Source organism: Skermanella aerolata KACC 11604 (assembly GCF_000936425.1).
Classification (GTDB): domain Bacteria; phylum Pseudomonadota; class Alphaproteobacteria; order Azospirillales; family Azospirillaceae; genus Skermanella; species Skermanella aerolata.
This window is the reverse complement of sequence record NZ_AVFK01000019.1, coordinates 1-56,947: the sequence shown is the minus strand read 5'-3', so window position 1 is coordinate 56,947 and position 56,947 is coordinate 1. Positions and strand designations below refer to the sequence as shown.

The following is a 56,947-nucleotide window of genomic DNA, read 5'->3' as shown; positions in this document are numbered from 1 at the left end:
TCGACCGTCCCGGACCCGCTTGCCGAGGATCAGGAATATACGTGGCTGGAGGAACTGGCGAATACCGTGACTCACGGCGTCGGCGCAGTGCTGGCGGTCCTGGGGCTGGTTGCGCTGATGGGTCTGGCTGCCGTCAGCGACGACGTCAGGGTCATGATCAGCCTTACCCTCTACGGGGCTACGCTGGTGCTGCTGTATCTGGCATCGACCCTGTACCACGCGATCCGGCACAAGCCGACCAAGCTGATCTTCAAGACTTGCGACCATGCCGCGATCTTCCTGCTGATCGCCGGCACCTATACGCCCTACTGCCTGCTGGTGCTGGACGGCGCCTGGGGCTGGACGCTGTTCGCGGTGGTCTGGAGCATCGCCGCCTTCGGCGTCGTCTTCAAGATCTTCCACACCAACCGCTACGCCCGCCTCTCGCTGATGCTGTATCTCGCCACCGGCTGGGTCGGAGTGCTGGCCATCGGTCCGATCGTCGCGAACATGGAGACGGCGGGGCTCGTGCTGCTGGCGCTGGGCGGGCTGGCCTATACCGGCGGCGTCGCCTTCTTCGTGTGGGAAAGCATGCCGTTCAACCACGCGGTCTGGCATCTCTTCGTGCTGGCCGGCAGCACCTGCCACTTCCTCTCGATTTACTACTATGTCGCCCAGGGGACGATTGCGGCGTGAGACGGCTGGGCGGGAGGCGGGGAGCGCCCTAGATCCCAGGAGCCATGAAACGTCTCCTGCCCTTGCTTCTCCCGATCCTGACCGTGCTGCCGGGCTGCTCGGTCTCTTCAGCGATCAATGCCTTTGTTCCAAGCAGCGGCTACAGGGTCGTACCGGACATTACCTATGGCGAAGGGCAGCGCCGGACGCTGGACGTCTACGTGCCGGACGGCGCCGACGGCGGGACGCCGATGCTGGTCTTCTTCTATGGCGGAAGCTGGGACAGCGGAGAGAAGGAGGCCTACCGCTTCGCCGGCCAAGCCTTCGCGTCCAGGGGCTACGTCACCGCCATACCGGACTATCGCATCTATCCGGAGGTGCGTTTTCCCGACTTTCTGAAGGACGCTTCCGCCGCCGTGGCCTGGGCGGTGACGCATGGCGGCGAGTATGGGGCGGCGCCGGGGCCTGTCTTCTTGGCCGGCCACTCGGCCGGGGCCCATATCGCCGCCATGCTGACGCTCGACCGGCAGTGGCTGGGGGAGGCGGGCCTGTCGCCGTGCGGCGCCATCAGGGCGACGGTAGGGCTGGCGGGGCCTTACGACTTCCTGCCGCTGAAGAGCGAGGTGCTGAAGGAGATCTTCGGCCCGGAGGCGACCCGGCCGCGAAGTCAGCCGATCAACTTCGTGACCGGGACGGCGCCGCCCATGCTGCTCGTCACCGGGGATTCCGACACCACCGTCCGTCCGCGCAACACCGACAATCTCGCGGCGAAGATCAGGGAGCGGGGTGGGGAGGTCGAGGTCATCCATTACGACGGCATCGGCCATACGCCGCTGGTCGGAGCGCTTGCCGCCCCGCTGCGGCGACTGGCGCCCGTGCTCGACGATACCGATGCCTTCCTCCGAGGTCGTCGGCAGCGGGAGCCTTGCCGGTAGGGACAGACGATGATCTGACGTCCGCCGGACTTCGGGGCTTGCCCCAACATGCGCCCGGCGTACAAGATCGGGTCACAGACAGTTGCGGGAGGAAACAATAACCATGATCGCCACAATCGCGATGCCCAAGCTGATGCTGATCGGTGGCGGCTCCATCGCTCAGGTCGTCGAAACGCTGGGCCGGCTGGGAGTCGGGCGGCCACTGGTCGTGACCGATCCCTATATGCGCGACAGCGGTTCGGTATCTAAGCTGACCGACCTGCTGGAAAAGGCGGGCATTCCGTTCGAGGTCTTCGCCGATACCGTGCCGGACCCGACGACCGACGTGGTCTATGCCGGGGCGAAGATCCTGGCCGAAGGCGGCTTCGACGGCATGATAGCGCTGGGCGGCGGATCGCCGATCGACACCGCCAAGGCGATGGGGGTGATTGCAGCCAATCCGGGCAAGATGCGCGACTACAAGGTCCCGAACGTCATCCCGAACATGAGCATGCCGCTGCTCGCCATCCCGACCACGGCTGGGACGGGGTCGGAGGTAACGAAGTTCACCGTCATCACCGACACCGAGACCGACGAGAAGATGCTGATCGCCGGCAACGGCGTGATCCCGCAGGCCGCCATCGTCGATTTCGAGCTGACGCTGAGCTGTCCGTTCCGGCTGACCGCCGATACCGGCATCGATACGCTGACCCACGCGATCGAAGCCTATGTCAGCCGCAAGGCCAACCCGTTCTCGGACTCGATGGCGCTCGCCGCGATGGCCCGGGTTGCAGGCCACCTGCGCAGCGCCTGCTTCGAGCCGGCTAACCGGCAGGCGCGGGAAGAAATGATGCTGGCCGCCAATCAGGCCGGGATCGCCTTCAGCAACGCGTCGGTCGCCCTGGTCCATGGCATGAGCCGGCCGATCGGCGCGCATTTCCACGTGCCGCACGGCCTGTCCAACGCGATGCTGCTGCCGGCGGTGACCGCCTTCTCGCTGCCCAAGGCGACGCGGCGCTATGCCGATTGCGCCCGCGCCATGGGCGTATGCCCGCACGATGCCGATGACGAGACGGCGGGAATGGCGTTGCTGGAAGCGCTGGGCGACCTGAACTCCGACCTGAAGGTGCCGACGCCGAGGGACTACGGCATCGACGAGCGGCGTTTCATGTCGCTGCTGCCGCTGATGGCGCAGCAGGCGCTTGGGTCGGGTTCGCCGGCCAACAATCCGCGCGTGCCGACGGAGGAGGAGATCGTCAGCCTCTACCGGGACGTCTATGCGGGCTGAGGAGGAGTGGAAAGCATGTCCGAGGAAAAGCCGGACTGGCGCGAGCAGGGCGTACGCGTCGTGCGTGGCGACCAGCTCGATAACAACACGCCGCAGACGCCCGGCATGAACCGCGCGGCGGCGATCAACTACGCGCGTGTCGGCGCGCAGAAGCTATGGGCCGGCACGGTCACGATCCATCCCGACGCCAAGACCGGCGCGCATCACCATGGCGAGCTGGAAAGCGTGATCTACGTGGTGCGCGGCCGTGCCCGGATGCGCTGGGGCGAAGCGCTGGAATTTACTGCCGAGGCGGGACCCGGCGACTTCATCTACGTTCCGCCCTTCGTCCCGCACCAGGAAATCAACGCCAGCGCCGACGAGGCGCTGGAATGCGTGCTGGTGCGGAGCGATCAGGAAGCGGTGGTCGTCAACCTGGACATCCCAATGGTCGAACAGCCCGAGACCGTCGCCTGGGTCGATCCGATCCACAAGGGAGCGCATTGAAGAAAAGGGCCGGAAACTCCCGGTTCCCGGCCCTTTTCTACTGACTATGCCCGGCCGTAGGTGTCGGTCAGGCGGACGATGTCGTCCTCGCCCAGGTAGGAGCCGGACTGGACCTCGATCAGGTTCAGCGTCACCTTGCCGGGGTTCTCCAGGCGGTGGACGGCGCCGAGCGGGATGTAGATCGACTCGTTCTCGCGCAGCAGCACCTGATCGGCGTCGCGGGTCACCAGGGCGGTGCCGTTGACGACGACCCAGTGCTCGGCCCGGTGATAGTGCTTCTGGAGCGACAGGGTGGCGCCCGGCTTGACGGTCAGGCGCTTGACCTGGAAGCGCTCGCCTTCGTGCAGGCACTGGTAGAAGCCCCAGGGGCGATGGACCCGGCTGTGGATCTTCGCTTCCGGACGGCCTTCCTTCTTCAGCCGCTCGACCACCTTCTTGATGTCCTGCACCTTGTCGCGGCTGGCGACCAGGATGGCGTCGTCGGTCGCGACCACCACAACGTCGTCCAGCCCGACCACGGCGGTCAGCACGCCTTCGGAGCGGATGTAGCAGTTGTTGGCGTCCTCGGTCATGACGTCGCCGATGGTGACGTTGCCGTCCTCATCCTTGGCGCCAATGTCCCACAGGGCCGACCAAGCGCCGACATCGGTCCAGCCGATGGTCGCCGGAACGACGACCGCAGCGTCGGTGCGTTCCATCACCGCGTAGTCGATCGAGATGCTCGGCGCGCGGCCAAAGGCTTCGGGGTCGAGGCGGAAGAAGTCGAGGTCGCGCGAGCCCTTGGAGATCGCGTCGCGGCAGGCGGCGACGATCGCCGGCTCGAACTTTTCCATCTCGGCCAGCAGCTTGGCGGCGGAGAACAGGAACATGCCGCCGTTCCAGAAATGTCCGCCGGCGGCCAGCATGTCCTGCGCCGTTTCCATCTTCGGCTTCTCGACGAAGGCGTCGACCTGGAACACGCCGCCATGGCCGGTCAGCTCGGCGCCCTGGCGGATATAGCCGTAGCCGGTTTCCGGCTGGGTCGGCGTGATGCCGAAGGTCACGAGGTTGCCGGCGGCAGCCGCACTCGCGGCGGCGTCGATCGCCTTGTGGAAGGCGTCGCCGTCCCGGATGACGTGGTCGGCCGGCAGCAGGAGCAGCAGGGCGTCCGGGTCCTGTTCGGTAATGATCAGAGCCGCGACGGCGGCGGCGGCGGCGGTGTTGCGTCCGACCGGCTCCAGCGCAATGGCGAACGGCGTCACCGCGATCTCGCGCAGCTGTTCCGCGATGACGAAGCGATGCTCGTCGTTGCAGATCACCAGCGGGGCCGCGAAGCGCTGACCGACGACGCGGCGCACCGTGTCCTGGAGCATGGTCCGTTCACCGACCAGCGGCAGAAGCTGCTTAGGGTAGCTCTCGCGCGAAATCGGCCAGAGGCGCGAACCCGACCCACCGGAGAGGAGAACGGGATGAATGGTCTTGGAAGTATTCATTGGAGGCATGATCTCTGCTCGTCCGTTTCTGAGCGACACAATGCAGTAAAAGTCCGCGGATTTCAGCGATTTTTCGGGTAGTCTCCGGGGGCGTTACGGCGTATCGCAAGCTGGTCAAGCCGTTCGATCACCGATTGTACCGGAATGTCCGTCATGGACTCGCCTCCAAACTCCTGAGCTGTAATCACTCCGCCGCGCGTGACCTTCGGTTGGAACTTCTCGGATGGGGTCGGGCCGAACAAAGTGACTAGCGGCGCATCCGCCGCACCGAACATATGGCTGACGCCGCTGTCGTTCGCCAGTGCCGCCGTGAAGCGGCGGGCTAGTGCGATCGTCCGAAGCGGCGTGAAACCATCCCCCCATAGGGCGGTATCCTGTTCGGGGAACAACGCCGAGGGTACGGCTTCGCGGATAGGGGCTAGCCAGTCCAGCTCGTCGGGGCCAAGGATGAAGACGGGCACCCGGCCGCGCTCCGCCTGTGCGACGGCGACCGCGATGAAGCGCTCCAGCGGCCAGCACTTGAAGCGTTTGCCGGCGCCGGGCGCTAGGCCGATATAGTCCGAGCCGGGCGGCAGCGCCGCTTCGGCCTTGGTGGCGAGGTCTTCCGGCAGCCGCAGTTCGGCCTTCGCCACGGGAACGTGTCCGGATGCCAGCGCCAGCAGCTCGTTCAGGCGGTCCACCATGTGGGGCGGGCGGACCCGGCCGGGGGTCGGCTTGCGGTCGGACAGGCGGAAGTTCGCCGCCGGCGAGATGAACAGGCCGTGAGGCAGCCGGCGCAGCGTCAGGGTCCGCCACAGCGTCGTCTGGGTGTCGATGATGACGGAGAAGCGGTCACGCCACGGCAGGGGCAGGATGACGCCGGCGGGGCTTCGGCCGATCCCGCTGTCCTGGCGGAACTCGTCGATCAACCCGTCCATGACGGGCTGGAGCTTGCCGGCGTAGACGGTCCGTCTGGTGGTGATCCAGGTGATCCGCGCCGATGGCCACGCCGCTCGCAGCGCCCGCACGAAGGGCAGCTTGTAGAGCCCGTCGCCGATGATCTCTTCATAGCTGAAGACGGCGACGCTGTCGGGGGATGTCCCGGTCATAATGAGTTTGCTACTGGGCTGTATGGCCGGGCGCGTCAGTAGGCGGCGTAGGATTTTTCCTCGACGATCGCGCTGTCCAGCAGCTCGTTGATCCGGCGCTTGACGGCGGCGCGCTTGTCGTTGGTGACGTAGACGGCGCGGGCGTTCTCGATGAAGGCGGGGCCGAAGTCGCGGGCGCGCTCGAGGTCGCGAATGTCGTCCTCGATCTTCCACAGGCTCTCGTTGATCGTCTTCAACTGCGCGGTCAGGTCGGTCAGGGCGTCGCTCGGCGGGACCTGTTCGGCCAGGACGCGGGCCAGCACGTCGTACTCGTGCGACACGTTGCGCAGCTTGGCCGGGTCGCTGATGTTGGCCTTCTTGATCTCCAGAATCGTCAGTTTGTCGATCAACTCGCCGGGAGCCACTTCGATCAGGATTGCCATCACATCGTTCCTGGTTTGCCGTCAATGTCCATGCCGCTTCCTAGCACAGCGGAAGCGGGCTCGCCAATGCGCGGTGATTCGGTGGGCGCAACCTTGAGATAGAGCCGCCGGGCGGCGGCTTCCACCGCATCGACCGTGATGCCGGTCATCAGGGAGACGCCCGCCTTCATCGCTTCCGGTATCCGCGCTTCCAGCCCCTCGAACGGCTCCGGCGCCTGGACGTAGTCGGAGCGCTCACCCCAGGGGCGGTAATGGTGGGCAGGAGTCGGGCCGAACAGCCCCAGCGTGGGAATGCCTGCGGCGGCCGACAGGTGCATCTGGCCGCCGTCGTTGCCGATATAGAGCGCGCAGCGCTGGAGGCAGGCGGCGGCGGTCAGCAGCGGTGTGTTGCTCATCAGGTCGATCCGGCGGGCCGGATCGACGGCGGCCAGCACCGGTTCCGCCTGGGCGCGTTCGGCGGGGGAGCCGATCACGGCGACTCTGCCGCCGGGCAGGATGCCGCCGGGGCCGGTCAGGCGGACCGCCAGTTCGGCGAAGCGGTCCGACGGCCAGCGCTTATGTTCGTGGGTGGAGCCGGGGCCGAGCGCCAGGACTGGCGGACCGTCGGGGATCAGGTCGGCCGCTGCGGCGCGGTCGGTGTCGCCCGGCCACAGGCGCGGGTCGGGCGGCGGGTCGAGGCGGAGGACGCGGCCGATCTCCTCGACCCGGTGCAGCCGCTTGCCGCGCACCCGCTCGACCCGCCGGACCTGACCGGCCCGGAGCAGGCGGGAGACCGCCGAGTTGCGGAGGTCGATCACGAGGTCCCAGCGGGTGCCGACCGTCATCAGCCACAAGTCCAGCCAATGGCGGTGATGCTTCCGTTTCTCCAGGACGATGACGCGCTCGATATTGGGCGTATGGGCCAGCAGCGGCACGATGATCTTGCCGCAGACCACGGTGATGCGGGCATCGCGGTAGGTCTCGATCAGGTGTGCGAGCAGGCCGCTCGACAGGATGAAATCGCCGATCCGGCTGTTGCCGATGAACAGAATGCGCAATGCGTGCCTCCGGATACCCAATGGCGGACCATAGCCGCCCGGCGGCCTCGCGCCAAGAAGTCACCTTGTCAAAGTGCCGCCTTATCAATACGTGAGGGGTGCCCTTCCCCTAGGCTCCGGCGGAGCGAGTCCCATGTCCATGAACTATGTCACCCTGCCATCGCGCGGAATCCTGGCTATCGACGGCCCCGACCGCGCCACCTTCCTTCAGGGGCTGGTGTCCAACGACGTCACCTTTGCTGGGCCGTCGCGCGCCATCTACGCCGCCTTCCTGACGCCGCAGGGCAAATATCTGCATGACTTCTTCATCGTCGAAATGGGCGGGAAGCTGCTGATCGACTGCGAGGCCGGGCGTCTGGCGGACCTTCAGCGCCGGCTGAAGATGTACAAGCTGCGCTCCAAGGTCGCGCTGGAAGACGTCAGCGCGCAGTATTCGGTTACGGCGGCGTTCGGACCGGGAGCGCTGGAGGCGCTGAACCTGCCGGCCGGCGAGCCGGGGGGTGCGGCGGAACTAGGCGGCGGCGTCGTGTTCGCCGATCCCAGGCTGTCGGCACTGGGCGCCCGCGCCATCCTGCCGCGCGGGACGGAAGCATCCGCCCTGGAGGCGGCTGGCTTCAAGGTGGCCGAGGTTGCCGATTACGACAGGCTGCGGCTTGAAGCGGGCGTGCCGGACGGCAGCCGCGACCTGATCGTGGAGAAGGCCATCCTGCTGGAGAACAACCTGGATGAGCTTAACGCCATCTCCTGGCAGAAGGGCTGCTACATGGGGCAGGAACTGACGGCCCGGACCCGCTATCGCGGGCTGGTGCGAAAGCGCCTGTTCCCGGTGATCGTGGAAGGCACCCTGCCGGCGCCGGGTACCACCGTGATGCTGGGCGACAAGGAAGCGGGGGAGATGCGGTCGGGCAGCGGCGACAGAGCGTTGGCCCTGCTGCGGCTGGAGGAGATCGAGCGGGCGCAAGCCGAAGGGCTTCCGTTGCTGGCCGGCGACGCCAAGCTTACGCCGGTCAAACCCAGCTGGGTCAATTTCTGATTTTTGACCTGAAAGGGCGCAATCATTGCCCTTTGGGCGTGTTGAAAGGAGGCATGGACGCCAGCGAGGCGTCTAGGGTGAGATATCAAGGAGCTATTCAATGCGTAAGGAACTGATCGGCGCCGCCTCGGCCTTGGCCCTGATGACGGGCGCCGCGTTCGCGCAGGGTACTTCCGCGACCGATCCGACGACCAGCAACCCCGCGACGGCGCCCTCGGCGATGGAAAGCGCCCCGGCTCCGGCCAATTCGCCGGTGGTCAGCGAAGGCGGCGCCACGGGCTCGGCGGCCAGCGCCGCCAGCGTCGAGGGGCTGATGGGCAAGAACGTGGTCGGCAGCGATGGCGGGAAGCTCGGCTCGGTCGAGGACGTGATCGTCGATCCGGCTTCGGGCGAGGCGAAGCAACTGGTGATCTCCAGCGGCGGCTTCCTGGGTGTCGGCGCCAAGCAGATCGCTGTCGACTTCTCCCAGGCGCAGGTCGCCATGGACGAGGACGGCGACGATCCTGAGATCAAGCTCAGCGGCATCACCCAGGCCGACGTGGAAGGCATGCCGGAGTTCGAGTACAGCGACACCATGACCTCACTGTCCCGAGGCACCGACACGGGTGCTACGGGAGGGACGTCCGGGACTATGACCCGGCCGAGCGGCGGCACGGGCGCTACCGGAGCGCAGTAACCCTCGCGTAGCGGGTCATCAAGAGCCAGGACGTTCCAGGGGACCGACAAACCCTGCGTGCGTTCCTGGGAGCCCCCGAGGCATCGTCTCGGGGGTTTTCTCTTGGCCCACGTTACAGCAGCCGCTGCGAAACCGCGCGGAGCTGGCCGAAGGGGGGAGCGCCGGGAGGCAGGGCGAGCGGGCCGGCGCGACGGATGCCTTCGCGGCCGAAGCGTTCGCGGACCGATTCGGTCAGCCAAGTTTCGGCCTGCGCGTGGCGCTGGGTGGCGAGGCGGCCGGTGGCGGTGAGCCAGACGGCGTGCTGGTCCAGCGCTTCGATCAGGTCCGCGACACCTTGCCGCTGCTGGACCGAGAGGCTGAGGACAGGGATGATCCAGTCGCCGCGCGCCGCCTCGGCAAGGCTGAGGGCGCCCTTGACGTCGGCGCGGGCGCGTTGCGCAGCACTGCCAAGGTCGCTTTTCGTCACGACGACGATGTCGGGGATCTCGACGATGCCGGCCTTCATGAACTGAAGGCTGTCGCCCGAGCCGGGCTGAACGCAGAAGACGATGGTGTCAGCCGTACCGGCTATGTCGGTTTCGGACTGGCCGACGCCGACCGTCTCGATCAGGACGATGTCGTAGACCGCCCGCATCAGGACCATCGCGGCGACCGTCAAACCGGCCAGACCGCCCAGCCGGTCGCGCGCCGCCATGGAACGGACGAAGCAGCCGGCGTCTTCCGGGTCGGTGGCGAGGCGGGTGCGGTCGCCCAGCAAGGCGCCACCACTTCTGCGGGAAGATGGATCGACGGCGATGCAGCCGACGGTTTTGTCGGCCTGCCGGAACGAGGATATCAGCGCGCCGGTCAGGGTCGATTTGCCGACGCCGGGAGGGCCGGTCAGGCCGATCACCCGGGCGATCGGGTCGGAATAGGCGGCGTCGAGCAGGCCGGCGGTGGCGGTGCTGTCGGGATCGCGCTCGATCCCGGCCAGCGCCGCCGCCAGGGCCGCCTTTTCTCCGCGCGCCAGCGACGCGCGGAGTTGGGTCAGGTCCACCGAAGCGTCCTCAGTCCCGGTTCGTCTGCTCGGTCGACAGCGCTGCCTGCGCCGCGGCCAGACGGGCGATCGGAACGCGGTAGGGCGAGCACGAGACGTAGTCGAGGCCGACGGTCTCGCAGAAGTGGACCGAGGCCGGGTCGCCGCCATGCTCGCCGCAGATGCCGAGCTTGATGTCGGGACGCGTGGCGCGGCCCCGCTCGGCGGCGATCTTGACCAGTTCGCCAACCCCGATGACGTCGATGGTCACGAACGGGTCGTGCTCCAGAATGCCGGTCCGCTGGTAGTCCGGCAGGAAACTGCCGGCATCGTCGCGGCTGATGCCGAAGGTGGTCTGCGTCAGGTCGTTGGTGCCGAAGCTGAAGAACTCGGCCGTTTCGGCGATCTCACCGGCTTGCAGGCAAGCGCGCGGCAGTTCGATCATGGTACCGACCAGGTATTCGAGCTTGCGGCCGCTGCTGGTCATGACCTCGCCGGCGACCTTGTCGATCACGGCCTTGAGGATGTCGAACTCCTTCTTGGTGCCGATCAGCGGGATCATGATCTCGGGGATCACGGTCTCGCCCGACTCCTTGAAGACCTCGACGGCGGCTTCGAAGATCGAGCGCGCCTGCATCTCGTAGATCTCCGGGAAGGAGATGCCGAGACGGCAGCCGCGATGGCCGAGCATCGGGTTGGATTCGTGAAGCTGGCCGGCGCGGTGGCGCACCTTCAGGATATCGGTGCCCGCCGCCTTGGCGACCTCTTCCATCTCCGCGTCGGAGTTCGGCAGGAACTCGTGCAGCGGCGGGTCGAGCAGGCGGATGGTGACCGGCAGGCCCTTCATGATCGTGAAGAGCTCGACGAAGTCCTTGCGCTGCATCGGCTCGATCTTGGCGAGCGCCGCGCGGCGGCCCTGCTCGGTCTCCGCCAGGATCATCTCGCGAACGGCGACGATGCGGTCGGCGTCGAAGAACATGTGCTCGGTGCGCGACAGGCCGATGCCTTCGGCCCCGAACTTGACGGCGGTGCGGGCGTCCAGCGGAGTTTCCGCGTTGGTCCGGACCTTCATGCGGCGGATCTCGTCGGCCCAGCCCATCAGGGTGGCGAAATCGCCCGACAGTTCCGGCTGGATCGTCGGCACGGCGCCCAGCATCACCTCACCGGTCGATCCGTCGATCGTGACCAGATCGCCGGCCTTGATCGTGACGCCGCGAACGGTGACGGTCTGGCCCTTGTAGTCGACGCGCAGGTCACCGGCGCCGGCGACGCAGGCCCGGCCCATGCCGCGCGCGACCACGGCGGCGTGGCTGGTCATGCCGCCACGGGTGGTCAGGATGCCACGGGCGGCGTGCATGCCGTGGATGTCTTCGGGGCTGGTCTCGATCCGGCACAGGATGACGGACTCGCCAAGCTGGGCCTGCGTCTCCGCCTCGTCGGCGCTGAACACCAGCTTGCCCGACGCGGCGCCGGGAGAGGCCGGCAGACCGCGCGCGATGACGGTGCGCTGGGCCTTGGGGTCGAGCGTCGGGTGCAGGAGCTGGTCGAGCGAAGCGGGGTCGATCCGCTGGATCGCCTGTTTGCGGTCGATCACGCCTTCGGCGGCCAGATCGACCGAGATCTTCAGGGCGGCGGCGGCGGTGCGCTTGCCGGTCCGCGTCTGGAGCATGTAGAGCTTGTTCTGCTGGACCGTGAACTCGATGTCCTGCATGTCGCGGTAGTGGCCTTCCAGCCGCAGACGCACCGCGTCGAGCTGGTGGAAGACTTCCGGCATGACCTCTTCCATCGACGGCAGGTCGGATTTGTTGGCCTGCTTGCCGGCGATGGTCAGGTGCTGCGGAGTGCGGATGCCGGCGACGACGTCCTCGCCCTGGGCATTGACCAGATATTCGCCGTAGAAGGCGTTTTCGCCGGTCGAGGGGTTGCGGGTGAAGGCGACGCCGGTGGCGCAGTCCTCGCCCATGTTGCCGAACACCATGGCCTGGATGTTGACGGCGGTGCCCCATTCGGCCGGGATGTCGTGCAGGCGGCGATAGGTGATCGCGCGCTGGTTCATCCAGGAGCTGAACACGGCACCGACGGCGCCCCAGAGCTGTTCGTGGACGTCCTGCGGGAAGGGACGGCCAAGCTCGTGCTCGACCACCTGCTTGTAGCCCTCGATCACGGCCTGCCAATCGGCGGCGACCAGTTGGGTATCGAGGGTGATGTCGCGGTCGCGCTTGACGTTTTCGAGGATGTCCTCAAAGTGGTGATGCTCGACGCCGAGTACGACGTTGCCGTACATCTGGATGAAGCGGCGGTAGCTGTCATAGGCGAACCGCGCGTCGCCGCTGCGCCGGACCAGACCTTCTACCGTGACGTCGGTCAAGCCGAGGTTGAGGACGGTGTCCATCATGCCGGGCATTGAGGCGCGGGCGCCCGAGCGGACCGAGACCAGCAGCGGGTTTTCCGGATCGCCGAAACCGGCGCCGATGCTCTTCTCGACGGCGGCCAGTGCGGTGGTGACCTGTTCCTTCAGGTCGGACGGGTAGGTCCGGTTGTTCTTGTAGTAATAGGTGCAGACTTCGGTCGTGATCGTGAAGCCGGGCGGCACGGGCAGGCCCAGATTGCTCATCTCCGCAAGGTTAGCGCCTTTGCCACCGAGCAGGTTCTTCATTTCCGCCCGGCCTTCGGCCTTGCCGTCGCCAAAGCTGTAGACCCAGCGGGTAGTGACCTGATTGCCCATGGTTATCCCCGGTAACTCCTGTGATGAACTCTTAACACTGGCACGACCCTGGTTAAATCAGCGGTAATGCCGGCGCCTCCCCTATACCGCCCGGACCGGGCGGGTCGTCCATGTCCCGAATACGCGCCGAGACGGTGGACACGGCCCATTGGGCGCATCCTGCCGTTCGTAGCGCGGCGTCAGGAAACGTTTTGAACGGCATCCCGGTTTCACCCGCGACATCAGGCCGCGCCCGTTTGCCGTCAAGCGTCATGGTCGCCGCTCTTAGCGATCTATCCCTCAATTCTGGAGAAGTCCGCAATGCGATTCAAGGTCGCGGGTATCTGACTGAGAAGACGCAGGCGGTTTACACGTAATGGGGGCTGATCGGCATTGACCGTTACTTTGTCGAAGAAAGCATCCACCGGTGCGCGCAGTGCCGCCAGTGCTCCCATGCACCCTGCGAAATCTTCAGCCGCCAGAAGCGGTACTGCGTTCTTTTCCGCTGCCGCCAACGACTTAAACAACGTCTCTTCCTCGGCCAGTTCCAGCAAGCCCGCTTCCGGAGCATCGCCGTAGGTACGGCCGTCCTTCTTTTCCTCTATCCGGACGATGTTGCTGGCGCGACGGTATGCCACCAGAAGGTTGGCGCCGTCGTCGCTGCCGAGGAAACCCTGAAGCGCCTCGACACGGGCGAGCAACCGGACCAGATCGTCCTCTCCACCCTCCCGGGAGCCGGGCGCGAAGACGGCGTCAACCAGATCGTGGCGGACGCCCCGGTCGCGCAGCACTACCTTGAGGCGGTCGGCGAAGAAGTCGAGCAGCTGGCCGCCGACATCGTAAGCCGGGATCAGCTTGTCGGCGCCTTGGAGCTTGTGCGCCAGGGCGAAGACCTTGGTCAGTTCCAGCCGCAGGCCGTTTTCCACGATCAGCCGGATCACGCCCAATGCCGCGCGGCGCAGCGCATAGGGGTCCTTGGAACCCGTCGGCTTCTCGTCGATCGCGAAGAACCCGACGAGGGTATCCAGCTTGTCGGCCAGGGCCACAGCGACGCTGACCGGCGCCGTCGGGCAGCGGTCAGTCGGGCCGAGCGGCTTGTAATGTTCCGCGATGGCGTCGGCGACCGGAGCGCCCAGGCCTTCGCCCAGCGCATAGTAGCGGCCCATGACGCCCTGAAGCTCCGGGAACTCCCCGACCATGCCGGTGACGAGGTCGGCCTTGGCGAGCCGGGCCGCCAGCCGCGCCTGATCGGCATCGGCGCCGGGGATGAAGGCCGCCAGTTCGGCGGCCAGCGTTTCCATCCGGGAAACCTTCTCGGCAACGGTGCCGAGGCGGGCGTGGAAGGTTACCGCGTCGAGCGACGGGACGCGTTCCTCCAGCTTCACCTTGCGGTCCTGGTCCCAGAAGAACTTGGCGTCCGACAGGCGGGCGCGCAGGACGCGTTCGTTGCCGGCGATGACGGCGGCGCCGCCGTCCGAGGTGGTGGTATTGGCGACCACGACGAAGCGGGGAGCCAGCTTGCCGGTGGCATCCGTCGTCGCGAAGTATTTCTGATGCGTCCGCATCGAGGTGGTCAGCACCTCCGGCGGGACGTCCATGAACTGCTGGTCGATGGCGCCGCTCAGCACGACCGGCCATTCGACGAGGCCGGTGACCTCGTCCAGCAACCCTTCGTCGGGGGCGACGACGAGACCGTGGCTGCCGGCGACCTCGGCCGCATCGGCGGCGATCTTGGCGCGGCGTTCGTCGCGGGACAGGACGACGTGGGCATCCCGCAGACCGTCGCGGTACGCGTCGAAGTTGCCGGCCGGGATGACGGAGTCGGGCGAGAGAAAACGATGCCCCCGCGTCCTGTCGGTAAATGTCATCATTCCGACTTTTCCGCCGAGGTCGAACGAGCCTTCCAGCAACTTCCCGTCGAAGACGGCAAGGATGTGATGGATCGGCCGGACCCAGCGGAAGGCGCCGGTGGCCCAGCGCATGCTCTTGGGCCAGGGGAACTCGCGAATCGTCTCGTTGATCAGGCCGGGCAGAACCTCGGCGGTATCGCGGCCGGGCTTCTCGGTCACGGCGAACCAGAAGACGCCCTTGCCGGTGTCGCGCTGTTCGCACTGGTCCAGGCTGGCAAGGCCGGCGCCGCGCAGGAATCCGGCGACCGCCTGCTCGGGCGAGCCGGCGCGCGGGCCTTTGCGTTCCTCTTTCACATCCGCCGTGCGGGCGGCTAGGCCTTCGACCACCAGCGCCAGACGGCGGGGCGTGGAGTGGGCTTGGGACGATCCGATCTCAAGCCCGGCCGCCGCCAGCTTGGTGGTGATCAGGCGCTGGAGATCCTCGGCCGCACGGGCTTGCATGCGTGCCGGAATATCTTCGGAGAACAGTTCGATAAGAAGCTGGGGCATGATATCCGGCGGTTCGATCAGGAGGTGGGGCCGGAAGGCGGTGCCGCATCGGAAGCGACCGGCGGCTTTCCGTCCGTCGACGGAGATCCCGCGATCCAGGCTTCGCAGCAACCTTTGGCGAGGGTGCGGACCCGTCCGATATAGGCGGCCCGCTCGACCACGCTGATCACGCCGCGCGCATCCAGCAGGTTGAACAGGTGGCTGGCCTTGATGGCCTGGTCATAGGCGGGGAGGGCCAGCTTCTCGTTCAGGAGGGACTGGCACTCGGCCTCGGCGTCCTTGAAGTGCTGGAGCAGGCGGTCGGTGTTGGCATGCTCGAAGTTGAAGGCGGAATACTCGATCTCCGCCCGCTTGAACACGTCGCCGTAGCGGACGCCGGCCCCGTTGAAGTCGAGGTCGTAGACGTTCTCGACGCCCTGGACATACATGGCGAGGCGTTCAAGCCCATAGGTCAGCTCGACCGCGATGGGATCGCACTCGATCCCGCCGACCTGCTGGAAGTAGGTGAACTGGGTGACTTCCATGCCGTCGCACCAGACTTCCCAGCCGAGGCCCCAGGCGCCCAGCGTCGGGCTTTCCCAGTCGTCCTCGACGAAGCGGATGTCGTGCAGCGCCGGGTCGATGCCCAGCGCGTAGAGGCTTTTCAGGTAGAGGTCCTGCGCGTCCGCCGGCGACGGCTTCAGGATGACCTGGAACTGATAATAGTGCTGCAACCGGTTCGGGTTCTCGCCGTAGCGGCCATCCTTGGGGCGGCGCGACGGCTGGACATAGGCGGCGCGCCACGGCTGCGGCCCAAGTGCTCGAAGCGTCGTCGCCGGGTGGAACGTACCGGCGCCCACTTCCATGTCGTAGGGCTGGAGAATGACGCAGCCCTGCTCCGCCCAGAAGTTCTGGAGCTTGAGGATCAAGCCCTGGAAACTGAGAGGCCGCTTGGAACCGCTGGATTCCGCCGATCCGGAGGTCTGGGTCGCCGCGCTTGCAGGCGCCATGGTCGTTCACACTTTATCGTTTTGTTGCAGTGCGTGGACGATACGCGGGCAGTCTGCCGGAATCAAGTGCGGGCGGGTCGTTCCTTGGACCAGATTGGGGACCGGATCGGGGGTGACGGAGGGCAGTTCAACGATAGGGGCAATCGGGCCGCCCGCAACTGGTCGCTTTGGTTGCCGACACATAGACGTTGCAGGCCGGACAGCGGATCATTTCCTCCGCATTGGGGCGCGGACGGGGCAGACCGCCTTCGTTGGCGTCCAGCTTCCGCTTCGCCTCCATCCTGGCATTGATCCGGGCGACGTACCGGTAGCCGTACCAGACGACGGCGATCAGCAGGATGAGGGTGAGGATCTTTGAAAACATGCGTCTTCATTACGGCGGCGGGGCGGGGGCGGTCAAGGATGGTGGTGGGTTGTGATTGGGAGGATGTCGGAATGCTTGTCTCTGGACACAAAGCGTTGTGGGAAACGGCATCTACAGCGGACGCCATTCCAAGTTATATAACTTGCATGATTTCCATAAGGGTAGGGTGATGGATACTCTCAAGGTTTCGGCTGCGGAATTTCAGCGCAACATTGGACGCTATCAGGATCTGGCACTGCGCCGCCCCGTGGCCGTCACTCGCAACAGGCGCGAGAGTACCGTGCCGATATCAAGGGAGGATTATGAGCGCCTCAAGCGCCGTGATCGGCAGGTGCTCGGACTTGAGGATTTCACCGATGCGGACATTGCCGCACTCGAAGCGTCGCGCTCACCTGCGGAAGCGCATGCCTATGATCGCGAAATCAAGGACTGATATCAAAAGCCGAAGACTTTGACCGGCGGTAGGCAAGTGTTGGGCCACGGCCCAACCTACGAAGCAGGAGCCCGTAGGTTGGGCCGTGGCCCAACACCGGCGCGCTGACAGGTCTGATTTTGCGGCTCCGTTATAATCCAAGGGCATTAAACATTGACCGGCCTGGAACGTCAGATGTCGGGCTGAAGAGGCCCGACCTACGCCAGCGTGCTTTTGCCCGCGCTGCTTTTGTAGGTCGGGCCTCTTCCGCCCTTCACATCCCCATCAGTGCGGCCAGCTTCGTACGCAGGTCCGCCAGCACCGCCGGGGGAACCTTGCCGCCGGCGTAGGTGATCGGGCGGGCTATCGTGTCGATGCTTCGAACGAGGCTTGTCAGCACTTCGCCGGCCACCGCCAAGCCTTCAGGAAGCACGACGCTCGTTCCAAAGGGACGAATCCGCGATGTGATCGGGCAGACTATGGCGAGGCGTGTCGACTGCCAGAAAGCCACTGGAGAAACGACGACAGCCGGTAGTCGGCCACTCTGCTCACGCCCCACGCGCGGATCGAAGTCGGTCCATATCAGATCGCCTTCATCGGGTTCGTAGATCAATCCACCACTTCCCGGCCGACGTCAGGCCCCCAGTCGAACGCTTCGCGCATGTCCTCCGGGGTTATTCCGGTCAGAAGTTCCTCAAGCCTGTAGTACGGACGATCAGTCCTGATTACGAGACGATCCCCTTCAGCCTCGATTTCAACCCGAGCGCCGTCTTTCAGGCCGAGCCGGCCAGCTAATTCCTTTGGAATCCGCACCCCCAAGCTGTTGCCCCCGCGAGCCAATTGAACTTGCATCATGTCCTCCATGATATCCGCAATATATCCTGATGGCTGGTGGCTTCCGGAGCAATCAGCATCGTACCGGTCAGGTGCCGATCAGGCCCAACTGCGGGTTGGAAGCTTCGGCATAGGTGCGCTTCGGGATGCGTCCTGCTTCACGGGCGGCCTCCCGTTTCCACGGCGGCGCCGCCCGCCGGGCGAGGCCGGCGGGCCGGCTTGCGTGGGCCGTTCAGGTGAAGATCGATGACGGCGAGGGACTTTTTCGATACGCCGCCGGCGGCGGCGAATTCCGGCCAGCGAGACGTTGCGGATCGGACCCGATCGATGATTTCCTGGGCTTTGCTCCGGCCGATGCCGACCTCGTCCGCCAGTTTGAGAACATGTTCGATGCTGGGGTTGCCGCTTCCGGCGACATCCAGCGCATGTTCCCCGCCGTGGCCCATGGAAAACGTCACGTCATAGGCGGGGGCCGACAGCCAGGCGCCGTCCGGCGCCATCATGAAGCTGTGGTTCTTGGTATGGTCATCGCGATTGAAGGCGAATACGTTGAAGGCCATCCGCGTGAAAATCTGTTCGACGGCGCTTTGACGGCGTACCAGGGTCCAGGCGACCCTGAGCAGATGGCCATAGCCGATGCTGGGGTGTTCATGCGACGCGTTCAGCAGGCCGCTGACGGTATGCATGTGGACCCGCCTGTTGTAGACGCGGTCGAACCGCTTGATGCCGAAAAAGCCGGGTCCTTTCCTGGCCGGGAACAGCTTGGTCGGCGGCATGTCCACGCCGGCCGCTCCGGCCATGCCGGCATAGGCATTTTCGATGGCGCCGATGTCGATGGGGTCGGCGGCTGCCCGAAACTTGACCATCCAGGGATCGAAGCCTTCGGGCATCTCATCGACACCGTGAATCAGGAGGCTGTGGTCGTTCGCCAAGCCGACCAGCGCTTTCGGCCGGGCGCCGTGGGGCGATCCACCGACTGCCAAAAGCTCGTCCAGCACGGCGCGGGGGCTATCGTTCAGCACCTTCCGCGCTTCTCCGGCGAGCTTGTCCAGGTCGAGCATGCCATCGTAGCCCTCGGCCAGGGGCGGATGCTCGGGACGATATATCAGCGCGCCCATGCCATGGGCTCCCACCCAGGCCAGTCTGTCCAGGGGTGTCAACTGTCCGGGATGCAGGCCGATCCGGTATAGCTTGCGGTCCATCAGAAGGCGGCCCCAGCCATCCGGCAGGCTGTCATTGAACAAGCCATGCAGGCCGTCGAACGGCCTTGGCGGGCCTTCCATCAGGCCGGGACCCAACTTCAGGCGGAAGGGGGACAGATCCAGGCCGCTGGTGAGGAACGCCTGATCGTATTCGAAGTATGCGACGCGGTCGCGCCACGCCAGGCGGCCAACCTGACGCCGGACGCCGTCCAGATCGATCTCCACGTTCAGCAGCGGGATGGGGCGGAACGGTCCCGTTTTCCGCTTTGTCACTTCTTCTTGCCCCTCAGGCGCTTCCGGGGCGTTGCGATGACTTCGTCGAGGGACGTGAACTTCGGCAGGACGAACAGGCCCTCGAACCCGCTTTCCAGGCGCAGCGCCAAGGCGATGCGGACCACCACCTCAAGGGAGGCCGCCCCCGTGTGCTCGAACCGCTTCAGCGTGCCCAGGCTCACCCCGGACCGTTCGGCCAAGCCTTCCTGACTCAGGTCGGCTGCCAGACGGGCGGCACGGGACCGTTGGGCGATGCCGTGGCAGATATCAGCGGGCGAAGCGAACTCAGGAGATAACATGTTATCCATATAGTGCTGAACCACGATATAATAGATAATATATTATCTACTGAGTTTATTAATAGCTAAAGCGTCACTTGCGGAACCCCGCCCCGGCGCTTCCGCCGGGGCGGGGGATTGGCATCATGCAGCGCGGATGCCGGCCAGGAAGCGTTCGACTTCGGTGCGGAGCATTTCGGCCTGTTGCGACAATTCGCTTGCCGCTCCCAGCACCTGGGTCGCGGCGGAACCCGTCTGGGCCGATGCTTCCATGACCTGACCGACGTTCAGCGAGACCTCCTGGGTGCCGGCGGCGGCCTGGGCGACGTTGCGGGAGATTTCCGCCGTGGCGGCGTTCTGCTCCTCCACCGCGGCGGCGATCGTCGTGGTGATCTCGTTCATCTGGCGGATGGTGCCGCCGATGCCCCGGATCGCCGTGACGGCGCCGTTGGTCTCGTCCTGGATCGAGGCGATCTGGGCGGTAATGTCCTGCGTCGCCTTGGCGGTCTGGTTTGCGAGGTTCTTCACTTCGCTTGCGACCACCGCGAAGCCCTTGCCGTGTTCGCCGGCGCGGGCGGCCTCGATCGTGGCGTTGAGCGCCAGCAGGTTGGTCTGGCCGGCGATGCTCGAGATCAGTTCGACCACCTCGTTGATCTTCTGCGCCGCTTGCGCCAAGCCCTGAACCGTGGCGTCGGTCTGCTCGGCTTGGTTCACCGCGTCGTTGGCGATGCCGGTGGAGCGGCTGACCTGACGGGAGATCTCCATCAGGGAACCGGTCATCTCCTCCGCCGCCGAGGCGACGGTCTGGACGTTGGCGGAGGTCTGTTCGGCGGCACCGGCCGACGCCGTGGCCTGCCGGCTGGTCTCTTCGGCGGTTGCCGACATGCTCTGGGCGGTGCTGTCCAGTTCGGTTGCGGCGGACGAGACGGTGCGCAGGATGGACGCCATCTGGCCGTCGAAATCGCCGATCAGTCGCTCCACGGCTCGGGTCCGCTTTTCCTTGGCCTCGTTTTCGGCCGCCTGTTCCGCTTCAAGCCTGATCCGCTCGATGGCGTTTTCCTTGAAGACCTGTACGGCGGCAGCCATGGCGCCGATCTCGTCGCCTCGGCCGCGGGCGGGGATCTCGACCTTGGTGTCGCCCTGGGCCAATGCCTGCATGGCCCTGGTCATGGTCTGGACGGCGCCGGCGATGGTCCGCGTCAGGCCGAAGGCGCAGAGTACTCCGATCAGCAAAGCCACAGCCAGGCCGCTCCAGGCGAACCAGCGGGCGGTGCTGAAGTCCTGTGCCACCTGCTGCTTAAGCTTGTCCTGATCGGCTTTCTGGCTCTCCATTACTTTGTTGATCTGACCCAGCAAGGTTCCTCGCAGGCGAGCGGCTTCCATCGCCAACTGGTTGCGCTGAGCGGTGGCATCCGTGAACTTGTCGGCCATGGCCCGATACCTGGGAACGTCCGCACCGATCGATGTGAGGCGCTGATTGAGCGACGCGTCGTTCGGTTTGCTCAAGGCGTCTTTCAATGCATCCTCTGCTTCCTTCAACTCTTCATTGATCCGCTTCTGATCATCAAGGTTGTTGGATTGGAGGAACTTATAAACGCTCAACCGGGCAAGCAGGAAAGATTCGTTGATCTTGCCGAGATCGCTGGAGAGTTCGAGGTCATTGGCTTTCTGGGCAAGGTCGTTGGTATCGGAGATAGCTTGCCGGACGCTGACACCCAGCGGGGTCATTTCCTCGCTAAGGATACGCATTTGCGTATCGATCAATTTGGTTGTTTTGACGACGGTGCTGTCATAGCTGTTCTGGGTTTCACCCATTTCCGCCAGGATGCGAGTTCTTTCCGGGTTCTTGATCGCATCTCGCGCGGTCTTTAGCGTGTCTTGGAAGAGTTGCCGGCTGCTATCGAGTTTCGCCATATTTTCCGCGGTCGGAGCAAGCTGGTAATCACGTGCGGAAACGGCGGTGCCCAGCAGTCCTTTCTCTACGTTGGCGATCAGCAAGCTATTGGTCGCGATCCGGCCGAAGTCACCGAAGCTTTCCTCGGAACTGCTCATGGAGCGCTGGTCGTTCGCGACGAGCGTCAAGGAAATGGACAGCATGACGACGAAGCCCAACCCAAGTTTTACGCCGAGCTTCGCGTTCTGGAAACCTCTTATTGGATTCATGGTGCTGAGTCTTCCTGTCATCTGATTGCGTGTTCCGGCAGCCATGCGAAATGCCGGACATGCAGTCAGCCAAACAGTGGCTGGCCCGCGTCCGGCTTCCATAGGGCGGGGAAATGCACACACGATGCCAAAAAGGATTAATCCTTGATGCCTAAATCTTCAGGCTTATCGAGAGAATGGGATTGTGGATGGAGCCTCGATACTCACTGGTATCCTAGAAACGTGCTATATCTTTAGTAGGTAATCACCGCAGAAGCAAAAAGCAGTTGGTTGGCATTTTGCTAAATCATAACCATTGTATTTTTTGCATTTTGCAAAAATCCGCTTTGTGCAGACAGTCAACCAAGACGGCATAGATGTCTTGGTTGACTGTCTTTTATGCCCGAGACGCTCGAACACCGTCAGTCTACGTACCGATCAAGCCCAATTGCGGGCTGGAGGGTTCGGCGTATGTCCGCTTCGGGATGCGCCCGGCTTCGCGGGCGGCCAGTCCGGCTTCGACGGCGGAGCGCATGGCGGCGGCCATGCGGCGCGGGTCGCGGGCCTTCGCTACGGCCGTATTGAGCAGCACGGCGCTGCATCCGAGCTCAAGGGCCAGTGCCGCATCCGATGCGGTGCCGATGCCAGCGTCCAAGACGACCGGAACCGAGCTTCGGGAGCAGATCAACTCGATCGCGTGCGGGTTGGCGATGCCCATGCCGGAGCCGATCGGCGAACCGAGCGGCATCACGGCGGCGGCTCCGGCGTCGGCCAGCTTGCGGCAGGAGACGGGATCGTCGTTGCAATAGGGCAGGACGGTGAAACCGTCGGCCACCAGTTCCTCGGTCGCCTTCAGCAGCTCGATCACGTCGGGGTGCAGGGTTTCGCGGTCGCCGATGACTTCCAGCTTGATCCAGTTGGTTTGCAGGGCTTCACGGGCGAGCTTGGCGGTCAGCACGGCTTCGCGGGCGGTGGAGCAGCCTGCCGTGTTGGGCAGCAGGACATAGTCGGAGCCCAGCATGTCCACCATGCTCTCGGCGTAGCCTTCCAGGCTGATGCGGCGGATGGAGACGGTGACGACCTCCGCTCCGCTGGCGGTGATGGCGTCCAGCATCACCTGACGGTTCGGGTAACCCGCCGTCCCGATGAACAGGCGGGAATTGAGGTGGCGGCCGGCGATTTCCAATGTGTCGGTCATGATTACGGTATCTCGGTGCTGCGGGGGCGGCGTTTCAGCCGCCGGAGAAGGGGCGGACGATTTCCAGCTCGTCACCGGGAGACAGGGTGGTCTCATGCCAGTGGGCCGCCGGGACGACCATCCCGTTCAGCGCCACGGCCACGCCCTTGGCGCCGGGCGCCACTCCCTTGGCGTGCAGCAGCGCGTCGAGGGTCGAGGCGGCCAGCGATTCCGGCTTGCCGTTGACTTGGATATGCTGGGTCATTGCGATTCCCTCCTGGGATCTCAGCGGTTCGATGCCGCTTTTCTGATGAATCGGTCCAGGCCGAAGGGGCGGATGACATCGGAGGTCCGGCCGGTCAGGATGTGGTCGGATATCGCGTCCGACGTGACCGGCGTCAGAAGGATGCCGTTGCGGTGGTGGCCGGTCGCGAGCACGAGGCCGTCGAGGCCGGAAGGCCCCAGGATCGGCGCGTCGTCGCGCGAGCCGGGGCGGAAGCCGACCCAGAGTTCGTCGATCGGCAGTTCCTCGATGCCGGGCAGGGTGCGCCATGCACCCTCGATCAGCGACATGACACCTCCCGCCGTCAGATCGGTGTTGAAGCCGCGCTCCTCGACCGTGGCGCCGATGACCAGACGTCCATCGCGGCGGGGGACCAGATAGACGCTGGGCGTCCAGACGACGTGGCGCAGCAGCGGCTCATTCGGGTCCATGCGGAGTGCGGCCATCTGGCCCTTGACCGGGCGGACCGGCGGACGGGCGAGATCGGGCAAGCCGGGGATCGCGCGCGACCATGCGCCCGCGGCCAGTACGGTGGTATCGGCGTGATGGAAGTCGCCGCTCTCCAGCCTCACACCGACGGCCCGGTTGCCTTCGGTCAGGATTTCGGCGACGGGGGCGTGCTCGTGCAACTGGCCGCCGGCCCGTTCGAACGCGATGCGCAGCGCCTTGGCGAGCTTGCGGTTGTCCACCTGGTGGTCGCCGGGGCTGAAGATGGCGGCGACGGTGTTGGTGTGCAGGTAGGGTTCGCGCTTCTTCGCCTCTCCGCCGGTCAGCCACTGGTGGTCGAGGCCGAGGCTCTTCTGAAGGTCGAAGTTGAAGCGCAGACGGGCGGCGTCGTCGGCGTTCAGGGCCACGACCAGCGTGCCTTCGGTCCGAAGGTCTATTTCCATGCCGGAGGCTGCTTCCAATTCCGCCGCGAAGGAGGGCCAGAGTTGCTGGCTGTGGCGGTTCAGCGGAAGCTGGCCTTCCTCGCCGGGCTCAACCTCCACTCCGGCGGCCAGCATGCCGGCGGCGGCTTGGCTGGCGCCCAAGCCGGCGTTGCCCTTGTCGAAGACATGGACTCGGCATCCGGCTGCGGCCAGACGCCAGCCGATGCCGAGGCCAATGACGCCGGCGCCGACGATCAGAACGGAGGATGAAGATAGAGGTGATGTCGTCAAGGGGCTCCCTTCGTCGGCATGATCCGAACAGGTTCGATGGGTATGATCTCAGCCGCTCAAGAACGAAGCGGCACCCCAGCCAGATATTTCGAGGCCATTAAAGCCCGCGAGGTTGCGCGGCGCAACCCCGCATCGCCCGGTATTGCGGAGTGTTCTTACCGTCGGGTGGAAAAACCGGCAGGCGGCAAGGCGGTCACTGTTCTACCGGTCACAGGCCGAAACGCGACCACATCGCCCGTTCCTCCACCGCGCCGATGACGGCATGGGCGAAGTCGTCGGCCAATCCGGACGCAAGGAGCCCGGTCGGCAGCAAAGAGGGCAGGGACGTTTCCGAACGGACGCGGCCGCGCCACCAGCGGCGGTCGCCCTGGACAAGGCGCAGCTTGACCTTCTCGCCGAAGCGGCCGCGCATGACGGTGCGGAGATCGCCCAGCCCGTCGATCAGGCCAAGCTCCTGCGCGCGGGTTCCCGTCCAGAACTCCCCCGTGAACAGGTCGTCGTCGGTCCCCTTCAGGCGTCCGCCCCGGCGATCCCGCACCATCCCCTTGAAGGCGTCGTGGATTTCGGCCTGGATCGCCTTCAGGCGGATGACGTCGTCGTCGTTTTCCGGCTGGAACGGGTCGAGCATCGCCTTGCGGGTGCCCGACGTATGGACGCGCCGCTCGATGCCGTAGCGGGCGATCAGGTCCTGGAAGCCGAAGCCGGCGGAAACGACGCCGATCGAGCCGATGATCGAGCTGGTGTCGGCATAGATCTCGTCGGCGGCGCAGGCGAGCCAGTAGCCGCCCGATGCGGCCACATCCTCCGCGAAGGCGAAGACGGGCACCTTCTTCTCGTCGGCAAGCTGCCTGATCCGGCCTGCGACCAGGGCCGACTGGACCGGCGAACCGCCGGGCGAGTTGATCTGGAGCGCCACCGCCTGCTGGCCGGGGACGGCGAAGGCGCGCTCGATCACGGGAGCGAGCGCCGACAAGGTGATGCCCTGACGGAGCGCCCCTCCAGCACCTATGACACCGGAAAGGCGAATGACGGAAACGATGGGGGCGGGCTTGCGACCGAAGGCGGTCATGATGCGGCGGATCAACATGGAATATAGATGGAGCAAATCGGCTGGAATAAAAGCCTGCCGGTCAGGGTTCCAGCGTCTTTCCATGGCGGAGGATGGCTTCCGCCGCAGGGGTGAAGCTGCCGTCGGTTTCGTGGAGCACGAGGCCGGGGGACATGATGGCCGGGCTGCGCGCGTTCCGGCGCGCGGTGACGATGACGCGCTTGGCGGGACGCCCGGCTTTCGGCCAGAGCGGTATCAGCGTGACGGCGCCGAACCGGCCGTGCAGCAGTGCTATGAGGTCGTCGAGACGGTCGGCGCGGTGGATCAGCGTCAAAGTGCCGCGTGGCTTCAGCATGCGGGTGCAGAAGGCGATCCAGGCGGAGAGATCGGCGGAGCCTTCGCCATGGGCCAGCGCCCGGCCGGCGCCCGGCGGCGGGGTGTGCGTGCCGGCCTTCTGGAAGGGAGGGTTGGACATCACCCGGTCGAAGCCGGAGGGGGGCAGGCAGGCGGGTGGAGATTGCAGGTCGCCGGCGAGGATGCCGACGCGGCCTTCCAGGGCGTTGTCGCGGATATTGGCGGCGGCAAGCTCGACCAGATCGGATTGCAGTTCCAGGCCGGTGACATGGGCGCCGGGAACGCGGAAGGCCAGGCACAGCGATGCCGCTCCCACGCCGGCCCCGACATCGAGGACGCGTTCGCCCGGCAATGCCGGCGTGGCCGCCGCCAGCAGGATCGGATCGATCGCGGCACGGTAGCCCTGGCGCGGCTGTTTCAGGCTGATGCGGCCGTCGAGCAGGCGGTCTTCCGACCAGGGGGAGCGATCGGGCGGTTCGCCTGCCGGATCAGGGACGGGGGAAATGGCCCGCCTCCACCAGGATGCGGCGGGCGGCGTCGTAGTCTTCCTCCACCACCATCAGGCGGCGGGGGATCGCGCCGATGCTGCCTTCGAGGATGCTGGTGTAGGTGTCCAGCACGACCGCCTCGATGCCGGCGTCGGCCAGCAGCGCCGTCAGCCACGACAACAGTACGGGGTCGACCGTCCGCAGGAGTTCCTTCATCAATCGTCCCCATCGTGCGCGTTCAGTCGTCGGGCGCGCCATCCGTGAATAGCACGGGAAGAGAGGTCGGAAAACCGCGCGGTGGATCTTGTTTCGATGCTAGAATGACATTAGACGATATCAACTCATCCGCGGCGATTTCGACAGCGGACTTGACCAGCGAAGTCCTGTCCTTATGCTCGCTATCATCTCGTGCCCTGCCACGCCATGCTGGAGACCAAATTGGCGGTCGTGACCAACCTCAGCCTGAAACGATCAACCCCGGACGTGAACGCACTCGATAAGCTGACGGTCCTGGTCGCAGACGACCTCAAGGCCTGCAACGCCCTCATCATCGACCGCATGCAGTCCCCGGTCGAACTCATCCCCCAACTGGCCGGCTACATCGTAGCCGCCGGCGGCAAACGGCTGCGGCCGGTGCTGACGCTCGCCTCGGCGCGGCTGTGCCGCTACGGCGGCGACCGGCACCAGGGGCTGGCGGCCTGCGTCGAGTTCATCCACACCGCCACGCTGCTGCACGACGACGTCGTGGACGAAAGCGACCTGCGGCGCGGGCTTGCCTCGGCCAATGCCGTGTTCGGCAACAAGGCCAGCGTGCTGGTCGGCGACTTCCTGTTCAGCCGCGCCTTCGAGCTGATGGTCGAGGACGGGTCGCTCGACGTGCTGCGCATCCTGTCACATGCCTCCGCCGTGATCGCGGAAGGGGAGGTGCTTCAGCTCACCACGTCGAACGACACCGGCACCAGCGAGCAGGCCTATCTGGACGTCATCCGCTCCAAGACGGCCGAGCTGTTCGCGGCCGCCTGCCAGATCGGCGCCGTCGTGGCCGATCGTCCGTCGGTGGAGGAGGACGCGCTGTTCGCCTATGGGCTGAACCTGGGCATCGCCTTCCAGCTGGTGGACGACGTCCTGGACTATTCCGCCCTTCAGGCGCGGCTCGGCAAGACCGTCGGCGACGACTTCCGCGAGGGCAAGATCACCCTGCCGGTGATCCTGGCCTACCGGCGCGGCAGCGACGAGGAGCGGGTCTTCTGGAACCGCGCCCTGGAAGAGATGGAGCAGGGCGACGGCGACCTGGACAAGGCGATCGGCCTGATGAACCAGCACGGCGCGCTGCGCGACACCGTGGAGCGGGCACGGCACTACGGAGCGATCGCGCGCGATGCCCTGGGGATCTTCCCCGACAGCGAGGAGAAGACGGCGCTGCTGGACGTCATCGATTTCGTGATCGACCGGGAGTTCTAAAAAGTCCGCGTGGCCTGGAATTCGGCGCTTGCGCGGGGCCGTTCTTGCCGGTATATACCCGCCCACGCCGCGACGCGGCGGCCTTGAAAAAGGTCGTTGAATTGGGGTGGTCCAGGGTATCGGAGTGTAGCTCAGCCTGGTAGAGCACTGTCTTCGGGAGGCAGGGGCCGGAGGTTCGAATCCTCTCACTCCGACCATGACGCAAAAAGGGCTTCGGCATCGCCGAAGCCCTTTTTGCGTTGGGAGACATAACACCGGAGCATTGAGCACTGGCCGGCCTGGGACGTCACATGTCGGGCTGAAGAGGCACGACCTACGCCGGAGTGCTCCTGTTCCCCGACATTTCCGGTGTTCCAAGCGTACTTGCGTAGCAAACTGTCTTGGGGATCAGGCCTCTTCAGCCCGACATGACGGCAGGAGCGTTTACGCTGCTGGAGGGAAAGTCTCAGCCGGCGCCGTTGCCGGCCCGCAATGCTCCGGCGGGGGTGGCCGGGCTGGTGGGGCTTGCCGGGCCTGTGGTCGTGGCGGGGGTGTCGGAGGTGGAGCGGGCGGGCAGGATGCAGCGGATGCAGGTGCCTTCGCTGAGGCGGCTGTCGATCTCGACGCGGCCGCCGTGCAGCTCGATGAAGCTCTTGACCAGGGACAGGCCGAGTCCGGCCCCGGTCTGGCGGGCCTGCGGGTTGGCGCGCTCGAAGCGGCCGAAGACGCGTTCCTGATCGGCGGCCGGGATGCCGATGCCGGTGTCGGTCACGGCCAGGACGAAGGAGCCGCCGATCCGTTCGGCGGAAACCAGGATCCTGCCGCCGGGCGGCGTGAACTTGATGGCGTTGCTGATCAGGTTGAAGACGGCCTGCTTCAGGCGCTTCTCGTCGGCGTCGATGGTGCCGATGTCGTCGGCATAGTCCACGTCCAGCTTCAGGCTCTGCTTCCGTGCCCAGTCGCGGGTCAGGCCGATCACGCTGCCCAGCATCGCCGGGATGTCCACCGGAGCGCGCTCCAGGACCATGTAGCCGGCCTCGACGGTGGCGAGGTCCAGGATATCGTTGATCAGCAGCAGCAGGCGCTGGCCGCTGTCCAGGACGGCGCGGCTGTATTCGAGCTGGCGATCGTTCAGGGGGCCGAAATACTGGTTCGCCAGGATCTCTGCGAAGCCCATGATCGCGTTCAGCGGAGTGCGGAGCTGGTATGAGACGTTGGCGATGAACTCCGACTTCAGACGGTCCGCCGCTTCCAGCGCCGCGTTGCGTTCCCTCAGGGCCTGTTCGACCCGGACGCTGTCGGTCACGTCGAGGAAACTGGTCAGGACGGCGCCATCGGGCAGCGGCACGCTGGAAAACTCGACCACGGAGCCGTCGACGCGCTCCAGCCGGCCGTTGCCGGCGGCGCGTTCCAGCGTTCCGGCGATGGTCTCGCGCTTGAAGCCTTCCCAGTCGTCGCCATAGTCGAAGAAGTGCTTCATCTTCTCGACCAGCTCGACCAGGTGGGGTTCGCCGTTGAGGTCTTCCTGCCGCAGGTTCCAGATCCGGGCATAGGCCGGGTTGGACAGCTTCAGCCTGCCGTCGCCGCCGAACACGGCGATGCCTTCCGCCAAGTTGTCCAGGCTCTCCTGCTGGACGGCCATCAGCGTGTTGTAGGAAGACTCCAGCGCCAGCGCGTTGGTGACGTCCTCCAGGATGAACATCAGCCCGCCGAACGGGTGCGGCACCAGCAGCATCCGGAGCGTCGTGCCGTCGGGCAGGTGGAGCAGGTCTTCCGCCGGCTCGATCAGGGACGTGAACTTGGCGAGCTGCTCGCGCTTGTAGCGCGGGAAATCGGCGTGTTCCGGCAGCCGGCGCCGGGCGCGCAGGTCTTCCATGATCTCGCCGTAGGTCGGCTCCGACTCGAGCCACTTCACGTCCAGGCCCCAGAGCGAGACATAGGCCTGGTTGTAGAAGAGCAGGCGAGTGTCGGCGCCGTAGATAGCGATCGGGGAGCCGAGCTGTTCCAGCACTTCGCCATGGGCGGAGACGTGGCGGCTCAGTTCGCGGCGCAGGTCCTCCTGCGCGGTCAGGTCGAGCGCGAAGCCGGCGACCATTGCTCCGGCGGCCGTCCCGGCGGGGAACGGGATTTCCGTGATCTCGACCAGCCGGCGGGCGCCGTCGATCACCATGTGCTGGGTTTCCGAACGGGGAGCGTCGGCGGCGGTCGCCTGCTCGGCCAGCCGGCGGCCCGAGCCGCGCTGGGCGTCGGTCGCCAGCTCGCGCTGCTGCTCGATCGCCTCGTCGCGCCCGAGTTCGACCGCGTCGGCGTAGGCCTTGTTGCACCAGACGATCGACAGGTCCTTGGCGCGCAGCCAGATCGGATAGGGAATCAGGTCGAGGGCGGCATGGAACTCCGCGATGGTCTGGAGCGCCGCGTTGCGGGCCTGCGTCTGCCGCTTGATCTCGCCCGTTACATCGCCGATGTCGCGTGCCCACAGCACGTCGAAGGACTCGCCGCCCGACCTTCCCGAGCCGCGCGAGCCGCTCAACTCGAGCACGCGGGCGCCGTCGGCGGTGGTGACGACGATCTGGAAAGGCTGTCCAGTCAGGCGAAGATGGCCGAAAGCGCCGTTGAGTGCCGCGGCGTCGCTGGTTTCCAGCGCGTTCTCGATATCCTCCAGCCGGTCGCAGCGGGCGACGCCGAGCAGGCTCGCGAATGCCGGCGAGACCGCATGGGTGCCGCCGGCGCTCCAGCCGCACCAAGCATCGGGGGAGGCGGTCAGGAAAGCTTCGAGCCTGTCCACCTGCGCTTGCAGATCCGCCGAGCGGCGCGCATGGCGGCGGCTGCGGAGATTCTGCCACAGGATGCCGGCCAGACTGGCACCGGCGAGACCCACCAGAGCCAGCGTGCCGAAGCCGGGAACGGCTGTGCCACCGGTCACGGCGCCGGGCACCTGCGCATACGCTACGTGAGCGTGCGGCAGTGCCGTCGTCAGAGCCGCGCCGGCCGCAGCCAGGAGGAGTTTATGTTTGGTCGCCAGGGTTATCACGGGGAGGGTATTAGTTAACCTGATTTAACTCAGCCATCGAGCGACGTTACATAACTGGACGGCGCTAGTCCATCATTACGCCCATGGCGTGAGCATGATTGAGTGGAACAGCGCAATTTTTCCGAAAGATCGAGGGTATATTAACCTTTGGGTGAAAGGCCGGCGGCGCCTTTGGCGCGCCACCAGTCACCGCTTTTATATCGAAAGGGCTGAAAAGATCTATTGATTAGGCGATCGGGTGATGCTCTTGATCGGTCCGCGCGGGTTGCCGGACATCTCGGCGATCTTACGGTCCTGTTCCTCGATCAGAGCCTTTGCCGGTTCGTCGCCGTCAAGGCCGCCGAGCAATTCGCTGGGCACCTTGCGGTTGGATGTGCGGGCGCCGTCCTGGTACAGGACGTCGAACAGCACGAAGGCATTGTCGGTCGCTTGTTTCTTGCGGGCCATTGCCGCTCTCCCGTGACTTTGCTGGATATGGGCTGGATCAGGGGAGTGTCTTAGGACATCGGGTCCGGGTACCGACACTGTTTCTATGGATCTATGACGTTTGAGCCTTCATGCCGCACATTGGGCCGCACGCTGGGCTGCATCCCGGAAGAATCCGGCGGATGAGCGCGTGCCATGGCCGGCCGGTCTCGGCTAGAGTGGGGCACCTTCGCCCGATTCTCCGGTGTTTCAGATCAAGCGATATAGCAGATGACCTCCCTGGAACAACCAGCCCGGCCCGGCCGGCAAGCCCATACCGACATCCGGCCCGACGGCTGGATCGACCGATTCGCTCCGGCGCCGGTCCGGCCCTATCTGAAGCTGGCCCGGTTGGACCGGCCGATCGGGACGTGGCTGCTGCTGTTTCCGTGCTGGTGGTCGCAGGCTTTGGCGACCCAGGGCTGGCCGGACCCGTGGATGATGGCGCTGTTCGGCATCGGCGCCGTGGTGATGCGCGGGGCCGGCTGCACCGTCAACGACATCCTGGACCGCGACATCGACGGCATGGTCGAGCGGACGCGAAGCCGGCCGATCCCGAGCGGGCAGGTCTCGGTGAAGCAGGCGCTGGCGTTCCTGGTGTTCCAGCTTCTGGTCGGGCTGCTGGTGCTGGTCCAGTTCAACGGCTTCACCATCCTGCTGGGGGCGGCGTCGCTGGCGCTGGTCTTCACCTATCCGACGATGAAGCGGATCACGTGGTGGCCGCAGGCGTTCCTGGGCCTGACGTTCAACTGGGGCGCGCTGGTCGGCTGGTCGGCGGTGACGGGTGGCCTGGACCTGCCGGCGCTGGTGCTCTACGCGGCGGGGATCGTCTGGACGCTGGGCTACGACACGATCTACGCCCACCAGGACAAGGAGGACGACGCCCGCATCGGCGTCAAGTCGACGGCGCTCCGGCTGGGCGAAGCGTCCAAGATCTGGATCTACGGCTTCTACACGCTGACCTATGGCGGGCTGCTGGCGGCAGGCCTGCTGGCGGGCCTGGGTTTCTGGTTCCAGATGCTGATGACGGCGGCGCTGATCCAGCTTGCATGGCAGGTCGGAACGTGGCGGCCGGACGATCCGGCGGACTGTCTGGTCAAGTTCAAGTCGAACCGCTGGTTCGGCTGGCTGGTCCTGGGCGCAATCGTCGCGGGGCATGTGCTGTAGGGGGCGATGGATTCTCCTTGCGTACCGGGAGTGCCGTGTGAGCCTGTGACTGACATGACAAGCTTGATCATCGAACCCGCCGCCGCTCCGATCTTTGACAGGCGCGCCTTCATCCTGGCGAACACCGAACTGACGGCGCCGCCGATGCTGCCGGAAGTCCGTCTGCATCTGGCAACCGAAGTGACGCCGCTGTGGGAGGCGACCGAAACGACGCTGGCCGCCGTCAACCTGCCGCCGCCCTACTGGGCCTTCGCCTGGCCGGGCGGGCAGGCGGTGGCACGCCATGTGCTGGACGTGCCGGAACTGGTGGCGGGCAAGCGGGTGCTGGACTTCGCGGCGGGTAGCGGCATGGTCGCGATCGCGGCGGCGAAGGCCGGAGCGGTGGAGGTCGTGGCGGTCGAGATCGACGACTTCGCGGCCATGGTCGTCGGCCTGAACGCCGAGGCGAACGAGGTCGCGGTACGGGTTGTCTGCGACGATATCGTAGGCCTGCCGCTGCCCGATATCGACGTCATCCTGGCGGGCGACATCTGCTACGAGAAGCCGATGGCGGAGCGGGTGATCGGCTGGCTGCGCGGACTGGCGCGGAACGGGGTGCTGGTGATCATCGGCGATCCCGGGCGCGCCTATGTGCCGAAGACAGGGCTCGATGCTCTGGCGAAGTTCGCGGTGCCGACCTCCCTCGACCTGGAGGACCGAGAGGTCCGGGACACGGTGGTCTGGCGGCTGCTGGGCGACTAGGCAGCCTTCGCCAGCAGTTCGATGAGGCGGAGCCGATAGTCCGCGTCGGTGACGATGGCGTGGATGAAGCTGTCCAGCGTCGCCTTCGGGGCCAGCCGCAGGCGGGTCAGGCCGAGGACGCCGTGCTGGTTCAAGGCTGGCCATGCGCGGCCAGCGCAGTGGATGGCTTCGAGGGCGACGGGAGTGTCCCGGTCGATCAGGGGGCCTCGGCGGCTCAGGTAGGTTTCGGCGGCGTGGATCGTACCAAAGCCTTCGATTTCCAGGTCGATGCCGGTCAGGTGATGGCGGTCGTAGTTGATGCCGATGCCCTCGGTCGCGTCCATCCGCTCAAGCTCTGCCGGGGTGAGCCACTGGACGGCGACGTCCACCGTGGCGCCGGGGCAGGGGTGCAGCGTCGCGGGCACGGCGCCGTAGCGGGTGAAGTGGGCCGAATAGACCACGTCGAACCCGGCCAGCTTGGCGCACAGGACGGGGATGCGGAGCGGCAGCGGCCAGTCCCGGAACTTGCGGGCGAGCTGTTCCGGCGCCCGGTTGGAGCCGCAGGCGATGACGGGGATTCGGCCGGTCAACTCGCCGAGGATATCGGCGGGCAGCGGGTGACGGGCGTGGTCGGCGAACAGGTAGGAGCAGGCCGGAAACTCATAGGGATATCCGGTGGCGAGTGCTATCAGCGTCTTCAGGTCCAGTGTCGTCATGGCGGAACCGTGCCGCCGCCAGCCGTCTTCGTCAAGCCGGGTGCTCTATCCGCTTGACGTGGCCCTATGTTCGCCGATGTTAAGCGGCTCCAGGCTTTCGACGTTCCCGACATTCAGAGATGCTCTTGCCATGCCCTATTCTTCCCTGCGCGATTTCATGGACCGGCTGGAACGCTCGGGCCGGCTGGTGCGCGTCAAGACGCCGGTTTCCCCTGCGCTGGAAATGACCGAGATCCACACGCGGCTGCTGGCGCAGCAGGGGCCTGCGGTGCTGTTCGAGAATGTCGTGAAGCCGGACGGGTCGCGCTACGAGATGCCGGTGCTGATCAACCTGTTCGGCACGGTCGAGCGGGTCGCCTGGGGCATGGACCGCGAACCGCACGAGCTGCGTGGCGTCGGCGAGACGCTGGCGTTCCTGCGCCAGCCGGAGCCGCCGGGCGGCTTCCGCGAGGCGATGGAGATGATCCCGCTGGTCAAGACCGTCCTGTCCATGAAGCCGAAGACGGTGTCGTCGGCGCCCTGCCAGGAGGTCGTTCTGAAAGGCGACGACATCGACCTTGGCCGGCTGCCGATCCAGGGCTGCTGGCCGGGCGAGCCGGCCCCGCTGATCACATGGCCGCTGGTGGTCACCAAGGGGCCGGGCAAGAAGCGGGAGGACGACTACAACCTCGGCATCTACCGCATGCAGGTGACGGGGCGGAACACGACGCTGATGCGCTGGCTGAAGCACCGGGGCGGCGCCCAGCACCACCGCCGCTGGGCGGCGGCAGGCAAGCGGGAGCCTCTGCCGGCCGCCGCCGTGCTGGGAGCCGATCCTGGGACGATCCTGGCCGCCGTGACCCCCGTGCCGGACACCCTGTCGGAATACCAGTTCGCCGGTCTGCTGCGCGGACGCAAGGTCGAGTTGGTGGACTGCAAGACGATCCCGCTCAAGGTGCCGGCACAGGCCGAGATCGTGATCGAGGGGCTGGTCAGCCTGGACGAATACGGCGACGAGGGGCCGTACGGCGACCACACCGGCTACTACAACGCGGTCGAGCCGTTCCCGGTCTTCCACGTCACCGCGATCACGATGCGGCGGAACCCGATCTATCTCTCCACCTTCACCGGGCGTCCGCCGGACGAGCCGAGCGTGCTGGGCGAGGCGCTGAACGAGGTCTTCATTCCGCTGCTGATCCAGCAGTTCCCCGAGATCGTCGACTTCTGGCTGCCGCCTGAGGGCTGCTCGTACAGGATCGCGGTGGTGTCGATGAAGAAGGCCTACCCCGGCCACGCCAAGCGCGTGATGATGGGCGTCTGGTCGTTCCTGCGGCAGTTCATGTACACCAAGTGGGTGATCGTCGTGGACGACGACATCAACGCGCGCGACTGGAAAGACGTGATGTGGGCCGTCTCGACCCGCATGGACCCGGCCCGCGACATTACCGTGGTCGAGGGCACGCCGATCGACTACCTGGACTTCGCCAGCCCGGAAAGCGGGCTCGGCGGCAAGGTCGGCTTGGACGCCACCAACAAATGGCCGCCGGAAACCAAGCGTGAATGGGGCCAGCAGTTGCGGATGGACGAGGATGTCGTGAAGGAGGTCACGCGCAAGTGGGACAGCTACGGCATCCCGCTGCACGGTAAGCCGATCTGGAAGTGAGGGTGGGTACAGGCAAACTTGTAATCGGCATTAGCCTCCGGCAGGTTTCCGCGCTATCATACCTCGAAATCGTGGGTACCGCCGTGTGGTCAAGACTGGCGATCTCCCGCAGATCAGAGGAATTCGCCAGTGACCGCCCATCCACGGGAACCGCATCGGAACGAAACGGATTTTTCCGGAACGCTTCTAAGATGGAAGGAGCGCTTGCGCAGGAGGTTCAAGCCTGTCGTTCAAGTCGGATGGAATATAGCGGCCTTCATCTTCGGCGGGCGCATTCAGGAAGCGCGAGACATTGCCCTGTTCAACGACCATGAGGCGGCAGTTGCTCATGCCATCAAGCATGAAAAAGAGATAAACGCAATGATACGGGAGATGTTGAAACATGCTCCCCGTTGAACGGCTTTGAAGGGGATCTCATTTCAACATCTGAAGCATTCCTACTATGGATTTTGTAGAATACGCACAAGACAGTGCATTTTGGCTAAAAAGAATTTTCAACGCTGAATGGCGTAATATTCAGACGAGCATGCAATCGGCGAATGCGGATGATTTGAGCTTCGATATCTGCCAAGCCGCTCAAGCCATGGAAGTAGCCGATCAAGTTCTGAGGCACTTGACAGCCAACCCGACTACTCGGCTATTGGATCTTCCCATTCTGGCGATGACTGCGCATATCTTTGGCATTATGTCTGCGCGACCACTGATTTGCCGCCATGCGAGCGCCAGCTATGTGGATTACGTCAACATTACTTTCGCTGCGATATCCGCATTCAACCGTCTTGGACTAGGCAGCTTTCTCAGCATAGATCCGCTGATACTGAGACGCTTCATCATGACATTCCATGGTCGGGCAACATGGCCGGAGCCATTCGTCGGCGATCTGCATCCGGATATCGAGCGCGACCTGTCGGCGATGCTGTTTTTCTTTGAAGCCTATATGCGGCGCGGGATCTGGGTTCCTTACAAGTTCCGCAATCCAGGACTTTCCCACCGGTTTCATTAGCAGGCGTGCGCTTTGCGCCCTTGCACACGCAAACACTCTCCCCGCACTCTGATGGCGGAACAGAAGCGCTGGGGAGAGCCTCTATGGCTGCCGGGAAGAAGAAGACGAACCTCAAGACGCCGGCGGAGCCGCAGCGGGTCATGCTGGACTTCCGGCACCATGACGCCCTAGGCGAGCAGGTCACGGAGCCGCTGCGCAACAACCTGTCGGTCATCAAGCAGTCGGGGCGCTGTCTGTGGGTGGCGTCGGATGAGACAGATACGATCGAGCGGCTGACGACGGAGGACTGGCGGACCTTCGGCAAGCATACGCCGTACAAGCTGACCGATTTCTTCGACCTGCCGGTCGAGGGGGAGGTGGATATCGAGGGGTTGTCGGTCGATGGCGACTATCTCTGGATCTGCGGGTCGCACAGCCTGAAGCGCAAGAAGCCGGACCCGGACAAGCACGGGATCGAGGAGGCGCTGGAGCGGCTGACCAGGATCGAGTGCGAGCCGAACCGCTATCTGCTGGGACGCGTCCCGCTGGTCCGGGACGGCGAGGACGGCATCTATACCCTGTGCCGGACGGCGCCGGCGAAGGAGGAGGGCGGCGACGAGCTGACCGCCGGCCGGCTGAAGATGGAGGCGGGCGGGGCCAACGCGCTGTCGAAGGCGCTGGCCAAGGACGAGCACCTCAGCCGTTTCATGGCGATCCCGTCCAAGGACAACGGCTTCGACATCGAAGGTATTTCGGCGCGCGGCGAGCGGGTGTTCCTGGGCATGCGTGGGCCGGTGCTGCGCGGCTGGGCGGTGATCCTGGAACTGGAGGTCACGGAGAAGGGCAGGAACGCCAAGTCCACCGGGCTGAAGCTGCGCCGGATCGGACCCGACGGCGAGCGCTACCGCAAGCATTTCCTTGATCTCGACGGCCTGGGCATCCGCGAGATGTCGCTGGAAGGCGACGATTTGCTGATCCTGGCCGGGCCGACCATGGACCTGGACGGTCCTGTCGTGCTGTACCGCTGGCGCGGCGCCTGGAACCAGCGGGAGGAAACCGTCATCCCGCGCGACCGGCTGGAGCGGGTGATGGATATCCCCTATGGCGCCGGCATCGACCATGCGGAGGGCGCCACCCTGTTCGACCGGCCGGGCGAACCGGCTGCCGTCCTGGTCGTCTACGACAACCCGTCACCCGACCGGCTCGCTCCCGATGGCGCCGGGGTGGCTGCCGACGTGTTTCCGCTGCCGAAGAAAGCCTGACGCAACCCAGCCATGTGCATGTAGGGCGTTGGCTGACAGGGACATGGGTTTACCCTTGGTGGTTTCCGCTGCCGCTCCGGTGATCGTTCCATGCCTCCCGCCGCCGTACGGCCGCCCCCCATCGCCATCCTGATCGCGATTACCGCGATCGGGCCATTGGCGCTGAACATCTTCCTGCCCTCGCTTCCGGGGCTGGTCAGGGTCTTCCATACCGACTACGGCACGGCGCAGCTTGCGCTGACGCTGTACTTGGTCGGCATCGCCTTTGGCCAGTTGATCTACGGTCCGCTGTCCGACCGGTTCGGCCGGCGGCCCGTGCTACTGGCAGGTCTCGGCGTGTTCGTCATCGGCAGCCTGCTGGCGGCCCTGGCGCCGTCTATCGGGCTGCTGATCGGGGGCCGTGTCGTCCAGGCGCTCGGCGGCTGTGCCGGCATGGTGCTGGGCCGCGCCATCGTCCGCGATGTCTACGAGCGCGACAAGGCGGCCAGCACTCTTGCCTACATCACCATGGCGATGGCGGTCGCTCCGGCTTTGGCGCCCGCCATCGGCGGCTTCCTGGATGTCTGGTTCGGCTGGCAGGCCAGCTTCCTGTTCGTGCTGGCGTTCGGCGCCGTGGTCTGGGTCTGGTGTCTCGCCTCGGCGCGGGAGACGAACTTCCAGCGCCAGCCGCTGCCGGGCCTGCGCGGCATGGCCGTGGGCTACGGCGAGTTGCTGCGATCCCCCGTCTTCCTGGGCTACGCGCTCAATACCGCTTTCACGACGGCGGTGTTCTTCGCGTTCCTGGCGGGAGCGCCCTACATCATGATCGAGCTGCTGAAGCGGCCGGCGAGCGAGTACGGCGCGCTGTTCATCCTGGTTTCCGCCGGCTATGCGCTCGGCAACTTCATCGCGGCGCGGCTGGCGGTCAAGGTCGGGGCACGGCGGCTGGTGCTGGCCGGGTCGCTGGTCAACCTGACCGGCGTGCTGGTCATGGGCGGGCTGGGGCTGGCGGGCGAATTCTCCGCCTCGAGCATCTTCCTGCCGATGTGCATCGTCGCGGCCGGAAACGGACTGGGCATGCCGAACGGCATCGCGGCGGCGATCAGCGTCAACCCGCGGCTTGCAGGGTCGGCGTCCGGTCTGCTGGGTTTCCTCCAGATGTCGGTCGGCGCCGTCTCCACCGTGGCGGTCGGCTTCCTGAAAGGCGACGACCAGATGGCGATGGTTGCTGTTATGATGGTCGCCGTCCTGCTGTCGCTGCTGGCTTATGGATTGGCCGTCAGCGTCCGGGTGCGTGCCGATGGAACGGTGCCGGCTCCGGGAACGACCGACTGAGCGAAATGCCTGACCGAAATGCGGCCGGCCGCAAATTCAGGGAGACATCCGAGGTCACCCCCTGCCATCTTCCCGTCCGGGTGCCCACTTTGGTAGAGATGCCGAAGTGCTGACGCGCTTACCGCCACTGACCGGAGATGTCGATGCCTGCCGATTCCCATAACGCCGCCCTTTCGCTGCTCGAAGACCTGATCGGCAAGGCCAAGGCGGCCGGAGCCGATGCCGCCGACGCGGTGCTGTTCGACGGGGCGTCCCTGTCGCTGTCGCAGCGGTTGGGACAGCCGGAGCGGCTGGAGCGGGCGGAAGCCGGCGACCTGGGACTGCGCGTCTTCGTCGGCAAGCGTCAGGCTATCGTCTCGACCACGGACCGCAGCAAGGAGACGCTCGAAGCGGTGGTCGAACGCGCGGTCGCGATGGCGCGCAACGTGCCGGAGGACCCCTTCAACGGCTTGGCCGATCCCGAGCAACTGGCGACGAACTGGCCGACCGACCTGGAGATCGACGACCCGACCGAGCCGTCGGCCGAGCAGATGATCGAACAGGCGCGGATCGCCGAGGAATCGGCGATGGCGGTCCCCGGTGTGACCAACTCCGAAGGCGCCGAGGCGAGCTGGAGCCGGTCCCATGTCGCCATCGCGGCCAGCAACGGCTTCGCCGGAGCTTATTCCGTCTCGCGCCGCAGCCTGTCGGTGTCGGTGCTGGCGGGAACCGGTACGGGCATGGAGCGCGACTACGACTACAGTTCCAAGGTCTTCGCATCCGATCTGGCGGCCGCGGACGAGATCGGCCGGGGCGCCGGCGAGAAGGCGGTGCGCCGGCTGAACCCGCGCAAGGTCAAGACCTGCCAGGTGCCGGTGGTCTACGACCCGCGCGTCTCGCGCGGCCTGATCGGCCACCTGTCCGGAGCCATCACCGGCCCGTCGATCGCGCGCGGCACCAGCTTCCTGAAGGACAAGATGGGCGAGCAGCTCTTCCGCTCCTCCGTCACGATCGTCGACGATCCGCACGTCAAGCGCGGTCTGCGCTCCAAGCCGTTCGACGGGGAAGGGGTTGCCTGCACCCGCCGGAACATCATTGAGGAAGGGCGGCTGACGACATGGCTGCTCGACCTGCGCTCGTCCCGGCAGCTTGGGCTGACCTCGACCGGGCACGCCTCGCGCGGGACGTCAGGGCCGCCGTCGCCGGGTCCGACCAACCTGTACCTGATGCCGGGCGAACGCACGCCGGACGAACTGATCGCCGACATCAAGGAAGGTCTCTACATCACCGAACTGATGGGCATGGGCATCAACGGTATCACGGGCGACTACAGCCGGGGTGCTGCGGGCTTCTGGATCGAAAACGGCAAGATCGCCTATCCGGTCAGCGAGCTGACGGTCGCCGGCAACCTGAAGCAGATGTTCCTGGAGATGGAACCGGCCAGCGACCTGGAGTTCCGGTATGGGATGGATGCGCCGACCGTGCGGATCGACGGCATGACGATCGCCGGGACCTGAGTGCGTGTGGCGCTGGGCCCTGGGGCGGCCCGGCGCCCTTTCTTCCATCACGGCGGGATGTCCGGTTACCCTATCCCAGGGCATCCGCGCCGAGCGGTAGGTTGTCGCGCAGGAACTGCGCCAGGATCCTGAACTCCGCGTCGCGGGCAGCATCCCGCCGCCAAGCCAGCGCTATCCGCCGGGACGGGCAGGGGCGGGCGAAGGGGCGGATTTCGATCGAGCCGTTGAGGGCGGAGGCGCCCGTTACGGACAGTGCCGGCAGCAGGGTTATGCCGATCCGGCTTGCGACCATTTCCCGCAGCGTGTCGAGCGACGTGGCGGCGAAGCTTTCGCGCTCCCGCTCTCGCGGACGCGGGTTGTTGCAGATGGCCAGCGCCTGCTCCCGGAAGCAGTGTCCTTCTTCCAGCAGCAGCAGATGTTCCCCGGCGAGATCCGATTCGGTCACCTGATTGCGCGCCGCCAGCCGGTGGCCGGCCGGCAGCGCCACCACGAAGCTTTCGTCGAACAAGGCCTCGGTCTCGAACGAGGGTTCGTTGACCGGCATGGCGAGCAGGAGGGCGTCGAGGTCGCCGGATTTCAGACGATCCGCGAGTCGCTCCGTCTGATCCTCCCGAAGGTAAAGTCGAAGCTCCGGATATGTGCGCCGCAGCGAAGGAAGCACCCTTGGGAGCAAAAACGGGCCGACCGTAGGTATGACACCTAGTCGCAGGTCCCCTGCCAGAGGGCCGGCTTTTCCCTGTACGCTGTCGGTCAGGTCGCGTACTTCGGCGAGGATGCGGCGTGCCCTGGCAGTCACTTCGGTCCCTGCCGGAGTCAGCAGCACACGGCGCTTGGTCCGTTCCACCAACTGGGCGCCAAGTGCTTCTTCCAATTGCTGAATCTGCGCTGACAGGCTCGGCTGGCTGATGTTGGAGGCATCGGCCGCCTTGCCGAAATGGAGGGTGTCGGCGACGGCAACCAGATAGCGCAACTGCTTCAATGTGACGGCGTGGCTCATCGGTCCGTCCTATCACAGCCTTCAGAAAAAGCGATTGGAATTATCGCGGCGGCATGGCCAGTTTGGAATTGTTCGAATATAGTGCACCGCAACAAAATTGGAGCGAGTTTTATGCTTACCGTTGGCGATAAGTTCCCCGCGTTCGACCTCAAGGCCGTCGTTTCCACCGACATGAAGGACGCTTTCACCCAGATCAACGAGCGCTCCCACGAGGGCAAGTGGCTGGTCGTGTTCTTCTGGCCGAAGGACTTCACCTTCGTTTGCCCGACCGAGATCGCCGCTTTCGGCAAGCTGAACGGTGAGTTCGCCGACCGCGACACCCAGGTGCTCGGCGCCTCCACGGACAGCGAGTTCGTCCACCACGCATGGCGCGTCCATCACGACGACCTGCGCGACCTGCCGTTCCCGATGCTGGCCGACATCAAGCGCGAGCTGAGCACCGAGCTCGGCATCCTGGACAAGACCGAAGGCGTCGCACTCCGCGCCACCTTCATCGTCGATCCGGAAGGCATCATCCGCTTCGCTTCGGTCAACGACCTGTCGGTCGGCCGCAACCCGCAGGAAATCCTGCGCGTTCTGGACGCTCTTCAGACCGACGAGCTGTGCCCCTGCAACTGGCAGAAGGGCCAGGACACGCTTCAGGCGGCCTGATCCGGTACCGGTACTTCAAAGTCCCGCGGAAGCTCCATTCCGCGGGTGCGGGCACTGAACGGGGGGCGCCGGGTACGGCGCCCCCCGGCCCACGCCGGCAATATCCCAAGCCGGCCGACTCAAGACCATTCCCAAGACTACCACTGCACATCAGGAACCGCCCGCCATGTCGATCGAAGCGCTGAGGGGCAAGCTGCCCGATTACGCCAAGGACCTAAAGCTCAACCTGTCCGGCGTCTTCAACACCCCGAACCTGACCCCGCAGCAGGCCTGGGGAACGGCCGTCGCTTCCGCCCTCGCGTCGCGCCAGCCGGATGTCATCCGCGCCGTCGTCGCCGACGCGGCACAGCACCTCGAGCCCGCCGCTCTGAACGGCGCCAAGGCCGCTGCCGCCATCATGGGCATGAACAACATCTATTACCGCTTCGTCCACCTGTCGGCGAACAAGGACTACGCCACGATGCCGGCGCGTCTGCGCATGAACATCATCGGCAATCCGGGCGTCGACAAGATCGATTTCGAGCTGTGGTCGCTCGCCGTGTCGGCCATCAACGGCTGCGGCATGTGCATCGAGAGCCACGAGCATGAAGTCGTCAAGAAGGGCGTCTCCAAGGAAGCCGTGCAGGATGTCATCCGGATCGCTTCGGTGATCCATGCCGTCGCCGCCGTGGTCGACGGGGAAGCGGCTCTCGCCTGATCCCGCTCGCCTGAGGTTCGAAAAAGGCGCCTGCCCCGGCCGGGGCAGGCGCCTTTTTTCATGTCCGGTCCATCCTGGCCTAGTGAGCAAGCCCGGTGAACAGGGCGTAGACGCCGAAGCCGGCGAGCATCACGGCGGCGCCCCGGTTGATCCAGCGGAAGACTTGGTCCGAGATCTTATGCCTGACCAGGGCGACGCCGCTGCTCAGCGTCAGGAACCACAGCGCCGATCCGAGGAAGACGCCGAGGACGAGGGTCATGGCCTCGCTCTCGCCGCTCAATTCGCCGCCGAGGCCGAATCCGGCGAAGATCGCGACGAAGGCGAAGATGGTGACCGGGTTGGTCAGGGTCAGTCCCAGTCCGACCGCGAATCCGCCCAGCGCCGTCCTGATGTCGCGCTGGATCTCGCGCGGGCGCGGTTCCGCCCGGAAGCTGACGAACGCGATTGCCAGCATCACGGCGCCGCCGACCAGCCGGAAGGTCGACTGATGCCCCGTCAGCCAGTCGGTCATCGCCTTGACGCCGAAAGCGGCGATGGCGCCGAAGGTGGCGTCGGCGAGCGCCGCTCCCAGGCCGGTCGCGAATCCCATGACGACGCCGCCTTCCAGCGTGCGGCGGATGCACAGAAGCCCGATCGGCCCCACGGGTGCCGCGACCACGATGCCGAGCAGGATTCCTCGTGCCAGAACCGCCAGATATTCCAAGACCAACTCTCCAATCCGCGCCACAAAAACGCGGCGGAGTATGCCCATCCCGCAGGCCGACCGAAACCGGGGATCGGGCGGTGCGGCGTTAATCCCGCACGGCGAACCTCACGAGGGTTGCCGGAGTGCAGCACCCCTGGCTTTTGTCTATCCGGCTTATCGGATGCGGCTTGCCTCCCGTGCGGGCTTCGACTAATCAGAAAGCCGCAAAAGGGTGGCGGATTGCCAGTCCCAATGCCATTGATCCGCCTCCACTATGGAGCATCCGGTCCCGGCTGCTTCGAAGGGTATTCGTGTGCGAGCTTTCTCCTTGCGGAACATCGGTTTGAAGCGCCCGAAGAGGCGTCTGCGCAACGGCTTTCGCGGTGGCCTGATGGCCCTGGGAATGGTCGCCGCAGTCTCCATTCCGGCCGTGGCGCTGGCGCAAGGCGGCGGCGACGGCGGCAGCAACCAGCCCGTCCTGCTGAACGCCGACGAACTGACCTATGACGAAACCCTGGGCATCGTCATCGCATCCGGCGACGTGGAACTGGCGCAGGGCGACCGGCTGCTGCTGGCGGATCGCGTCACCTATAACGAGAAGACCAGCGTCGTCACCGCCACGGGCAACATCCGCCTGCTGGAGCCCAGCGGCGACGTGATCTTCGCCGATTATTCGGAGCTGACCAACGATCTGGCGCAGGGCTTCGTCCAGCAGGTCCGCGTGCTGCTGACCGACAACTCCCGGGTGGCGGGGACCGAGGCCGAGCGGACCGACCAGGGCCGCTACATGCGAATCAACAGGGCTGTCTATTCGCCCTGCGATCTCTGCGAAAGCGATCCGACCCGGGCGCCGCTCTGGCAGCTGCGGGCCAACCGGGTGGTCCACGACAAGGAAGAGAAGGAGATCGTCTACCGGGATGCCCGGCTGGAGATGTTCGGCATTCCGGTCCTCTACACGCCCTACTTCGCCCATCCGGACCCCTCGGTGGACCGCAAGAGCGGTTTCCTCAGCCCCGTCTTCGGGTATGGCGGCAATCTCGGCACCTTCGGCGCCGTTCCTTATTACTGGACGATCGCTCCGGACAAGGACCTGACGCTGACACCCCTCTTCAGTTCGGAGGACGGGGTCCAGATGCGCGCCGAATGGCGGCAGCGCTTCGAGAACGGGCGCCTGCTGCTGGACGGCAGCATCGTCAATGCCGACCGGAAGACGTCGTCGGGCGCCGTCAAGGAAGACGAGTGGCGCGGGCACCTGTTCGGCAACGGGTTGTTCGATCTGAACGACACTTGGCGCACCGGCTTCGATCTGGAGAAGACATCCGACCGGTCATATCTGCGGCGCTACCGGATCAGCGGCGAGGACATCCTGACCAGCCGCGCCTTCATCGAAGGGTTCCGGGGTCGCAACTATGCCGTTGCCAACGCCTATCAGTTCGACGACCTGCGCGAGAACAGCGAGAACGAGCCCTTCGTGATCCCGATGGCCGAAGCCCAGCTTCTCGGCGAACCCGACTCGGTGCTGGGCGGCCGCTGGTCGCTGGGTCTGGGACTGGTCGGCCTCCAGCGGTCGGAAGGGCGCGATACCCAACGCGCCTCGGTCGAGGCGGGCTGGCAGCGGGAGTTCATGGCCGATACCGGGTTCATCACCACGGTCAGCGGCAGCCTGCGCAGCGACGCCTATTATGTCACCGACTATGTCCGGCCGGACGATCCGACGGGACGCGGTACGACCGACACCGAATTGCGGCTGTTTCCGCAGGGGCAGGTGACGGTGCGTTACCCCGTGGCGCGTCAGATCGGGTCGGTTCAGCACGTGATCGAGCCGGTCGTGTCCCTCACCTCGTCGCCCGTGCTGGAAGACCAGGACGACATCCCGAACGAGGACAGCCAGGATATCGAACTGAGCCCGACCAATCTGTTCCGTACCAACCGCTTCCCCGGCGTCGACCGGCTCGACTCGGGCACCCGCGTCACCTACGGCGTCAACACCGGCGTCTACGGCTTCGGCGGGGGGTTCTCTGAGTTCTTCCTGGGCCAGAGCTACCAGCTTTCCAACAATGACGACCCCGCATTGGTGGCTTCCGGGCTGGGGAAGGATTATTCCGACATCGTCGGCCGCATCCGGGTTTCGCCCGGCCCCTATCTCGACCTTCAGTACGATTTCCAACTTGCGGAAGAGAACCTGGAAGCGCAGGTCCAGCAGTTCCGCATCAGCGCGGGCGTTCCGGTGCTGCGGGCGGGAGCCAACTACTATTACCGCGACCGGCCGACCACCGGCGACACGGAGCCTCGGCGCGAGTACCTGACGACGTCGCTCAGCTCGAACTTCTCGGAACACTGGTCGGTTTCCGTCGCTCAGAACCGCGATTTGCAGGCGACCGACAACAAGCTGCGCAGCACCAGCGCATCGCTGACCTACACCGACGAGTGCTTCACGTTCCAGATCATCGGCCAGCGCGACAATACGGTGCGTTCGGGTGAAGAGGGCGGCGATACCGTTTATTTCCGGCTCGTCTTCCGGAACCTGGGCGAGGTGGAAGCGCCTATCCTCAGCGGCGCCTCTACGACCAGCCGCACGGCGTCCTGATCGGGTGACGTCTTGTGACAGTCAGTGTTTGTTGGGCCACGGCCCAACCTACAGGCTCCTGCTTCGTAGGTTGGGCCGTGGCCCAACTCTTACCGACCGCCGGTTAAATTCTTCGGCTCCCGGTATAAAAGGCCCATCACACGCGAGCCTGCTTTAGCAGTATTCGTCATCGAACGCGTATCACTGCGCGCTGGCGGTCACCGGGTCGCGGTTGAAGAACAGCGAGACGCGACGGGTGATGTCTTCGGAGACCTGCACGACGCTGCGGTCATAGGCATCCCGCTCACCGATCAGGGTCGCGTATTGGCTGCTCAGGATGTTGAAGTTGGTCACCGACGTCGTCGTGCCGCTGAGGACGGCGGCACCCTGCATGTTGCGGAGCGTGTAGTTCGCCACAAGGTTCAGTTCCGCGCGGGTGGCGCTGTCGTCCAGGGCGATGCCCAGCTTATAGACGTTGGGGACCAGCGAGATGTCGAGCGTGTATTCGGGCGAGGCGGGGCGGCCGTCCCGATAGAACTTGTCGATCAGGTTGTTGCGGAGCTGCTGGCCCAGGCGGTCGGGGATGTTGTTGATCTGCACCAGGGGCAGTTGCTGGGCCGCCGGCGTATTGGCGCCGTGGAGCGGCTGATAGCCGCAGCCCGGCAGCAGCGTCAGAGAGAGCAGAAGCCCCCACCCGGCGAGCGGGAATTTCTTGAACGACGGCATCAGCCACCTGACGATATTCATGGACCCGAACCAGCCGGCATGGCTGGTACGATCAACTTTGCCGAAGCTATCCAACTCGCGACGAACGCGCAAGCACGTGGATCATCAGCATCGACAGGATCAGCGCCGCGAGCCACCAGACCTGCCAGACACCATAGGCGACCGACAGCATGGCCATCGATCCGGCGAAGGCCGCGAGCGCCACCGGCTGGCTCGGGCGGGGAAGATCGCGGATGCCGCGCAGGACGGTCAGGCCGATGGCGATGCCGAAGCCGACCCCGACCAGCCCCAGTTCCAGCCAGACCTGGAGGACCGCGTTGTGCGGATGGATCGGCAGCACTGGGAACTCGTAGCCGCCGCGCTCCAGGATCACCTTTTCGGCGATGGAGCGCGACGAATCCAGGCCCCAGCCGAACAGCGGCCGTTCGAACACGAGGTTGGATGCGTAGTGCCAGATCTCGATCCGGTGCAGGAACGAAAACGGCAGGGTCCCGCGGTCGATCAGATCGAGGCTGTAAAGCCATTCCATGGCCGGAATGGTCCCGAAGAAGGTGACGATCACGCCGACGCCAAGGGCAATGCGCGTGAAGTTGGGCGCCACCATGGCGACCGACAGCGTGATGAGGCCGACCAGCAGCCCGACCATCGCCGACTCGCTGCTGCCGCCCGTCACCAGGACGATCATCCCGACCGGCAGCAGGGCCGCGGCCCCCCATTCGCGCCGGAGCCAGAACGCCAGGAAGGCCGGCCAGCAGAGCGCCGCCATCGCGACCATGTTCCGGTTGATCAGGGACCCTTCCAGCGTCGGATCGCGAGCCTCGCCGCCGCGCATCGCCAGATAGACCGGCAACCCGTGCAGCAGGTCGAGCATCAGCAGGATGACCGCGGCGAAATAGGCCAGCAGGAACCAGCGGACCCGCCGGTTGTCGACCAGCGGTAGCTTGGCCTGGGCCGCCGCCGTCGCCATCAGCAGGGCCGGGATCAGCGCATAGGAAAGCTCCCATGCCTGTTTCAGGCTCTGCGCCGGCCGTATGCTCCAGAGCGCGGTGCCGGCGCAGTAGATCAGGAAGCCGCCCAGCATCAGCAGCCAGCGGGCCGACGGCACCGGCCAGCGGCCGGTATCCAGCCGGAACATCACGGTCCCGATGACGGAGGCGGCGATCAGCAGGGGCGCCAGGCCGCGCGGCACCGTGACGGATACCAGCGGCGCCAGCAGGATGGCGGTCAGGTAGACGGTTGCGAAGCGCGCCGGAGCGGCTCGCTGCGTCCTGTCATGGAAAGTCATGTCAGGGTGTGCCCAGTTCCTGGCGGGTTTGGGAAGCCGGGTGGGCTATCGCCGCTTCGGCCGTATGGTCGGGGACGAGGGTGCGGATGATCGACATCGTCCTCGGACGGTCGCCGGCGCGGGTGGCCTGTTCCAGCTCGCCCATGGTCCTGTTGATCAGGGCGTGGTCGATGACTCGGGGAGACGCCTGGAAAACCCCGTCCGCTTCGGTCTGGGTCGGGGTCTCGCCCTCCGACAGCAGTTCCTCGAACAGCTTCTCGCCCGGGCGAAGGCCGGTGAACTCGATCCGGATGTCCTTGTCGGGGCGCAGGCCGGCAAGCCGGATCATGTTGCGCGCCAGATCGACGATCCTGACCGGTTCCCCCATGTCCAGCACGAAGATCCGGCCGCGTCCGTTGGGATGGGCGGAGCCGTAGGCCGAGGCCTGGAGCACCAGTTCGACCGCTTCGCGCACCGTCATGAAGTAGCGGCGCATGTCCGGATGGGTGACGGTCAGCGGACCGCCGGATGCCAATTGGCGCTGGAACAGCGGAACGACCGACCCGCTCGAGCCCAGCACATTGCCGAAGCGGACGGTCATGAACCGGGTGCTGGTGCCCTCGGCGCCGGGAGTCAGGTCGAGCGACTGGCAATAGGCCTCCGCCACCCGCTTGGTGGCGCCCATGACGCTGCTCGGGTTGATCGCCTTGTCGGTGGAGATCAGGACCATCGCCCGCGTCCCGGCGGTCCGGGCGGCGTCGGCGACGTTGCGGGTGCCGATCGCATTGGTCAGCACGCCCTCCTCCGGGTTGGCTTCCACCAGGGGGACGTGCTTGAGGGCCGCCGCGTGGAACACAAGGTCGGGGCGGGTCTGCTGGAACAGCGCCGCGATGCGGCTGCGGTCGCGGACGTCGGCGATCACGCTGTTGCAGGGCAGGCCAGGGAATCGGCCGCGGATCTCCCCGTCGATCGTGTAGAGGTTGAATTCCCCGGCATCGACCATGGTCAGCTCGGCCGGGCCGAGCGCCGCGATCTGGCGCGTCAGCTCGCTGCCGATGGTGCCGCCGGCACCCGTCACCAGCACGCGCCGGCCGGCGATCAGGCCGACGATGGCGTCGCGGTTCAGCACGGTCTGCGGCCGGCCAAGCAAATCTTCCACAGCGACCGGGCGCAGCTCGATCTTGCCTTCGCCAAGGGCGTCCTTGAACTCCGTCAGGTTGGGCAGCCGGTTCAGAGACAGGCCGAGCGGCTCGGACAGGTCGAGCAGGCGTCGGATCAGGTCGCGGTCCGTCTCGGACTCCTGCTTGGTGACGACCAGCTTCTGCGGCTTTATGCCGCGTGCATGCAAGCTCTCGACCACGGCCGGAAGCGAGTCGACGTCGCCCAGCACCGGCACGCCCCGGATCGCCCGGCCGACGCGACCGCCCTTGTCGTCCACCAGGCCCACGACACGGTAGACCGCCTGTGGCGACAGGGACAGGGCACGGATCAGCTGGTCGGCGCCGTCGCCGGCGCCGACCAGAAGCACCGGGATGCGGATGTCGTTGCCCGACAGGTCCGACAGGGACAGCCGGCGGTCCTTGAACAGGCGGTAGGCGAAGCGCGGGCCGCCGAGCAGGATCAGCAGCACGAACCACTGGATCACCGGGATGGAGCGCGGGATCGTGTCGAGCCGGGTCAGCAGGAACAGCAGGAGGACGGACACCACCGAAACGATGGTCGCGGCCTTGGTTACCTGGATCAGGTCGGGCGTCGACGCGTAGCGCCAGATGCCGCGATACAGGCCGAACAGGCGGTAGGTGATGGCCCCGGTCAGCATGACCACCGGCAGGCCCTGGACCAGCCCGTCGAAGTGGTATCCGAAAAGCTGATCGCCGACGCGCATGTAGAAAGCCGCGACGAAGGCGAGGCCCGTCATCAGGACGTCGTGCAGATAGGCGAGCCCGGAGCGATCCATCTTCATCGAGTCAACTGGTACCGTTGGTTAAATCAGCCGAAGCATTGAACCATTCGGCGGTGAGGCGCAAGCCGTCTTCCTGCGACCAAAACGGTTGCCAGCCCAAGGTTCTGCGCAGGTGCCGGTCGTCCAGTTCGAGCGATGCCGCCAGCCTGTCATAGGCGTCGCCGCGCCCGATCACGGTGAGGGCGCCGCGCAGCAGCACGGGCGGAACGCTGAACAGCCGGGCTGGGCGGTCCATGATGGCGGCCAGCGACCGGATCAGCTCCGGCGTCGAGAGCGGCTTGCCGTCATGGACCAGGAAGCGGCCACCGGCGGCGGCCGGATGCTCGGCGCAGCAGGCGATGGCGCCCGCCAAGTTCTCCACGAAGACAAGGCTGCGGCGGTTGTGGATGGCGCCGAGCGGAAGTGGCAGCGCGTTCCGGCAGATCGTCAGCAGACGCAGGAAATTGGCTCCGACGCCGGGGCCGTAGACCAGCGGCGGGCGCAGCACGACGGTTTCCAGCCCGGTCCGGGCGCCGACCGCTTCCAGGGCCTGCTCGCCTTCCAGCTTGGAGATCCCATAGGGCGTTTCGGGCGCGGGCGGCGTCTCTTCGGTCACCGGGGTGTCGCTGCTGTTCTCGGTGACGGCCTTGATGGTGCTGACGAAGACCATGCGGCGGACGCCGGCCGCCGCGGCGGACTCGGCCAGACGGCGCGTCCCTTCGACGTTGATCCGGCGATAGGCGCCGATCACCAGATCGGGGTCGGCCGGATCGTCCATCTGATGGACGCGCGCCGCCAGATGGATGACGATATCGATGCCGTCCAGCGCCCGGCTCCAGTCGGTATCGGAGCCGATCTCCCCGGTGACGACGGTGTCCGGAACGGGCGTTACGCCGGGACGGCGGACCGAGGCGCGTATCCGGTGGCCGCGGCTGGCGAGGATCGGGATCAGCGCCGAGCCGACGAAGCCGTTGGCGCCGGTGACGAGAATGCGCATCATGCCCTCCGGGCAGGCCGGGGCAGCCAGATCATAAGTCCAAGGACGAGGGCCAGACCGGGCGGCAGCGCCAGCCAGCCGATGCCGGCCGATGCTGCGGCGAGCGCCACCAGCACGGCGTTCGCGGCGATCACCTTGACGACGACGTCGGAGTGGCTGTGGCCGGCCTGGACGGCGCGCTGGTAGATGTGCTCGCGGTGCGCTTCCCAGATTCGCTTGCCGGCGAACAGGCGGCGCAGCAGCGTGAAGGTGGCGTCCGCCAGGAAATAGAGCGGCACCAGCACCGCCGCGACCCATTGGCCGGAAGCGGCGGTCGCCAGCAGCAGCCAGCCTAGGATGAAGCCCAGCGGCACGCTGCCGACATCGCCCATGAAGACCTTGGCCGGATGCCAGTTCCACCCCAGGAACCCCAGTGCGGCGCCGGCCGCCGCCAGCGCCAGCCACAGCGGGACATAGCCCAGGTTCGCGACGACGGCGACGACCGCCAAGCCGATGCCGATCGAGAACGCTTCGCTCCCCGCCAGGCCGTCGATGCCGTCCATGAAGTTGAACAGGTTGACGAACCACAGCCAGCCGACCGCAGCAAAGATCCGGTCCGGCCAGAACGGCAGCCAGCCCTGGAAGACCAGGGCGCTCGGGGGCAGGGCCGTCAGCCCGATCGCGACCGCCGCGATCTGCATCCCGAACCGCAGCCCGGCCGGCCGGCTGCGCCGGTCGTCCATCCAGGAAATCGCCATCAGGCCGACGGCGCCGGCGAAGGCGGGAAGGACGTGGTCGAAATGGCCGACGATCCAGCCGATCAGCGCCATCGCGGGCAACAGGGTCAGCATGATCCCCCAGCCGCCGCCGCGCGGCGTCGGGATCTTGTGGCTGCTGCGTTCATTGGGATGGTCGAGGATCGCATTGCGGCGCAGGTAGTGCAGGACGGCACCCGTCGCCATCCAGGACAGACCGGCGGTACCGGCAAGCAACGCTACTTCGAACAGGCCAAGGGCATCGATCATCGGGGTATCCGGGCCGCTTTCGGCCCATCAGCAGGAGGTGTGGCGTCAGACGATGCCGTGATAGGCCTTGTACCACGCCACGAACCGGGGGATACCCACTTCTATCGGGGTCGCCGGATCGAAGCCCAGGTCGCGCCGGGTCGCCGCGATGTCGGCATATGTGGCCGGAACGTCGCCGGCCTGCATCGGCTCCAGGCTCTTCTCCGCCTTGCGGCCCAGGGCGTCCTCGATCACCGAGATGAAGTGGAGCAGGTTCTCCGACCGGTGATTGCCGAGGTTGTAGAGCCGGACGGGCACGCCGCGCTCGTCCGGGGTGGCCGGACGGTCCAGCGCCGCCACGACGCCGGCGACGATGTCGTCTATATAGGTGAAGTCGCGCTCCATCCGGCCTTCGTTGAAGACGCGGATCGGACGGCCCGCCATGATTGCGTCGCAGAAGAGATAGGCCGCCATGTCCGGCCGACCCCAGGGGCCGTAGACCGTGAAGAAGCGCAGGCCGGTCGCCGGCAGCTTGTGGATATGGCTGAAGCTGTGGGTGATCAGCTCGCCGGCCCGCTTGGTCGCGGCGTAGAGCGATACCGGGTGATCCACCGGATCGTCGATCGAGAACGGCAGCTTGGTGTTGGAGCCGTAGACCGACGAGGAACTGGCATAGACGAAATGGTCCAGCCGGTCGAGGCTGCGCGCCGCCTCCAGCATGACGACCTGTCCCATGACGTTGGCATCGGCGTACGCGTACGGATTTTCCAGCGAGTAGCGTACGCCGGCCTGGGCCGCCAGATGGACGATCCCGGTGATGTCTTCGCCGCCGGCCTTGACCTGGGCAAGCACTTCGGCGATCGACGCCTTGTCGCTGACATCCGCCTTGATGAAGCGGAAACCGGGCTTTCCTTCGAGTTGTTCGAGACGGGCGCGCTTGAGGGCGACGCTGTAGTAATCGTTGAGATTGTCGATGCCGACCACCTGGTCGCCGCGCGCCAGAAGCGCCTGGGCGACATGGGAGCCGATGAAGCCGGCGGCTCCTGTTATCAAGATCGTCATCCAAAAACCTCGGTCTGTTCCGTACGGCGGGCTATATGGGCCACTCGATAGGGGAGCGCCAGCGCAACTCAGTCATAGCCCTTCTGACTCCGGCGCATTGGAAGCGGGGCCGCGCCAGCCCGCGGGCGGCCCGCCCGACTTCGGCATCAGCATGCGCGGCAGCAGCGCCGGTGCGACGCCGATTTTCCGCCACGCCATGATTGCCATCGCGATCTGGCTGCCGAGCAGAGCGAGGGTCGTCATGGAGGCGGCACCCTCGATCCCGAAGGCCGGGATCATGACGAGGTTGAGCGCGATGTTCGCCGCGGCGGCGCAGCCCAGCGCCCAGAGCGCGTGGCTTTCGTGGCCCGTCATGGTCAGCATCAGGTGAGAAGGTCCGATCACCGCCCGCAGGCAGATGCCGAACATCAGGATGCGCGCCGCGTTGGCGCCGTCCACGAACTCGGGACCGAACAGTCCGAGGATCCACGGCGCCAGCACGAAAAGCGGAATGCCGATCAGCAGCGAGCCGGCCAGCGTGCTCAGCGTCGTCGTCCTCATGAAGGAGGCGATCTCCGCCCGTTCGCCGCGTGCATAATGCGCCGCGAACGACGGCGCCACGATCGAGCTGACGGCCAGGAACGGGAAGAGCACCAGTTCGGCCACGTTGCAGGCGACGACGTAGACGCCCGCATCCGCCGCCGTCATCAGCCAGCCGATCATCAGGACGTCGCTGCGCTGAAGCAGGAGTTGGCTGCCGCCGGTGAGGCCCAGGACGAAGGCGGAGGCGATCCACGTGCGGCGCATATAGACGGCGCGCGGCGCTTCGGCGGGAAGGACAGCGATCCGGCGCCGCAGGTAGAGGATCAGGACCAGCGCGCTGCCGCCGCCGATCGCGACGAAACCCATCACTGCCGGTGGGGTCAGCGGCGCCGCGATCAGCACGGCCATGCCGGTGAGCGCCAGCACGACCGCGTCACGCCCGAGTCGTTCGGGCGCGGTGCCGAGCACGACTCGCCCTTGGCCGTAGAGCACTGAGGCATTCAGCCGCAGCAGCGCCAGCAGCGGCAGCACGACGAAACCGGCCAGGAAGGTGGCGGCGAGATCGTCGGGGACTTCATGTCCCTTCCAGACCAGCAGGGCGCCGAGCGAAGAAAGCGCGATGCTCAGCGTGCCCACGAGGATGGTGGCATGGCGCAGCACGCCGGCCAGCAGCGCCCATTCCTGCCGGGCGTGGTGGGCGGCCACGCTGCGCATGGCCAGCGAATCGTGCCCCATCACGGCGACGTAGACCAGGATGTTGATCCAGGCCATCACATAGGCGAACTGGCCGTAACCCTCGTGGCCCAGCAGGCGCGCCAGCACGACCTGGAGCAGCAGCGCCTGCGCCATGCCGGCGACGTTCAGCGCCATGACGCTGCCGCCGCCCCGCGCCAGCCGCATGAACGCGGCATTCCGGGAAATGAAGAGGGGGAGCTGAAGTGCCACCGAAGAACCGATACGTCCGCGTCGCTGCCTGGAGCCTGTGCGGCGGAGAATGGGGGTGCCCGTGGGAGGAAGTCAATGAGGCTGGGAGCACTCACCGCCGTCATCCATAAGGTCGCTCGGATTACCGATGATTGCGCTTGCCGTCCCTGCACCCGACCTTCTATTCGAGGCTGGTTATTCGGGATCGGCGATTAGACTTTGGTCACTATCGGCTGGGCCGACGATCCGGCAGGGAGAGCAAATCCGGTGTGTGGAATCTGCGGTTTCATCGAACCCGCCCGGGGATCCGCCGGGCGCCGGCCCGACGAGATCGCCGGGATCGTCCGCGCGATGGCCGACAGCCTCGCCCATCGCGGTCCCGACGGCGACGGCGTCTGGACCGATCCGTCCGCCGGCATCGCCCTGGGGCATCGCCGGCTCGCCATCGTCGAACTGTCGCCGCTGGGCCGGCAACCCATGGAATCGGCCGACGGCCGGCTGGTCCTGACCTACAACGGCGAGATCTACAATCACCTGGACCTGCGGGCGGAGCTGGAGGCGGCGGGCGTCGGGCTGCGCGGCCATTCCGATACCGAAGTGCTGGTCGAGGCCTGCGCCCTCTGGGGCGTCGAGCGGACCGTCGGGCGGCTGATCGGCATCTTCGCCTTCGCCCTGTGGGACAGGGCGGCGCGGCGGCTGGTGCTGGTCCGCGATCAGGTCGGGGTCAAGCCGCTGTACTGGGGGGAGACCGGTACGGGGGGAGAAGCCGGCGGCCTGATGTTCGGGTCCGAACTGAAGGCGCTGAGGGCTTATCCGGGCTGGAACGCCGAGCCGGACCGCGATGCGCTGGCGTCGTTCTTCAGGTTCGGCTACGTGCCGGAGCCGCACAGCATCTATCGCGGCGTCCATAAGCTGCCGCCCGGCTCGATGCTTACCTGGGAGCCGGGCAGGGGCGTCACCGGCATCGAGCGCTACTGGAACATGCGCGATTTCGCGGGCGCATCGCCGCGCGAACGCGATCCGGCCGAGGCCGTGGAGGAACTGGACCGGCTGCTGCGCGACGCCGTCGGGCGGCAGATGATGGCCGACGTGCCGCTTGGCGCCTTCCTGTCCGGCGGGATCGACAGCTCGACCGTCGTGGCGCTGATGCAGGCGCAGAGCGGCCGTCCGGTCCGTAGTTTCTCCATCGGCTTCCATGAAACCGGCTATGACGAGGCGACCCACGCCGCCGCCGTGGCCCGGCATCTCGGCACCGACCATACCGAGCTTTACGTGGCGCGGGACCATGTCCGCGACGTGATCCCGGCGCTGCCCGACATGTTCGACGAGCCTTTCGCCGACAGCTCGCAGATCCCGACTTATCTGGTGTCGGAGATGACGCGGCGGCATGTGACCGTCGCCCTGTCCGGCGACGGCGGCGACGAGCTGTTCGCGGGCTATCACCGTTATTTCTGGGCGGATGCCGCCCGCCGCCGTCTTGCGGCCGTGCCGTCCGCCGCGAAGAGGGCGGGGGCCGCCCTGTTCGGGGGAGTGTCCGAGCCGGCGTGGGACCGCCTGTTCGGCCTGGTGCCGCAGGCGGTGCGGCCGGAGCGGGCCGGCGACCGCATGCACAAGCTGGGCGCGATGCTGGCGCTGCCGGACGACGCCGAGCTGTATCGCGGGCTGCTGTCACACTGGGACGATCCGGAGGAGCTTGTGCTGGGCAGCCGCGAGCCGCGCGGCATCCTGTGGGACCGATCGGTCGCCGCGGAGATCCCCGATTTCATCCGCCGCATGCAGTTCCTGGATGCGGTCACATACCTGCCCGAGGACATCCTGGCCAAGGTCGACCGGGCCAGCATGGCGGTGGCGCTGGAAGCGCGCGTGCCGCTGCTCGACCACCGGGTCGTGGAGTTCGCCTGGGGGCTGCCGCATTCGCTGAAGGTCAGGAACGGCCAGGGCAAATGGCTGCTGCGGCAGGTGCTCCATCGATATGTCCCGCAGGAACTGGTCGAACGCCCCAAAATGGGCTTCAGCGTGCCGGTCGGCGCCTGGCTGCGCGGCCCCTTGCGCGACTGGGCCGAAGACCTGCTGGATGAGCGACGGATGCGGGAAGGCGGTTTGCTGAACCCGGTCCCGGTCCGCCGGCGCTGGGCGGAGCATCTGGCGGGCCGGCGCGACTGGAGCGACAGCCTGTGGGGCGTCCTGATGTTCCAAAGCTGGAGCCGGCGCTGGCTGGACGGGTCCGCGCCGGTGACGGCGGCGGAGCGGGGCTCTCCGGCATTATACGGGACATGAGCGTCAGCATCGGAGCCGGAAGGTTCCGGCTTGCCGGCGCGTCGATGTCGGGCTGACACCAGCGGCCGTTAAGCTTGACCTGCGGTCGGCAAGCGTTGGGCCACGGCCCAACCTACGAAGCGGGAGCCTGTAGGTTGGGCCGTGGCCCAACAAACACTGTCCACACAGGTCAATGTCTGGTTCTTCGTTCTTTTGTGTGCACGTCTCATGGTTGAGTGAATGTATCG

Annotated in this window: 52 protein-coding genes, 1 tRNA gene and 1 riboswitch (1 of these 54 cut by a window edge); of the genes, 21 read left to right on the top strand and 32 right to left on the bottom strand. The window is 65.9% G+C overall.

The window, feature by feature from the left end; translation table 11 throughout:
• The 4 genes from trhA to N826_RS21590 all read left to right on the top strand — a co-directional run.
• Positions 1-675, top strand: partial view of a PAQR family membrane homeostasis protein TrhA gene (trhA, locus tag N826_RS21605; RefSeq protein ID WP_044432237.1) — the 3' portion only. It extends 24 nt beyond the left edge of the window; 675 of the gene's 699 nt are visible here — the last part of the coding sequence; its start codon lies off the left edge, out of view; it ends in the stop codon at positions 673-675.
• A 44-nt stretch (positions 676-719) separates the two neighbouring features.
• On the top strand, positions 720-1,589 hold the full coding sequence (locus N826_RS21600) for an alpha/beta hydrolase (RefSeq protein WP_044432235.1): 870 nt from the start codon (positions 720-722) through the stop codon (positions 1,587-1,589).
• Positions 1,590-1,692: 103 nt separating this feature from the next.
• Positions 1,693-2,856: an iron-containing alcohol dehydrogenase gene (locus tag N826_RS21595; RefSeq protein ID WP_044432234.1), complete on the top strand. Its 1,164-nt coding sequence runs from the start codon at positions 1,693-1,695 to the stop codon at positions 2,854-2,856.
• Between the two features lie 15 nt (positions 2,857-2,871).
• Positions 2,872-3,342 carry a cupin domain-containing protein gene (locus N826_RS21590; RefSeq protein ID WP_044432232.1) on the top strand — a complete coding sequence of 157 codons (471 nt, stop codon included), beginning with the start codon at positions 2,872-2,874 and terminating at the stop codon, positions 3,340-3,342.
• Between the two features lie 44 nt (positions 3,343-3,386).
• Here N826_RS21590 and N826_RS21585 read toward each other — a convergent pair whose 3' ends face one another.
• The 4 genes from N826_RS21585 to N826_RS21570 are packed head-to-tail and all read right to left on the bottom strand — an operon-like array spanning position 3,387 to position 7,361.
• Positions 3,387-4,823, bottom strand: a complete 1,437-nt coding sequence (locus N826_RS21585) for a mannose-1-phosphate guanylyltransferase/mannose-6-phosphate isomerase (RefSeq protein ID WP_044432231.1) — start codon at positions 4,821-4,823, stop codon at positions 3,387-3,389.
• A 53-nt stretch (positions 4,824-4,876) separates the two neighbouring features.
• Positions 4,877-5,902 (bottom strand): glycosyltransferase family 9 protein, encoded by a 1,026-nt coding sequence (locus tag N826_RS21580; RefSeq protein ID WP_044432230.1) that lies wholly within the window; start codon positions 5,900-5,902, stop codon positions 4,877-4,879.
• Positions 5,903-5,937: 35 nt separating this feature from the next.
• Positions 5,938-6,324: a DUF6165 family protein gene (locus N826_RS21575; protein WP_044432229.1), complete on the bottom strand. Its 387-nt coding sequence runs from the start codon at positions 6,322-6,324 to the stop codon at positions 5,938-5,940.
• Complete coding sequence (locus N826_RS21570; RefSeq protein ID WP_063772295.1) at positions 6,324-7,361, bottom strand: glycosyltransferase family 9 protein; 1,038 nt, start codon at positions 7,359-7,361, stop codon at positions 6,324-6,326. The genes N826_RS21575 and N826_RS21570 overlap by 1 nt, the downstream gene beginning before the upstream one ends.
• Positions 7,362-7,494: 133 nt before the next feature.
• Between N826_RS21570 and ygfZ the strand changes: the two genes are divergently transcribed.
• Complete coding sequence (ygfZ, locus tag N826_RS21565; RefSeq protein ID WP_044432227.1) at positions 7,495-8,394, top strand: CAF17-like 4Fe-4S cluster assembly/insertion protein YgfZ; 900 nt, start codon at positions 7,495-7,497, stop codon at positions 8,392-8,394.
• A gap of 100 nt (positions 8,395-8,494) precedes the next feature.
• On the top strand, positions 8,495-9,070 hold the full coding sequence (locus tag N826_RS21560; RefSeq protein ID WP_044432225.1) for a PRC-barrel domain-containing protein: 576 nt from the start codon (positions 8,495-8,497) through the stop codon (positions 9,068-9,070).
• 112 nt (positions 9,071-9,182) lie between these two features.
• Here N826_RS21560 and N826_RS21555 read toward each other — a convergent pair whose 3' ends face one another.
• From N826_RS21555 to N826_RS21535, 5 genes are all read right to left on the bottom strand, one after another.
• Complete coding sequence (locus tag N826_RS21555; protein WP_044432224.1) at positions 9,183-10,106, bottom strand: ArgK/MeaB family GTPase; 924 nt, start codon at positions 10,104-10,106, stop codon at positions 9,183-9,185.
• Between the two features lie 10 nt (positions 10,107-10,116).
• Complete coding sequence (gene ppdK / locus N826_RS21550; RefSeq protein WP_044432222.1) at positions 10,117-12,810, bottom strand: pyruvate, phosphate dikinase; 2,694 nt, start codon at positions 12,808-12,810, stop codon at positions 10,117-10,119.
• Positions 12,811-13,082: 272 nt separating this feature from the next.
• Positions 13,083-15,188 carry a glycine--tRNA ligase subunit beta gene (gene glyS, locus N826_RS21545; RefSeq protein WP_044432345.1) on the bottom strand — a complete coding sequence of 702 codons (2,106 nt, stop codon included), beginning with the start codon at positions 15,186-15,188 and terminating at the stop codon, positions 13,083-13,085.
• A 17-nt stretch (positions 15,189-15,205) separates the two neighbouring features.
• A complete protein-coding gene (locus N826_RS21540) occupies positions 15,206-16,177 on the bottom strand; it encodes a glycine--tRNA ligase subunit alpha (protein ID WP_084720993.1) in 972 nt (323 codons plus the stop codon).
• A gap of 127 nt (positions 16,178-16,304) precedes the next feature.
• Complete coding sequence (locus N826_RS21535) at positions 16,305-16,541, bottom strand: hypothetical protein (protein ID WP_044432221.1); 237 nt, start codon at positions 16,539-16,541, stop codon at positions 16,305-16,307.
• 169 nt (positions 16,542-16,710) lie between these two features.
• Here N826_RS21535 and N826_RS21530 point away from each other — a divergent pair, with 169 nt between their 5' ends.
• Positions 16,711-16,974 (top strand): type II toxin-antitoxin system Phd/YefM family antitoxin, encoded by a 264-nt coding sequence (locus N826_RS21530; protein ID WP_044432220.1) that lies wholly within the window; start codon positions 16,711-16,713, stop codon positions 16,972-16,974.
• 253 nt (positions 16,975-17,227) lie between these two features.
• On the opposite strand, the gene N826_RS21525 is transcribed toward N826_RS21530, so the two are convergent.
• From N826_RS21525 to N826_RS21475, 11 genes are all read right to left on the bottom strand, one after another.
• The gene (locus N826_RS21525) at positions 17,228-17,566 is read right to left on the bottom strand and encodes a type II toxin-antitoxin system PemK/MazF family toxin (protein WP_052831747.1); all 339 of its coding nucleotides are present in this window, start codon (positions 17,564-17,566) and stop codon (positions 17,228-17,230) included.
• Positions 17,563-17,817, bottom strand: a complete 255-nt coding sequence (locus tag N826_RS21520) for an AbrB/MazE/SpoVT family DNA-binding domain-containing protein (RefSeq protein ID WP_052831744.1) — start codon at positions 17,815-17,817, stop codon at positions 17,563-17,565. Before N826_RS21520 ends, N826_RS21525 begins: the two co-directional genes overlap by 4 nt.
• Positions 17,818-17,945: 128 nt before the next feature.
• Positions 17,946-19,262, bottom strand: coding sequence for a type II toxin-antitoxin system HipA family toxin (locus tag N826_RS21515; protein ID WP_052831742.1), 1,317 nt, complete (start codon positions 19,260-19,262; stop codon positions 17,946-17,948).
• Positions 19,259-19,561, bottom strand: coding sequence for a helix-turn-helix domain-containing protein (locus N826_RS21510; protein ID WP_052831740.1), 303 nt, complete (start codon positions 19,559-19,561; stop codon positions 19,259-19,261). Before N826_RS21510 ends, N826_RS21515 begins: the two co-directional genes overlap by 4 nt.
• A 123-nt stretch (positions 19,562-19,684) precedes the next feature.
• Positions 19,685-21,703 (bottom strand): methyl-accepting chemotaxis protein, encoded by a 2,019-nt coding sequence (locus N826_RS40360; RefSeq protein ID WP_244619519.1) that lies wholly within the window; start codon positions 21,701-21,703, stop codon positions 19,685-19,687.
• A 406-nt stretch (positions 21,704-22,109) separates the two neighbouring features.
• On the bottom strand, positions 22,110-22,880 hold the full coding sequence (gene thiG / locus N826_RS21500) for a thiazole synthase (RefSeq protein WP_044432217.1): 771 nt from the start codon (positions 22,878-22,880) through the stop codon (positions 22,110-22,112).
• A 34-nt stretch (positions 22,881-22,914) separates the two neighbouring features.
• On the bottom strand, positions 22,915-23,124 hold the full coding sequence (thiS, locus tag N826_RS21495; protein ID WP_044432215.1) for a sulfur carrier protein ThiS: 210 nt from the start codon (positions 23,122-23,124) through the stop codon (positions 22,915-22,917).
• Positions 23,125-23,144: 20 nt separating this feature from the next.
• Positions 23,145-24,302, bottom strand: a complete 1,158-nt coding sequence (gene thiO / locus N826_RS21490) for a glycine oxidase ThiO (protein WP_044432214.1) — start codon at positions 24,300-24,302, stop codon at positions 23,145-23,147.
• A riboswitch (TPP riboswitch) is annotated at positions 24,291-24,390 on the bottom strand. Its footprint overlaps the gene before it by 12 nt.
• A gap of 120 nt (positions 24,391-24,510) precedes the next feature.
• Positions 24,511-25,371 carry a S49 family peptidase gene (locus tag N826_RS21485; protein WP_084721015.1) on the bottom strand — a complete coding sequence of 287 codons (861 nt, stop codon included), beginning with the start codon at positions 25,369-25,371 and terminating at the stop codon, positions 24,511-24,513.
• 61 nt (positions 25,372-25,432) lie between these two features.
• On the bottom strand, positions 25,433-26,125 hold the full coding sequence (locus N826_RS21480; RefSeq protein ID WP_345769881.1) for a tRNA1(Val) (adenine(37)-N6)-methyltransferase: 693 nt from the start codon (positions 26,123-26,125) through the stop codon (positions 25,433-25,435).
• A gap of 67 nt (positions 26,126-26,192) precedes the next feature.
• Positions 26,193-26,408 (bottom strand): putative signal transducing protein, encoded by a 216-nt coding sequence (locus N826_RS21475; RefSeq protein WP_044432210.1) that lies wholly within the window; start codon positions 26,406-26,408, stop codon positions 26,193-26,195.
• Positions 26,409-26,630: 222 nt separating this feature from the next.
• On the opposite strand from N826_RS21475, the gene N826_RS21470 reads away from it, so the two are divergent.
• Both N826_RS21470 and N826_RS21465 read left to right on the top strand, forming a co-directional pair.
• Positions 26,631-27,653, top strand: coding sequence for a polyprenyl synthetase family protein (locus N826_RS21470; RefSeq protein ID WP_044432208.1), 1,023 nt, complete (start codon positions 26,631-26,633; stop codon positions 27,651-27,653).
• A 120-nt stretch (positions 27,654-27,773) separates the two neighbouring features.
• Positions 27,774-27,850, top strand: a tRNA-Pro gene (locus N826_RS21465).
• A gap of 248 nt (positions 27,851-28,098) precedes the next feature.
• Here the strand turns inward: N826_RS21465 and N826_RS21460 are convergent.
• Complete coding sequence (locus N826_RS21460) at positions 28,099-30,555, bottom strand: PAS domain-containing sensor histidine kinase (RefSeq protein WP_244619521.1); 2,457 nt, start codon at positions 30,553-30,555, stop codon at positions 28,099-28,101.
• 327 nt (positions 30,556-30,882) lie between these two features.
• Positions 30,883-31,110, bottom strand: coding sequence for a hypothetical protein (locus N826_RS21455; RefSeq protein ID WP_044432207.1), 228 nt, complete (start codon positions 31,108-31,110; stop codon positions 30,883-30,885).
• A 249-nt stretch (positions 31,111-31,359) separates the two neighbouring features.
• On the opposite strand from N826_RS21455, the gene ubiA reads away from it, so the two are divergent.
• Together ubiA and N826_RS21445 are read left to right on the top strand one after the other, a co-directional pair.
• The gene (gene ubiA / locus N826_RS21450; protein WP_044432205.1) at positions 31,360-32,295 is read left to right on the top strand and encodes a 4-hydroxybenzoate octaprenyltransferase; all 936 of its coding nucleotides are present in this window, start codon (positions 31,360-31,362) and stop codon (positions 32,293-32,295) included.
• A gap of 54 nt (positions 32,296-32,349) precedes the next feature.
• On the top strand, positions 32,350-33,036 hold the full coding sequence (locus N826_RS21445; RefSeq protein WP_084720991.1) for a class I SAM-dependent methyltransferase: 687 nt from the start codon (positions 32,350-32,352) through the stop codon (positions 33,034-33,036).
• On the opposite strand, the gene N826_RS40355 is transcribed toward N826_RS21445, so the two are convergent.
• Positions 33,033-33,731: a gamma-glutamylcyclotransferase family protein gene (locus N826_RS40355; protein ID WP_052831737.1), complete on the bottom strand. Its 699-nt coding sequence runs from the start codon at positions 33,729-33,731 to the stop codon at positions 33,033-33,035. The two genes, N826_RS21445 and N826_RS40355, sit on opposite strands and share 4 nt — an antisense overlap.
• 130 nt (positions 33,732-33,861) lie before the next feature.
• Between N826_RS40355 and N826_RS21435 the strand changes: the two genes are divergently transcribed.
• From N826_RS21435 to N826_RS21415, 6 genes are all read left to right on the top strand, one after another.
• Positions 33,862-35,373: a UbiD family decarboxylase gene (locus N826_RS21435; protein ID WP_044432204.1), complete on the top strand. Its 1,512-nt coding sequence runs from the start codon at positions 33,862-33,864 to the stop codon at positions 35,371-35,373.
• A 129-nt stretch (positions 35,374-35,502) separates the two neighbouring features.
• Complete coding sequence (locus N826_RS21430; RefSeq protein ID WP_147040457.1) at positions 35,503-35,769, top strand: hypothetical protein; 267 nt, start codon at positions 35,503-35,505, stop codon at positions 35,767-35,769.
• A 46-nt stretch (positions 35,770-35,815) separates the two neighbouring features.
• On the top strand, positions 35,816-36,376 hold the full coding sequence (locus N826_RS43235; RefSeq protein ID WP_147040459.1) for a hypothetical protein: 561 nt from the start codon (positions 35,816-35,818) through the stop codon (positions 36,374-36,376).
• A gap of 83 nt (positions 36,377-36,459) precedes the next feature.
• Complete coding sequence (locus N826_RS21425; RefSeq protein ID WP_052831734.1) at positions 36,460-37,617, top strand: DUF3616 domain-containing protein; 1,158 nt, start codon at positions 36,460-36,462, stop codon at positions 37,615-37,617.
• A 90-nt stretch (positions 37,618-37,707) separates the two neighbouring features.
• Positions 37,708-38,931, top strand: coding sequence for a multidrug effflux MFS transporter (locus tag N826_RS21420; RefSeq protein ID WP_044432200.1), 1,224 nt, complete (start codon positions 37,708-37,710; stop codon positions 38,929-38,931).
• A gap of 137 nt (positions 38,932-39,068) precedes the next feature.
• Entirely contained in the window at positions 39,069-40,427 is a 1,359-nt protein-coding gene (locus tag N826_RS21415) for a TldD/PmbA family protein (protein WP_084720988.1), read from the top strand.
• A gap of 70 nt (positions 40,428-40,497) precedes the next feature.
• On the opposite strand, the gene N826_RS21410 is transcribed toward N826_RS21415, so the two are convergent.
• On the bottom strand, positions 40,498-41,424 hold the full coding sequence (locus N826_RS21410) for a LysR substrate-binding domain-containing protein (RefSeq protein WP_044432198.1): 927 nt from the start codon (positions 41,422-41,424) through the stop codon (positions 40,498-40,500).
• Between the two features lie 111 nt (positions 41,425-41,535).
• On the opposite strand from N826_RS21410, the gene N826_RS21405 reads away from it, so the two are divergent.
• A complete protein-coding gene (locus N826_RS21405; RefSeq protein WP_044432195.1) occupies positions 41,536-42,075 on the top strand; it encodes a peroxiredoxin in 540 nt (179 codons plus the stop codon).
• A 166-nt stretch (positions 42,076-42,241) separates the two neighbouring features.
• The gene (gene ahpD, locus N826_RS21400; RefSeq protein WP_044432193.1) at positions 42,242-42,772 is read left to right on the top strand and encodes an alkylhydroperoxidase, AhpD family; all 531 of its coding nucleotides are present in this window, start codon (positions 42,242-42,244) and stop codon (positions 42,770-42,772) included.
• A 79-nt stretch (positions 42,773-42,851) separates the two neighbouring features.
• Here ahpD and N826_RS21395 read toward each other — a convergent pair whose 3' ends face one another.
• On the bottom strand, positions 42,852-43,475 hold the full coding sequence (locus tag N826_RS21395; RefSeq protein WP_052831730.1) for a LysE/ArgO family amino acid transporter: 624 nt from the start codon (positions 43,473-43,475) through the stop codon (positions 42,852-42,854).
• A gap of 325 nt (positions 43,476-43,800) precedes the next feature.
• On the opposite strand from N826_RS21395, the gene N826_RS21390 reads away from it, so the two are divergent.
• Positions 43,801-46,044 (top strand): LPS-assembly protein LptD, encoded by a 2,244-nt coding sequence (locus N826_RS21390; protein ID WP_244619522.1) that lies wholly within the window; start codon positions 43,801-43,803, stop codon positions 46,042-46,044.
• Between the two features lie 180 nt (positions 46,045-46,224).
• Here N826_RS21390 and lptE read toward each other — a convergent pair whose 3' ends face one another.
• The 7 genes from lptE to N826_RS21355 form a co-directional block, all read right to left on the bottom strand.
• The gene (gene lptE, locus N826_RS21385; protein ID WP_044432322.1) at positions 46,225-46,770 is read right to left on the bottom strand and encodes an LPS assembly lipoprotein LptE; all 546 of its coding nucleotides are present in this window, start codon (positions 46,768-46,770) and stop codon (positions 46,225-46,227) included.
• A 46-nt stretch (positions 46,771-46,816) separates the two neighbouring features.
• Positions 46,817-48,034 (bottom strand): O-antigen ligase family protein, encoded by a 1,218-nt coding sequence (locus N826_RS21380; RefSeq protein ID WP_044432190.1) that lies wholly within the window; start codon positions 48,032-48,034, stop codon positions 46,817-46,819.
• Position 48,035: 1 nt separating this feature from the next.
• Positions 48,036-49,976, bottom strand: coding sequence for a polysaccharide biosynthesis protein (locus N826_RS21375; RefSeq protein WP_044432188.1), 1,941 nt, complete (start codon positions 49,974-49,976; stop codon positions 48,036-48,038).
• Positions 49,977-49,980: 4 nt separating this feature from the next.
• Complete coding sequence (locus N826_RS21370; protein WP_244619523.1) at positions 49,981-50,955, bottom strand: UDP-glucose 4-epimerase family protein; 975 nt, start codon at positions 50,953-50,955, stop codon at positions 49,981-49,983.
• Positions 50,952-51,956, bottom strand: coding sequence for an MraY family glycosyltransferase (locus N826_RS21365; RefSeq protein ID WP_044432184.1), 1,005 nt, complete (start codon positions 51,954-51,956; stop codon positions 50,952-50,954). The genes N826_RS21370 and N826_RS21365 overlap by 4 nt, the downstream gene beginning before the upstream one ends.
• A 45-nt stretch (positions 51,957-52,001) precedes the next feature.
• A complete protein-coding gene (locus tag N826_RS21360; RefSeq protein ID WP_044432182.1) occupies positions 52,002-52,997 on the bottom strand; it encodes an SDR family NAD(P)-dependent oxidoreductase in 996 nt (331 codons plus the stop codon).
• A 72-nt stretch (positions 52,998-53,069) separates the two neighbouring features.
• The gene (locus N826_RS21355; RefSeq protein ID WP_044432179.1) at positions 53,070-54,419 is read right to left on the bottom strand and encodes an oligosaccharide flippase family protein; all 1,350 of its coding nucleotides are present in this window, start codon (positions 54,417-54,419) and stop codon (positions 53,070-53,072) included.
• 291 nt (positions 54,420-54,710) lie between these two features.
• On the opposite strand from N826_RS21355, the gene asnB reads away from it, so the two are divergent.
• Entirely contained in the window at positions 54,711-56,720 is a 2,010-nt protein-coding gene (gene asnB / locus N826_RS21350; RefSeq protein WP_044432177.1) for an asparagine synthase (glutamine-hydrolyzing), read from the top strand.
• Positions 56,721-56,947: the final 227 nt, after the last annotated feature.

What these genes read in the sequence shown, in the direction of transcription:
- N826_RS21600 (WP_044432235.1), top strand. Translation starts at nt 720, where the DNA reads ATGAAACGTCTCCTGCCCTTGCTTCTCCCGATCCTGACCGTGCTGCCG.
- N826_RS21595 (WP_044432234.1), top strand. Translation starts at nt 1,693, where the DNA reads ATGATCGCCACAATCGCGATGCCCAAGCTGATGCTGATCGGTGGCGGC.
- N826_RS21590 (WP_044432232.1), top strand. Translation starts at nt 2,872, where the DNA reads ATGTCCGAGGAAAAGCCGGACTGGCGCGAGCAGGGCGTACGCGTCGTG.
- N826_RS21585 (WP_044432231.1), bottom strand. Translation starts at nt 4,823, where the DNA reads ATGCCTCCAATGAATACTTCCAAGACCATTCATCCCGTTCTCCTCTCC.
- N826_RS21580 (WP_044432230.1), bottom strand. Translation starts at nt 5,902, where the DNA reads ATGACCGGGACATCCCCCGACAGCGTCGCCGTCTTCAGCTATGAAGAG.
- N826_RS21575 (WP_044432229.1), bottom strand. Translation starts at nt 6,324, where the DNA reads ATGGCAATCCTGATCGAAGTGGCTCCCGGCGAGTTGATCGACAAACTG.
- ygfZ (WP_044432227.1), top strand. Translation starts at nt 7,495, where the DNA reads ATGTCCATGAACTATGTCACCCTGCCATCGCGCGGAATCCTGGCTATC.
- N826_RS21560 (WP_044432225.1), top strand. Translation starts at nt 8,495, where the DNA reads ATGCGTAAGGAACTGATCGGCGCCGCCTCGGCCTTGGCCCTGATGACG.
- ppdK (WP_044432222.1), bottom strand. Translation starts at nt 12,810, where the DNA reads ATGGGCAATCAGGTCACTACCCGCTGGGTCTACAGCTTTGGCGACGGC.
- glyS (WP_044432345.1), bottom strand. Translation starts at nt 15,188, where the DNA reads ATGCCCCAGCTTCTTATCGAACTGTTCTCCGAAGATATTCCGGCACGC.
- N826_RS21540 (WP_084720993.1), bottom strand. Translation starts at nt 16,177, where the DNA reads ATGGCGCCTGCAAGCGCGGCGACCCAGACCTCCGGATCGGCGGAATCC.
- N826_RS21535 (WP_044432221.1), bottom strand. Translation starts at nt 16,541, where the DNA reads ATGTTTTCAAAGATCCTCACCCTCATCCTGCTGATCGCCGTCGTCTGG.
- N826_RS21530 (WP_044432220.1), top strand. Translation starts at nt 16,711, where the DNA reads ATGGATACTCTCAAGGTTTCGGCTGCGGAATTTCAGCGCAACATTGGA.
- N826_RS21520 (WP_052831744.1), bottom strand. Translation starts at nt 17,817, where the DNA reads ATGGAGGACATGATGCAAGTTCAATTGGCTCGCGGGGGCAACAGCTTG.
- N826_RS21510 (WP_052831740.1), bottom strand. Translation starts at nt 19,561, where the DNA reads ATGTTATCTCCTGAGTTCGCTTCGCCCGCTGATATCTGCCACGGCATC.
- N826_RS40360 (WP_244619519.1), bottom strand. Translation starts at nt 21,703, where the DNA reads ATGAATCCAATAAGAGGTTTCCAGAACGCGAAGCTCGGCGTAAAACTT.
- thiG (WP_044432217.1), bottom strand. Translation starts at nt 22,880, where the DNA reads ATGACCGACACATTGGAAATCGCCGGCCGCCACCTCAATTCCCGCCTG.
- thiS (WP_044432215.1), bottom strand. Translation starts at nt 23,124, where the DNA reads ATGACCCAGCATATCCAAGTCAACGGCAAGCCGGAATCGCTGGCCGCC.
- N826_RS21485 (WP_084721015.1), bottom strand. Translation starts at nt 25,371, where the DNA reads ATGACCGCCTTCGGTCGCAAGCCCGCCCCCATCGTTTCCGTCATTCGC.
- N826_RS21475 (WP_044432210.1), bottom strand. Translation starts at nt 26,408, where the DNA reads ATGAAGGAACTCCTGCGGACGGTCGACCCCGTACTGTTGTCGTGGCTG.
- N826_RS21455 (WP_044432207.1), bottom strand. Translation starts at nt 31,110, where the DNA reads ATGGCCCGCAAGAAACAAGCGACCGACAATGCCTTCGTGCTGTTCGAC.
- ubiA (WP_044432205.1), top strand. Translation starts at nt 31,360, where the DNA reads ATGACCTCCCTGGAACAACCAGCCCGGCCCGGCCGGCAAGCCCATACC.
- N826_RS21445 (WP_084720991.1), top strand. Translation starts at nt 32,350, where the DNA reads ATGACAAGCTTGATCATCGAACCCGCCGCCGCTCCGATCTTTGACAGG.
- N826_RS40355 (WP_052831737.1), bottom strand. Translation starts at nt 33,731, where the DNA reads ATGACGACACTGGACCTGAAGACGCTGATAGCACTCGCCACCGGATAT.
- N826_RS21435 (WP_044432204.1), top strand. Translation starts at nt 33,862, where the DNA reads ATGCCCTATTCTTCCCTGCGCGATTTCATGGACCGGCTGGAACGCTCG.
- N826_RS43235 (WP_147040459.1), top strand. Translation starts at nt 35,816, where the DNA reads ATGGATTTTGTAGAATACGCACAAGACAGTGCATTTTGGCTAAAAAGA.
- N826_RS21425 (WP_052831734.1), top strand. Translation starts at nt 36,460, where the DNA reads ATGGCTGCCGGGAAGAAGAAGACGAACCTCAAGACGCCGGCGGAGCCG.
- N826_RS21420 (WP_044432200.1), top strand. Translation starts at nt 37,708, where the DNA reads ATGCCTCCCGCCGCCGTACGGCCGCCCCCCATCGCCATCCTGATCGCG.
- N826_RS21415 (WP_084720988.1), top strand. Translation starts at nt 39,069, where the DNA reads ATGTCGATGCCTGCCGATTCCCATAACGCCGCCCTTTCGCTGCTCGAA.
- N826_RS21410 (WP_044432198.1), bottom strand. Translation starts at nt 41,424, where the DNA reads ATGAGCCACGCCGTCACATTGAAGCAGTTGCGCTATCTGGTTGCCGTC.
- N826_RS21405 (WP_044432195.1), top strand. Translation starts at nt 41,536, where the DNA reads ATGCTTACCGTTGGCGATAAGTTCCCCGCGTTCGACCTCAAGGCCGTC.
- ahpD (WP_044432193.1), top strand. Translation starts at nt 42,242, where the DNA reads ATGTCGATCGAAGCGCTGAGGGGCAAGCTGCCCGATTACGCCAAGGAC.
- lptE (WP_044432322.1), bottom strand. Translation starts at nt 46,770, where the DNA reads ATGAATATCGTCAGGTGGCTGATGCCGTCGTTCAAGAAATTCCCGCTC.
- N826_RS21380 (WP_044432190.1), bottom strand. Translation starts at nt 48,034, where the DNA reads ATGACTTTCCATGACAGGACGCAGCGAGCCGCTCCGGCGCGCTTCGCA.
- N826_RS21375 (WP_044432188.1), bottom strand. Translation starts at nt 49,976, where the DNA reads ATGAAGATGGATCGCTCCGGGCTCGCCTATCTGCACGACGTCCTGATG.
- N826_RS21370 (WP_244619523.1), bottom strand. Translation starts at nt 50,955, where the DNA reads ATGATGCGCATTCTCGTCACCGGCGCCAACGGCTTCGTCGGCTCGGCG.
- N826_RS21365 (WP_044432184.1), bottom strand. Translation starts at nt 51,956, where the DNA reads ATGATCGATGCCCTTGGCCTGTTCGAAGTAGCGTTGCTTGCCGGTACC.
- N826_RS21360 (WP_044432182.1), bottom strand. Translation starts at nt 52,997, where the DNA reads ATGACGATCTTGATAACAGGAGCCGCCGGCTTCATCGGCTCCCATGTC.
- N826_RS21355 (WP_044432179.1), bottom strand. Translation starts at nt 54,419, where the DNA reads ATGCGGCTGGCGCGGGGCGGCGGCAGCGTCATGGCGCTGAACGTCGCC.